Genomic DNA, 57,095 nt, shown 5'->3' on the forward strand with positions numbered 1-57,095 from the left:
CCCGAACAGGACCGTGAAACGACTCTGCGCCGATGATAGTGCTGCAACCAGTGTGAAAGTAGGTTATCGTCAGGCTCTTATTAGAAAAGCCCGCTAGGCATGTGCCAGCGGGCTTTTTGCTTTTCTAGACCCGCCAAACGTAAGAACTTAGACACTTTACTTTCGAAAGTCTCATTTGAGACTGTTGTAATGAAACTGTCTTAATTTGTAGAATTTTTGCATTCTCCACAGAACCCCGCTAGTGTTAAAGCTCGAGCCGAAAAAAATCGGACGATAAACACAAAACCTACACGGGATTAATGGAGCATTCATGAAAATTCGCAAGACCCTGATCGCTACCGCGATCGCTTTGATTGCCGCACAAGCTAGTGCTACCAGCACGATGTCTGGCCCAGTTTCTTTCTCCGCACAGGAAAAAGCACGCCTGATTTCTACCCTTAACGGTGAGCGCGGCAAGTTTGGCCTGGATACCGACCACGGTTACGCCATCGCTTCCCAGCACCCAGGTGCTGCCGGCCAGGCGATCAGCCGCATGAGCCACACCTACAAGGGTGTGCGTATTTTCGAATCCGAATCCGTGATTGTGACCGACAAGGGCGGCAACATCGTTGGTGAGTCCTTCACCGACCGCCGCGCCGGCCTGTCGGCAAAACGTTTCAGCGTCAAGCCAACCCTGACCGGTTCCGATGCAATTGCCAAGGCAAAGAAAACCGTTGCAGCTGGCACCGACATCGATCCACCATCGGCTGAACTGATCATCTTCCCAGTAATGAAGACCGTGCGTGTCGCCGGCGCCGAAAACAAGGCCGAAGCGGACCTGAACGCAATGGACGTAAAAGACGTGGTTGACCACCACGAACTGGCATACCTGGTGAAGACCCGTATGTCCAAGGGCCAGGAAGCCGTATTCCACAACACCATCGTGAGCGCCAAGGACGGCAGCGTGCTGGACCAGTGGAGCATGCTGCAGAGCGTGGTTGGCACCGGCCATAGCCAGTACAACGGCGACGTGCCGATCCAGACCACCCTGGTTGGCACCACCTACAAGATGCTGGATTCGACCCGCGGCGTCGGCGGCCAGTTCGGCGGCATGGCGATCACCGATGCGAACCACGCTTCGACCTCCAACCCAACCCCAGGCGTGATCTACGTCAACAGCACCAACGTATGGGGCGATGGCCAGAACTACAACGGCGGCAGCGACACCAACGCCAACGGCCAGACCGCTGCAGTGAACGCGCTGTGGGGCCTGATGAACACCTACGACACGATGAACAACGTGATCGGGTGGAAGTCGCTGGACGGTAACAACACCGCGACCTACATCGCCGTGCACGTCGGCACCGCTTACGATAACGCCTTCTACACCGATTCCTGCAAGTGCATGTACATCGGCGACGGCTCCAGCTTCTACAGCCTGGGCTCGATCGACGTGATCGGCCACGAAATGGGCCACGGCGTGACCGCTGCGACCTCCAACCTGACCTACCGCGGCGAATCCGGCGGCCTGAATGAATCCTCGTCCGACATCAACGGCGAATCCGTGGAAGCCTACGCACGCAACGGCGGCACCGGTTCCGTCATCAACGCAGGCAACGACTGGGTGATGGGCAAGGAAATCTCGAAGACCGGCACCCCGCTGCGCTGGCTGTACAAGCCAAGCAAGGATGGCAAGAGCCCGGACGCATGGAGCACCAGCCTGAAGCGCCTGGATCCTCACTACTCGAGCGGCCCTAACAACCGCATGTTCTACTTCCTGGCCATGGGCTCCAGCTCCACCACCACCAGCGACTATTACTCCAAGTACCTGGTGCAGGCGCCGAAGAACATGACAGGTATCGGCATCGACAAGGCATACCGCATCTGGTTCAAGGCCAACACCACCAAGCTGACCTCCGGCTCGACCTATGCTGACGCGCGCAACGCAGTTGTGGCAGCAGCGCAGGAACTGTACGGCGTGGGCAGCGTGGAAGCGAAAGCCGCAATGCGCGCTTACGCTGCAATCAACGTGGGCGCCGACGTAGCGGAATAAGCTACGTAGAGCCCAACGTAAAAACCGCCAGGGGGACCTGGCGGTTTTTTTATTGTCAGTAGCGGTAAGCCACCTTCATCATCACGAAATTGACGCCGCTGTTCGGCTCCTTGATGCCGCCGTTGGAGTAATGTTGCGCCTTCAGTGCGACTTCCCAGTTGTTGTCGAAGACATAGCCGACGCCAATATGGTCCCCGAACTGGAAAGCGGTCGACAGGTGTTTGCGGTTGTTGTCGTATAGCCTGGACAGCACGTGCGCGCCGATCCCGCCTTCAACATAGAACCCCTTCTTGTTTGTGTTCTCGAAGCGGAACACGGGGGTGAAGCCAATATCCTCGATGTGCTTTTTGGCGCCAGGCACATTGTCCCATTGACGCGCTTCCCAGAAGCCAACGCTGGCGTCCCAGTAGCCGGTGAGATGGGTGCCGTTCGAGTTGAACCAGCTCCAGTCAGGGCTGAAGTCCTTGGTTGCCCCCAGGCGCACCATCTGGACCTTGGGCCCATGGCCGTATTCCACATACGCTGAATTGAGATCGAAGGCAAAGGCGGATTGTGCTGCCATCCCCACCGTAGCTACGGCGAACAGTTTTTTGATTTGCATGTTTTTCTCTCTAGTCCTTGCCACATTCTTCATATTTGTTGTGGCAATGGTGGGCATTCTACGGTCGTTCCGATTTTTTTTCAGGCGCCGCTACAATAGTTAGAATCACTGCAACGTTGGTATTTCTGGAGATTATCGTGACGCATCCACTGCGAATTGCTTTCCTCGGTATTGGGTTGATGGGTGAACCTATGGTACTCCGTCTGCTCGCCGCTGGATACAAGGTGACGGCCTGGAATCGCACGGCCGGAAAGGCGGGCGTGCTGGCTTCGGCTGGCGCGGATCCGGACGATGTGCTGTCGCATGCGGTTGCCGACGCGCCGGTCGTGGTGTCGATGCTATCGGCGGGCGATGCGGTCGGCGGCGTCATCGAGGCGGCGCTCGATGCGCTGCGTCCGGGTACATTGTGGATCGATATGAGCTCCACGCGCCAGGATGAAGCACAGTCTTTCCATGCATTGCTTGCTGCGCGCGGGCATCGCTTCATCGATGCGCCGGTGTCGGGTGGCGTTGGCGGTGCCCAGGCGGGAACCTTGGCCATCATGGCAGGCGGCAGTGCGGCGGACTTCGCGGCGGCGCGGCCTGTGCTGGAAGCGATGGGCAAGCCCAAGCTGGTTGGGCCGGCCGGCAGCGGACAAGTGGCGAAGCTGTGCAACCAGCTGATCGTAGGCGGCACGATCAATATCGTGGCCGAGGCTTTGCTGCTGGCGCAGGCTGCGGGCGCCGATCCGGTCGCGGTGCGTGAAGCGATCCGCGGCGGGTTTGCCGAGAGCCGGGTACTGGAGGTGCATGGGCAGCGCATGCTGGAGCGTAATTTCCTGCCAGGCGGGCAGGTGCTCACGCAGTTGAAGGACCAGCACAATATCTTGGCCGCGGCGGCAGCGGCGGGGGTGGCGCTGCCGGTCACCAGCCTGGTGACGGAGCGCTATGAATCGATCAAGGATGTGTATCCGCGTGCCGACCATTCAGCCGCGCTGCTTGCGCTGGAGCGGCTGAACGATGGCGTGCGCGTTGGCACCCAGGCCGACCGGCTGCCTTAAGCGTTGGGCAGCGCCGCTTCTGCGAGGTGGACCCAGAAGCTGGCCCCGATCGGCAGCAGGCGGTCGTTGAAGTCGTAACTGGCGTTGTGGAGCACACAGGGGCCGAGGCCATGGCCGCCATCGCGGTGGTCGCCTTCGCCGTTACCGATGAAGATGTAGCAGCCCGGCTTCTCCTGCAGGAAGAAGGCGAAGTCCTCGGCGCCCATGGTCGGTTCGACATGGCCGTCGACCATGGATTCCCCGACGACGTTTTTCATCACGCCCAGTGCGAACCGGGTTTCCTTGGCATGGTTCACCAGCGGCGGATAGTTGCGGCGGAAGCTGAACTCCACCTCCGCGTCGAAGGCGGCGGCGATGCCTTCTGCAAGGGACTGCATGCGCTGTTCGACCATGTCCAGCACTTCGGTGGTGAAAGTGCGCACGGTGCCGACCAGTTTCGCATCGTCGGGGATGACGTTGGTGGCGCTGCCGGCGTGGATCTGGGTGATCGACAGCACGGCCGTATCCAGGGGACTCTTGTTGCGCGTGACGATGGTCTGCCAGGCCTGGGCAATCTGCACCGCAATCATGATCGGGTCGATGCCTTTGTGCGGCTGCGCCGCGTGGGCGCCTTTGCCGCGCACGGTGACGTGGAATTCATTGGAGGAGGCCATCATCGGGCCTTCGCACACGCTCAGGGTGCCGGTCGCGGAACCCGGCCAGTTATGCATGCCGTAGATTGCATCCATCGGGAAGCGCTCGAACAAGCCGTCCCTGATCATTTCGCGCGCGCCGGCGCCGCCTTCCTCGGCCGGCTGGAACACCAGGTAGACGGTGCCGTCGAAGTTGCGGTGCTTGGCCAGGTAGTGGGCAGCGCCGAGCAGCATGGCGGTGTGGCCGTCATGGCCGCAGGCGTGCATCTTGCCCGCATGCTTGGACGCGTGCGGGAAGGTGTTGATTTCCTGCATGGGCAGCGCATCCATGTCCGCGCGCAGGCCAATGGCACGCTTTGAGCTGCCGTTCTTGATAATGCCTACGACGCCGGTCTTGCCCAGGCCGCGCTCGAAAGGAATGCCCCATTCGGCCAGCTTGGCGCACACCACGTCGGCGGTACGCTCTTCTTCATAGCAGAGTTCCGGGTGGGCATGCAGGTCGCGTCGGATCTGCTGCACCTCGGATTGAAACGCAATAATCGGGTCGATCAGTTTCATTGTTCTTCTCCATCGATCTTGCCATTCTAGCCTCCCGATGCGATTTTCAGGAATCGTTTACGATACTGTTTTCCGCCGTCGATAAACTGGTTCAAGATGTCTCAAACACAAGTTCGCGCCGCCTGCCCGCATGATTGCCCCGATACCTGCGCCCTGCTCGTTACTGTCGAGAATGGGGTCGCGACGGAAGTGAAGGGCGATCCCGACCATCCGACCACGGCTGGGGTGCTGTGCACCAAGGTTTCCCGCTACACCGAACGTACCTATTCGCCGGACCGCCTGCTCTACCCGCTGCGCCGTGTCGGCAAGAAGGGCGAAGGCAAGTTCGAGCGCATCAGCTGGGATGAGGCGCTGGATGAGATTGCGGCCCGCCTGAAGCCGCTGGCGGCCACTGAGCCGGAATCCATCCTCCCCTACAGCTACGCAGGCACCATGGGCCTGGTGCAGGGCGATTCCATGTCGTCCCGCTTCTTCCACAAGATCGGGGCCTCCCTGCTGGACCGCACCATTTGCGCGACCGCGGGCGCCACCGGTTACAAATACACGGTGGGCGCCTCGATCGGCACCGATATCGAACAATTCCAGAATGCCAAGCTGATCATTATCTGGGGCGGCAACCCGATCGCGTCCAACCTGCATTTCTGGACCCGCGCCCAGGAAGCCAAGCGCAACGGCGCCAAGCTGATCGCGATTGACCCGTATCGCTCGCTGACGGCCGAGAAATGCCACCAGCACATTGCCTTGCTGCCTGGGACGGACGCGGCGCTGGCCCTGGGCCTGATGCACATCCTGGTGCGTGACGACTTGCTGGACCACGAATACATCGCCGACTACACGGTCGGATTCGAAGAGCTGCGCCAGCGCGTGGCTGAGTGGACGCCGGCGCGGGTGGCCGCCACCTGCGGCATCAGCGTCGACGAAGTGGAAGGCCTGGCGCGCGACTATGGCGAAACTGCCAAGCGCGGCGAACCGGTGGCGATCCGCATGAATTACGGTGTGCAGCGCGTGCATGGCGGCGGCATGGCGGTGCGCAATATCGCCTGCCTGCCGGCGCTGGTCGGGGCATGGCGCCATGCGGCAGGCGGCGTGCAGCTGTCGGCCTCGGGCACCTTCAAGAAAAACCTGGCCGCGCTGCAGCGCCCCGATTTGCTGGCGAAACAGCCACGTACCATCAATATGACGACGATTGGCGACGACTTGCTGCGCCCGGCCTCGCCCGAGTTTGGCCCGCAGGTCAAGGCCGTGATCGTGTACAACTCGAATCCGCTGGCGGTTGCGCCGGATTCGGGCAAAGTGCAGGCCGGCTTTGCGCGCGAAGACTTGTTCACCGTCGTGCTTGAGCATTTCCAGACCGACACTGCCGATTATGCGGACATCGTGCTCCCGGCGACCACGCAGCTGGAACACACTGACGCCCACAGCGCTTATGGCCATTTGTACATGATGGCCAATAACCCAGCCATCGCACCGATGGGCGAAGCCAAGCCGAACACAGAGATTTTCCGCCTGCTGGCAGCCCGCATGGGCCTCGACGATCCCTGCTTCCGCGACAGCGATGATGAGCTCGCTTCGGTGGCATTCGTGCAGTTCGACTGGGAGTCACTCAAGAAGAAGGGCTGGCAGAAACTGGAAGTTCCAGACGCTCCCTTTGCATGCGGCAATTTCCCCACACCATCAGGAAAATGTGAGTTCTATTCAGAAAGCATGAAGTCCGATGGCCTGGATCCCTTGCCGGCCTACATCCCGAACTACGAATCTGCGGCATCTTCCCCTGAACTGGCGGCAAAATACCCGCTGGCGATGATATCTCCGCCGGCACGCAACTTCCTTAACTCGACCTTTGTCAACGTGCAAAGCTTGCGTGCCACGGAGGGTGAGCCCCACCTCGACATCAGTCCTGACGATGCGGCAACACGTGGCATCAACCACGGCGATATGGTGCGCATCTTCAATGATCGCGGTTCCTTCGTGTGCAAGGCCCGCGTCACGCCGAAGGCCCGCAAAGGCCTCGTGGTAGGGCTGTCGATATGGTGGAAGAAGCTGGCGGGAGATGGCAAGAACGCCAACGAGGTCACCAGCCAACGGCTGACTGACATGGGTCGCGCACCGACGTTTTACGATACACTGGTCCAAGTCGAGAAAGCCGCCTGAGAATGATTTATGCGCTCGTTGTCACACCTGAAACTGCGCGCCAGATACCTGGCGACGGCGGGGGTGTGCGCGGCGCTTCTGGCGGGTTGTGCGCAATTCAAGTATTACTTCCAGGCTGCCCAGGGCCAGTACGCGCTCTGGTCCGACGCCCGCCCGGTCGATGACTGGCTGGGCGATCCTGCCACCGATCCCAAGCTCAAGGCCCGGCTCGAAAAAGCCAAACTGATCCGCAAATTCGCGGTGAAAGAGCTCGGCCTGCCCGACAACTCCAGCTACAAGAACTACGCACCACTGAACCGCCCCTACGTGCTGTGGAATGTGGTCGCCACGCCCGAGCTGTCGCTGCGGCCGATACAGTGGTGCTTCCCGATCGCCGGCTGCGTCAGCTACCGCGGCTACTACAGCAAGGCCGACGCCGAAGCGTTTGCCGACGAATTGCGCAAGGAAGGCAACGACGTGCAGGTGGGCGGCGTGCCGGCCTACTCCACGCTGGGCTGGCTGAGCGATCCGCTGCTGTCCACCTTCATCAACCACTCCGATGCCGAGCTGGCGAAGCTGATCTTCCACGAGCTGGCGCACCAGGTTGTGTACGTCCAGGGCGATTCCAAATTCAACGAAGCGTTCGCTACGGCAGTCGAGGAGGCCGGCGTCGAACGCTGGCTCGACCTGTATGGCAACGACGCCATGCGTGAAGCCTACGCCCGCTACAACACGCGCCGGCAGGACTTCATGAACTTGCTGGTCAAGCATAGACAAATGCTTGCCGACAATTACGCCGGCAAGGCCAGCATGAAGAAGAAACGGGAGGAAAAGGCGCGCATCTTTGCCTCCCTTCACGATGGCTACAAGGAACTCAAGGCAAGCTGGGGCGGCTACAACGGCTATGACCGATTCTTTGCGGAATCTTTGAATAATGCCCATCTGGCATCTGTTGCAACCTATAATGATTTGCTGCCAGGCTTCCGCGCCTTGCTACTGAAAGAGAAGGCATTCCCTCAATTTTATGTTGCGGTGCGGAATATGAGCAACCTGCCCTCCGTTGAACGGCATGACAGGCTGCACGAACTGGCACGCACTATGGCGCAAGTCAACGAAACCACAACGGCTGCCGCAGCCAGGGAACCCGGCGCCGTCAATTGATGCTGCGTTGCAGCGCGGAGGCCCGCTAGAGTACGCGTTCCAAATCCTGAAAATAGCTTGCCCTGTGCCATCCCGCACGATAGCATCTAGAGTGCGGGAGAGCACGGTCGTTCTATTTTCGCAAATAAAACATATAACACCGAGACAAAGAGGCACAGGATGGAAAAAATCTGGTTGAAGTCGTATCCCCCAGGCGTCCCAGCAGAAATCGACGCCACGCAATACCGCTCCCTGGTTCACCTGCTTGAAGAATCGTTCCAGAAGTTCGCATCGCGCGATGCCTTCGTGTGCATGGACAAAGCCATCACCTACGCCGAACTGGACCAGTATTCCAAGCGCCTTGGCGCCTGGCTGCAAAGCCGCGGCATGAAGAAGGGCGCCCGTGTCGCCGTGATGATGCCGAACGTGCTGCAATACCCGATCGCCATCGCCGCCATCCTGCGCGCCGGCTACACCGTCGTCAACGTCAACCCGCTGTACACGCCGCGCGAGCTGGAACACCAGCTGAACGACTCCGGCGCGGAAGCCATCATCATCCTCGAGAATTTCGCGACCACCCTGGAACAGGTGCTGCCGCGCACCCAGGTCCGCCACATCATCGTCGCCAATATGGGCGAGATGCTGGGCGGCCTGAAAGGCGTGATCGTCAACTTCGTCGTGCGCAACGTGAAGAAGCTGGTGCCGCCGTTCTCGCTGCCGAATGCGGTGCGCTTCAAGGATGCGCTGGGCCATGCCCGCAGCATGAAGCTGACTCCCGTTGAACTGCGCCATGAAGATGTGGCCTTCCTGCAGTACACGGGCGGTACCACCGGCGTGTCGAAGGGCGCGACCCTGACCCACCGCAATATCATCGCCAACATCCTGCAGATGCAGGCCTGGTCGGCGCCGAAGCTGGCCGACCTGCCGGCCGACGAGCGCACCATCATCTGCGCACTGCCGCTGTACCACATCTTCGCGCTGACCGTGTGCGCCATGTGGGGCATCCGCGAGGGCGGCCTGAATGTGCTGATCCCGAATCCGCGCGACATCGGCGGCTTTATCAAGGAGCTGTCCAAGTACCGCTTCAATATGCTGCCGGCCGTGAACACGCTGTACAACGCGCTGCTGAACCATCCTGATTTCAACAAGCTCGATTTCTCGGGCCTGAAGGTCGCCAATGGCGGCGGCATGGCAGTGCAGAAGGCGGTGGCCGACAAATGGCTGGCCGCAACCGGCGTCACCATCGTGGAAGGCTACGGCCTGTCCGAGACCGCACCGGTGGCGACTGCCAACCGCTTCGACAGCAACGACTTTTCCGGCATGATCGGCCTGCCGATTCCGTCCACCGAAGTGGCGATCCTGGACGACGACGGCAACGAAGTAGCCCTTGGCACTGCTGGCGAAATCGCGATCCGCGGCCCGCAGGTGATGGCTGGCTACTGGAACCGTCCGGAAGAAACGGCCAAGGTGATGACGGCCGACGGTTACTTCAAATCCGGCGACGTAGGCGTGATGGATGAACGCGGCTACGTCAAGATCGTGGACCGCAAAAAGGACATGATCCTGGTCTCCGGTTTCAATGTCTACCCGAATGAAATCGAAGACGTGGTGGCATCGCATCCTGGGGTTCTCGAATGCGCCTGCATCGGCGTGCCGGACGAGCATTCCGGTGAAGCGGTGAAAGTGTTCGTGGTGAAGAAAGACCCGAACCTGACCGCGGAAGTGCTGATGGACTACTGCAAGCAAAACCTGACCGGCTACAAGAAGCCGAAATATATCGAGTTCCGCACCGAGCTCCCGAAAACCAACGTTGGCAAGATCCTGCGCCGCATGCTGCGCGACGAGAAGCCTGCCGACGACAAGAAAGCTGCATAAGGCGGCAAGGCACACGAAAGGCAATACGATGGAAAAAATCTGGCTGAAGTCCTATCCTGAAGGCGTTCCTGCGGAGATCGACGTTTCGCAGTACCGCTCCGTGACCCACCTGATGGAAGAGTCGTTCCAGAAGTTCGCAAGCCGTAACGCGTACGTCTGCATGGACAAGTTCCTGACTTACTCCGAGGTGGACCAGCTGTCGAAGCAATTCGGCGCCTGGCTGCAGTCCAAGGGCCTCAAGCCAGGTGCGCGCGTTGCCATCATGCTGCCTAACGTGCTGCAATATCCGGTCGCGCTGGCGGGCATCATCCGCGCCGGCTATGTGGTGGTCAACGTCAATCCGCTGTACACCCCGCGCGAGCTGCAGCACCAGCTGAACGACTCCGGCGCCGAAGCCGTGGTCGTCCTGGAAAACTTTGCCACCACCGTTGAACAGGTCGTGGCTTCGACCCCGGTCAAGCACGTGATCGTGGCCTCGATGGGCGACCTGCTGGGCGGCCTGAAAGGCATGATCGTCAATTTCGTCGTGCGCAACGTGAAGAAGATGGTGCCGGCCTGGAATATCCCGGGCCACGTCACCTTCAAGCAGGTGCTGGCCGAAGGCTCGCGCCTGCCCCTGAAGTCGGCCGACCAGAAGCCGGAAGACATCGCCTTCCTGCAGTACACCGGCGGCACCACCGGCGTGTCGAAAGGCGCCGTGCTGCTGCACCGTAACGTGGTGGCGAACATGCTGCAGAACGAAGCCTGGCTGCAAATGGCGCCTAGCGACAAGCAGATGGTTTTCGTCGCTGCGCTGCCGCTGTACCACATCTACTCGCTGACCATTTCCTGCTTCATGGGCTGGAAGCTGGGCGGCATGAATATGCTGATCCCGAACCCGCGCGATATCCCGGGTTTCGTCAAGGAGCTGGCCAAATATCCCGTGACCGTGTTCCCGGCCGTGAACACCCTGTACAACGCGCTGCTGAACAACCCTGACTTCTCCAAGCTGGACTTCTCGAGCTACAAGATCTGCAACGGCGGCGGGATGGCTGTGCAGCAGTCGGTGGCGGACCGCTGGCTGAAGGTGACCGGTACGCCGATCATCGAAGGCTACGGCCTGTCCGAAACTTCGCCGGTGGCTACCGCCAACCGCGTGGACATCAAGGAATTCACCGGCACCATCGGCGTACCGATTCCTTCGACCGAAGTGGCGATCCTGGACGACGACGGCAAGGAAGTGCCGCTCGGCTCCGCCGGCGAAATCGCGATCCGCGGCCCGCAAGTCATGGCCGGCTACTGGAACCGTCCGGACGAAACGGCCAAATCCATTACGCCTGACGGTTTCTTCAAGACCGGCGACGTCGGCATCATGGACGAGCGCGGCTTTGTGCGCATCGTCGACCGCAAGAAGGACATGATCCTGGTGTCGGGCTTCAACGTCTACCCGAACGAAGTGGAAGGCGTAGTCGCCGCCCACCCGGGCGTGCTTGAAGTGGCTTGCGTCGGCGTACCGGACGCGAACTCCGGCGAAGCCGTCAAGCTGTTCGTAGTGCGCAAGGATCCGAACCTGACGGCGGAAGCGCTGCTGGAGTTCTGCAAGCACGAACTGACAGCTTACAAGAAACCGAAGTACATCGAGTTCCGCGACGAACTGCCGAAGACCAACGTCGGCAAGATCCTTCGCCGCCAGCTGCGCGACGAAAAGAAAGCAGCATAAGCCCGCACGATTGATCTGGCGCAAGCAATGGCTCCGGACGGGCTGTAAAGTGGAAGAAACCTCTGAGCAGCCTCCGGAACCATCATGGGCCAACTTTACAATCTCGCACTCACCATCAGCACCGAAGGCCGCCGCGCATTAAGACAGCGCGAAGGCCTGCGCGGTTACTACGAAATCTCCCGCCCGGGCATGACGCCCGACCAGGTCGAAGCAGCCTTCGACCTTTCGGTCCGCAGCGCGGAGCGCGCCGTGCAGCGCCAGGTCAGCCGCCATCCACTCACGCAGGCGCAGTTCGATGCGCTGGTCAGCTACACCTTCAACCTTGGCGCCGGCGGCGCAATGCTGGTGCTGCGCCGCATCGACGCCGGCGACCTCGATGGCGCTGCCGACGCCATGTTGCGCAATATCAGCGCGGCGGTTGGCGGCCGCATGATGCCGCATGCCGGCCTGGCTGCCCGCCGCAAGGAAGAAAGCGCCCCGTTCCGCGCTTAGCTGGCGCGCTGCGGGCCGGGTTTGCCGTCGACAACCGTGAAGCTGGCAAGTGTCGCAATGCGGCTTTGGGGATCGTGCACATCGTCCAGCGCCTGGAAGGACATGGCCGCACGCCCGGGCCGAACATCCAGCAACATGAAGCCGCGCTTGTCGCTGCGGCCGAAGTGCAGGTCGGGGTTCATGTCGACAAACTGCTGCGTGCGCGCTTGCGGACGAGAACTGGATGTAATCGACGTGCCGCAGAATTCCGTGGCAATCACCGGGTTGGCGGCGCTGGCCGCACGCGCAGGATCGCGCCGCAAGTCGGCAGCAAAGAACGTGTGCACGTCGCCTGACAACACCAAGGGATTGCGCGCGCTGCGTGCGGCATCCAGCAAGCGGGCGCGCGCCGCGGAATAACCATCCCATCCATCGGTCCAGAAGCGGCCATCTTTCTCGCTCGCCAAAGGCACCTGCGACATCTGCGTCATCAGCGTCTGCTGGGCAATGATGTTCCAGCGCGCCTTCGATTCTTTCAGGCCTTGTGTCAGCCACTCTTCCTGTGCGCTGCCCAGCATGGTTCGACGCGGGTCCGCCAGTTCAGGACAGGAGCGTCGATAGACCGAGCTGGAACCGCCACGCCCTGTCGGCTGGCAGGCATGCACTGAACGATAGCGGCGCGAGTCGAGCACATGGAAACGCGCCAGCAGGCCCCAGTCATGGCGCTGGAACATGCGCTGCGCGCGCAGCGGCTGGTGTTCGAAGAAAGCCTGGTAGGCCGCTTCGCGACGCTGTACGAAGTCCGGCGACAGCAGCTCGTCGCGCGTGGGACTGTAATCGTTGGCGACTTCATGGTCGTCCCAGGTGACCAGCCATGGCGCGGCCTGGTGCGCCGCCTGCAGGTTAGCGTCGCTCTTGTACTGTGCATAGCGGGCACGGTATTCGTCCAGCGTGAAGCTTTCGTTGCGGCGTTGGGGGGACGAGGGATGCAGCAGGCTGTATGGTCCCCACTCGTAAATATAGTCGCCAAGGAAGGCCACCAGGTCCGGCGCGGCCTGGACGATATGACGGTGCGCGGCGTAGTGGCCGAACTCCCAATGCTGGCAGGAGGCGACGGCCAGTTTCAGCGATGCTGGCATGCTGCCGGGTGCGGGCGCTGTGCGCGTGCGGCCGATGGGACTGACAGCATCGCCCAGCATGAACCGGTACCAGTACCAGCGGTCCGGCTGCAAGCCGCGCACGTCGACGTTGACGCTGTGCGCCAGCGCCGGCGAGGCGACTGCCGTGCCCTTGGCTGCAATGCTGCTGAAAGCTTCATCGTGCGCGACTTCCCAGCGCACTTGCTGCGCGACGGGCGGCATGGATGCCGCGTGCAACGGGTCAGGCAGCAGCCGGGTCCACAGGATGACCGAATCGGGAAGCGGGGCACCGGATGCAACGCCCAGCGAAAATGGATAGGCGCCTCTGGTGGCGCTGCGTGCTTGCGCGGGGAGATGGGGCGCCAGCACTGCCAGTGCCGCCACGCGGGCCGCGGTCTGGAGCAGCAGGCGGCGCCCGTCCTGCATGGTGTTACAGCAGCGATTCGAGCGGCGGCACCGGGCGTGGCTTACGGTCAGGGCCGGTGGCGACATAGGTCAGCGTCGCCTCGGTCACTTTGACGATATTGGCCTGCAAGCGGTTGCGCTCTGCGTAGACTTCCACGTTGACGGTGATCGAGGTGTTGCCAACCTTGACGATGTCGGCGTAAAAGGTGAGCAAGTCGCCAACAAAGACCGGGTGCTTGAACAAGAAGGAATTCACGGCGATGGTGGCAACACGGCCGTTGGCGCGGCGGGTGGCGGGCAAGGAGCCCGCAATGTCCACCTGGGCCATGATCCAGCCGCCGAAAACGTCGCCGTACACGTTGGCGTCGGATGGCGCGGGCATGACGCGCAGCTCTGGCATTTTGCCAGGAGGGAGGCCGCGGGAAGTTTGTTCTTGGGTGCTCATCGCAAATTCTCATGAAGGACTACAATTGATGGGATTTTAAACCAGCCAGCCAACGCACGTATGCGACGTTATTCGAACACTCCGCCACCACCGCCGGGCCAGTCCAGCCGCAATGCGCGCGGCGACCTTGCCACTCTGAAAACATTGCTGCCTTATCTCTGGGTCTACAAGTGGCGCGTGCTGGCAGCGTTGCTGGCGCTGGTGGGCGCCAAGGCGGCCAACGTCAGCGTGCCGATTGTGCTCAAGCGCCTGGTCGACGACATGACCATCAAACCCGGCGATCCCCATGCGCTGCTGGTGCTGCCGCTGGCGACGCTGGTGGCGTATGGCTTGCTGCGCCTGTCCACCACCATGTTCACCGAGCTGCGCGAATTCCTGTTCGCGCGCGTCACGCAGCGCGCGGTGCGCACCATTGCGCTGAAAGTGTTCCGCCACCTGCATTCGCTATCGCTGCGCTTCCACCTGAACCGGCAGACGGGCGGCATGACGCGTGATATCGAACGCGGTACGCGCGGCGTCAGCTCGCTGATTTCGTACACGCTGTTTAATATCCTGCCGACGCTGGTCGAGATCACGCTGGTGCTGGGCTACCTCGTCACGCATTACGATATCTGGTTCTCGGTGATCACTTTCTCGGCACTGGTAATCTACATCACGTTCACCATCCTGGTCACGAACTGGCGCACGCACTTCCGCCGCACCATGAACGACCTTGATTCGAAGGCCAGTACCAAGGCCATCGACTCGCTGTTGAACTACGAGACGGTCAAATATTTCGGCAACGAAGACTACGAAGCGAATCGCTACGATGAGGGCCTGCAGCGCTACGAGAAGGCTGCGGTCAAGTCGCAGACTTCGCTGTCCCTGCTGAATACGGGACAGTCGGCCATTATCGCGATTGCGGTGACGCTGATCCTGTGGCGCGCAACGCAGGGTGTCATCGACGGCAAGATGTCGCTGGGCGACCTGGTCCTGGTGAATGCCTTCATGATCCAGCTCTACATCCCGCTGAACTTCCTCGGTGTGATTTACCGCGAGATCAAGCAAAGCCTGGCCGATATGGAGCGCTTGTTCTCGCTGCTGGACGAAAATCGCGAAGTAGACGACGCGGCGCACGCAAAACCGCTGCAGCCGCAAGGTGCGGAAGTGCGCTTCAACCACGTCGACTTCAGCTACGACCCCAAGCGCCAGATCCTGTTCGACGTGGACTTCACGATCCCGGCCGGCACCACGACGGCCGTGGTGGGCCACAGCGGCTCCGGCAAGTCGACGCTATCGCGCCTCCTGTACCGCTTCTACGAGGTGAATAGCGGCAGCATCACGATCGACGGCCAGGACCTGCGCGACATTACCCAGCACTCGCTGCGCCATGCGATCGGTATCGTGCCGCAGGATACGGTGCTGTTCAATGACACCATCGAATACAACATCGCCTACGGCCGCCCGGGCGCCAGCAAGGAAGAGATCATTGCCGCCGCACGCGCCGCATCGATCCACGACTTCATCGCCAGCCTGCCGGATGGGTACGAGACCATGGTCGGGGAGCGCGGTCTCAAGCTGTCCGGCGGTGAAAAGCAGCGCGTGGCGATTGCCCGCACGCTGCTGAAGGATCCCGCCATCCTGATCTTTGACGAAGCCACTTCCGCACTGGACTCGAAGGCCGAGCAGGCGATCCAGGCGCAGCTGAAAGAGATCGCAAAGAACCGCACCACGATGGTGATTGCGCACCGACTGTCCACCATCGCCGACGCGCAGCAGATCCTGGTGCTGGACCACGGTAAGATTGTGGAACGCGGGACGCACGCCGCGCTGCTTGCGCGTGAAGGCCTGTACGCCCAGATGTGGGAGCGCCAGCAAGCACGTGGAGAACAGGAACAGTCCTCGCCGGCCACCGGCGAGCTTGTCAACTAAGGGGAGGACGGGGATGGCGGTAAAGAAGGTTCTGGCAGCAGCCCTTGCGGCAATTGGTGTGGTGGCGGTTGCAGTTGGCATCAACACGGCGCGCAGCGGCAGCCGCCAGCTGGTCGTGGCGAAGATACCTTCGCTGGCCATCGACGAAGCCGCTGCAGCACAGCGCCTGGGTGAGGCGCTGCGCTTCACGACCATCTCCGATTACAAGGACGCCGACGCCAACGCCGCCGAATTCGACAAGCTCCACGCCCACCTGCAAGCCAGCTTCCCGCGCGTCCACGCAACGCTGAAGCGCGAGAACGTCAACGGCAAAGCCCTGCTCTACACCTGGCAGGGCAGCGACCCCAACGCCGCGCCAATCATGTGGATGGCGCACCAGGACGTGGTGCCAATCGCACCCGGCACCGAAAAATCCTGGGAGCAGCAACCGTTTGGCGGCGTTGTGCACGATGGCTTCATCTGGGGCCGCGGCGCCTGGGATGACAAAGGCAACCTGTACGCGCAGATGGAAGCCATCGAGATGCTGCTCGCCGCCGGCTACCAGCCGCGCCGCACCATCTACCTGGCTTACGGCGCCGACGAAGAAGTGGGCGGCAAGCGAGGCGCCGCGAAGATCGCCGAGTTGCTCAAGTCACGCAACGTCAAGCTCGAATACGTGCTGGATGAAGGCCTGATGATCGTGCACGGCATGGTGCCAGGCCTGGAGCCCGGCGCCGCCATGATCGGCATGGCGGAAAAGGGCTACGCAAGCTACAAGCTTGAACTGGACACGGCGCCCGGCCACTCCTCGATGCCGCCGCAGGACACCGCCATCGGCATGATGAGCAAAGCCCTGGTCGCGCTGGAAGCGAACCCGATGCCGGTGCGCATGGCCGGCCTGCCGCAGCAAAGCTTCGAAACGATGGCGCCTGAAATGACCGGCATGAACCGCGTCGCGCTGTCGAACTTCTGGCTGTTCCGGCCGATGCTGGAGCGGATGCTGGCAAAAGGGCCGAGCACGAATGCACTGATGCGCACCACCACAGCGCTGACCATCGTCAACGCCGGTGTCAAGGACAATGTGCTGCCCGGTACCGCCAGCGCCACGGTCAACTTCCGACTGCTGCCCGGCGATACGCTGGCCGACGTGGAACAGCATATGCACAAGGTGATTGGCAACGACAAGATCCGCATCAAGCCCGATGGCGACTTCAACACCGAAGCCTCGCGCGTGGCGCGGCTGGACGGGGCGCCCTATGCAGCCGTGAACCGCACGATCCGCCAGGTATTCCCCGATGTCATCGTGACACCCGGCCTGATGATCGGCGCCACCGACTCGCGCTATTTCGACAAGATGAGCGACAGCGTCCTCAAATTCGGCCCCGTACGCGCCAAGCCCGAAGACCTGCCGCGCTTCCACGGCACCAACGAACGCATGTCGGTGAAGGGCTACGCCGACATGATCCGCTTCTACCACCAGCTCCTGAAGAACAGTGCATGAAAAAAGTCGGGGTCAGTCTGGCTTCTCGAGGAGATTTGCGCTACGCGCAGCGCGAAATGTCCGATTGCCAGAGCTGACCCCGACTTTTAAGTTGGAGGCCTAGTGCTTTAATGCTTTAAGGCAGTGGGCGGTCCGACAGGGCGCGGTCGTCGGTGTTGGTCAGTTCGCCTTCCCACTTCGCCACGACGGCGGTGGCGATGGAGTTGCCAATGACGTTGGTGGCGGAACGGGCCATGTCCAGGAAGTGGTCGATGCCGAGCAGCAGGACCAGGCCCGCTTCCGGAATCTTGAATTGCGACAGCGTGGCGGCAATCACCACCAGCGATGCGCGCGGTACGCCGGCCATGCCTTTCGAGGTCAGCATCAACACGGCCATCATGGTGATCTGGGTGCCCAGGTCCATATTGATGCCGTAAGCCTGCGCGATGAACACGGTCGCGAAGGTGCAGTACATCATCGAGCCATCCAGGTTGAAGGAGTAGCCGATCGGCAGCACGAAGGCGGCGATGCGATTACGCACGCCAAAGCGCTCCAGGCCTTCCAGCGTTTTCGGGAAGGCGGCTTCGGACGAAGCAGTCGAGAAGGCCAGCAGGGTCGGTTCCTTGACTTCCGAGATCAGCTTCAGCACGCGCTTGCCCAGGAACAGGAAGCCGGCGAAGATCAGGATGCCCCACAGTACGCCGATGGACAGGTAGAACTCCGCCATGAACTTGCCGTAAGTTTGCAGCACGCCCACGCCGCTCTTGGCGATGGTGCCAGCAACGGCGGCGAACACGGCGAACGGTGCGACCTGCATCACGTAGCCGGTCACCTTCAGCATGATGTGCGCCACGCCGTCGACCGCTTCGATCAGCGGCTCGGCTTTCTTGCCCACGGCAGCAGCAGCGGTGCCGAAGAAGATCGAGAACACCACGATCTGCAGGATCTCGTTCTTGCTCATGCCGTCGACGATGGAGGAAGGCACCAGGTGGGTGATGAACTCTTTCAGCGACAGGCTGGAAGTCTGCAGCGTCGCGGCTGCGGCGGCGCCGTCAGCTGGAATGTGGCCGAACAGTTCGTCGCCAGGGCGGAACAAGTTCACCATGATCAGGCCCAGCGTCAGCGACAGTACCGACGCCAGGAAGAACCAGCCGAGGGTCTTGATGCCGACGCGGCCAACTTCGCGCGAGTCGCCCATGCGGGCAATGCCGACCATCAGGGTCGAGAACACCAGCGGCGCAATGATCATCTTGATCAAGCGCAGGAACAGGGTGGTAACGAGGGTCATGTACTCCGCAAAACTGGCGGCTTGTGGCGCCGTTTGCGAGACATTGATGGCGTAGCCGGTAAGGATACCCAACGCCAGGCCGACGAGGATGTAGGTGGTCAGGCGGTTTTTGTTAGCCATAAGCAAGATTCCTGAAGAGGGGCGGATTTGCCGTTAGAATGATGAGCTATTAAGCAAGTCCCGAAGTATCCTTGCGGTTCTAGGCCACTGTCAAGCGAGAATAAACCTGCCGAAACCTGAAAAAGATGATCGCAATTAAAGACTTATGTAAGTGGTATGGCAACTTTCAGGTCCTCGCAGACTGCAGTACCGAGGTAGCCAAGGGCGACGTCATGGTGATCTGCGGACCTTCCGGCTCTGGTAAATCGACCCTGATCAAGACGGTCAACGGGCTGGAACCATTCCAGAAGGGCGAAATCATTGTCGATGGGACCTCGGTCGGCGCCAAAGAGACAAATTTGCCTGCCTTGCGCGCAAGGATCGGCATGGTTTTCCAGAATTTCGAGCTGTTTCCCCACCTGTCGGTGCGCGAAAACCTGACCCTGGGCCAGGTCAAGGTGCTGGGCCGTTCGCAGGACGAGGCGAATGGGAAAGGCTTGAAATACCTGGACCGCGTCGGCCTGCTGGCGCACCAGGACAAGTATCCGAACCAGCTGTCCGGCGGCCAGCAGCAGCGCGTGGCGATCGCCCGCGCGCTGGCGATGGATCCGATTGCCATGCTGTTCGACGAGCCGACGTCCGCCCTGGATCCGGAAATGATCAACGAAGTGCTGGACGTGATGGTCGGCCTGGCGCAGGAAGGCATGACCATGATGGTGGTGACCCATGAGATGGGTTTCGCGCGCCAGGTGGCCAATCGGGTTGTGTTCATGGACAAGGGCCGCATCGTCGAGGACTGCAGCAAGGACGAATTCTTCGGCGCTCCGCGTTCCGAGCGCGCGCGCGAGTTTTTGGCTCGCATCATCCACTGACAGCCGTCTTCGAAAGCCGGAGGACTCCTCGCCTTTCGTATGTTTCGGGTTGTATCACCGCCTGGTGTGCGGGCTTCCGCCTGTGTACCATCTGGTGCATGAAGACGATGAAACTTTCGGTTGGCGCCTTGCTGGTGCTGGGGGCGTTCGGCGGTGCGCAGGCTGCGGGACGTGTGATGGTGGACGTGGCACTGACGCAGGCGACGATTGTCGATGTGGCCTCCGGCCAGTTGGTGCAGGGCAAGGCCGTGCTGCTGAAAGGCGGCGACATCGTCGCCGTTGTCGATAACGCAAAGCTGAAAGACTACTCGCCCAAGCGCACCGTCAAGCTGCCGGGCAAATACCTGATGCCGGGCCTGTGGGACACCCACGTTCACTTCGGCGGCGGTCCCGCCCTCATCGAAGAAAACAAGCAGCTGCTGGGCCTCTACCTTGCGCACGGCGTCACCACGGTGCGCGATTGCGCGGGCGACCTGTCCGATACAGTCCTCGATTGGCGCGACCTGATCAACCAGGGCAAGCTGGTCGGCCCGACCATTTTCGCCTCCGGCCCCAAACTGGAAGGCTACAAGCCGCTGTGGAAGGGCACCATCGAAGTCGGCACGCCGGAAGAAGTGAGCAAGGCGCTGGATTACCTGCAATCGCGCAGCGTCGATTTCGTGAAGATCACCGAGAACACCCTGAAGCCGGAGATGTACCTGGAGGCGCTGCGCCAGGCCAAGGCACGCGGCATGCAGAGCTCCGGTCACTTGCCGGTGCAGCTGACGCTGGACCAGATGATGCAGGCAGGCCTGGGCAGCATCGAGCACCAGTCCTATGCGCTGCGCGGCGCTACCCCGCGCGAGGCGGAGTTGACCGCGCAAGTCGCAGCAGGCAAGATCACCGGCCGCGAAGCCATGCGTGCCAGCATAGAGAGCTACGATGAAGCCACCGCGCGCGCCACCTTCCGCCGCATGGCCGCCGCCGGCATGTCGATCACCCCGACCCTGGTCGGCTCGCAAGCCACCGCCTACCTGGACCAGGACGACCACGCCCACGATCCATACCTGCAATACATCGGCAAAGGCCTGCGCAAGACCTACGAATGGCGCGTGCAGCGCGCGGCCAAGGACGATGCCGCCGCCATTGCCTACCGCCACGCCGCCTATGAGAAGGCCGCCTCGCTGCTGCCGCTGATGCAGCAGGAGGGCGTCAACATCATGGCCGGCACCGACGCCGGCTTCCTGAATTCCTTCGACTACCCGGGCAAGGGCCTGCACGATGAACTGGGCATCTTCGTCAAATACGGACTGACGCCGCAACAGGCATTGCAGGCTTCCGTGATCAACGGCCCGCGCTTCCTCGGCAAGCAGGAACGCTATGGCGCCGTCGCCCAAGGCAAGGCGGCCGATTTGCTGGTACTGGACGCCAACCCGCTGCAGGACATCGCCAACACCCGTAAAGTGCGCATGGTGGTCAGCCACGGCAAGGTCTACGAGCGCAGCAAACTGGACGCCATGCTCGAATCGGCGCGCCGCTACGCACAGGAACATCCCGCTCCGACAGAGTAAAATGGCGGGATTCGTTTAACTAAAGCCTTCCGCCATGAGTGACTTCGAGATCCCGCACAGCATCACCATTACCCGCCCAGACGACTGGCACCTTCACCTGCGTGACGGCGCCACCATGGCCAATGTCCTGCCGGATACCGCCCGCCAGTTTGGCCGTGCAATTGTGATGCCAAATTTGAAACCTCCTGTCACCACCGTGGCGCAGGCTGCGGCCTACCGCGAGCGCATCCTGGCCGCCCTGCCGCAAGGCTTGGACTTCGAGCCGCTGATGACGCTCTACCTGACCGACAACACTTCGCCGGACGAAATCATCCGCGCCGCCGACAGCGGCTTCGTGCATGCGGTCAAGCTGTACCCGGCCGGCGCCACCACCAATTCCGACGCCGGCGTGACCGACCTGGCCAAGTGCTACAAGGTGCTGGAAACCATGCAGGAAGTCGGCATGCCTTTCCTGGTGCACGGTGAGGTGACTGACCAGGACATCGACCTGTTCGACCGCGAAGCCGTCTTCATCGAACGCGTCATGCGCCCGCTGCGCAAGGACCTGCCGGCCCTGAACATCGTCTTCGAGCACATCACCACCAAGGATGCGGCGCAATACGTGGCCGAAGCGGAGGGCCCGATCGCGGCCACCATCACCGCCCACCACCTGCTATACAACCGCAACGAGATCTTCAAGGGCGGCATCCGCCCGCACTACTACTGCCTGCCGGTGCTGAAGCGTGAAGAGCACCGCTTGGCGCTGGTGACTGCGGCGACCAGCGGCGACGAGCGCTTCTTCCTCGGCACCGACTCCGCGCCGCATGCGCAGGGCGCCAAGGAAGCGGCTTGCGGCTGCGCCGGCTGCTACACCGCGCTGCATGCGATGGAGCTGTACACCGAAGCCTTCGCCCGCGCCGGCGCGCTGGACAAGCTGGAGGCCTTTGCTTCCCTGAATGGCCCGGCCTTCTACGGCCTGGAGCCGAACAAGGGCACCATCACCCTGAAGCGCGAGCAGTGGACCCTGCCGGCCGACCTGCCGTTCGGCGATTCCAAACTGATCCCGCTGAACGCCGGCGAAACGATCAACTGGAAAATGGTCTAAGGGGCCAAGTGTTTCAAGAGATCGACTGGTCCCGCGCCTGGTACGCTTCGGTGCGGGACGTTGCCTCCCGCATCGACCTCTCCCTGCCCAGCGTCGTCGAACCGTTCTGCCAACAGGCGGCTGCGCTGGCGCTGGTCAATCATGCAGGCCAGCCGCTGCGCTTTGTGCCGCAAGCTGCGCTGCCTGAAGGGTCAGCCTACGAAGAATTCATCGGCGCCACGGGCCAGGTGCCAACGCGCGACAACCTGCATGATTTCTTCAACGGCCTGGTGTGGCTGACGTTCCCTGCCATCAAGCGCCAATTGAATGCCCTGCAGGCCGCACAGATTGCGCAGGACGGCGTGGGCAAGTCGCGCGGCCCCGCGCGCGATGCTGCTACTATCTACGATGAGAATTCCGCGCTGCTGGTGGTGCGCGACGATGCCGATGGCGCAGCCCTGGTGGATGCACTGCGCAACCACCGCTGGCGCGAAGCCTTCGTCGAACGCGCCGCGCAATTCGGCGGCGGCGCGCAAGTCTGGCTGTTCGGCCATGCACTGATGGAAAAACTGGTGGCGCCCTACAAGGCCATCACCGCCCATGCGCGCGTGGTGCTGGCCGGCGGCGATTACTGGTCGCAGGACGACGCGGGCCGCCGCGCATGGCTGGACCGCGTGGAGGCGCAGCGCCTGGCTGAAGAGGGCTTGGCCAAGGGAAGTTTCACGCCGCTGCCCGTGCTGGGCATTCCCGGCTGGTGGCCGCAGCAGGATCACGCTTTTTACGAAGACCAAACGGTGTTCCGCGCCAAGCGGAAGCCGTCCTGAAAGGAGCTTTGAATGGACAAGATTATTCGCTGGGGCATCCTCGGCACCGGCAAGATCGCCAAGGCCTTCGCCGCCGCGTTGCGCGAGGTGCCCGATGCCGAACTGGCGGCCGTCGCGTCGCGCAGTTTAGATAGCGCTACCGAGTTCGCCAAAGAATATGGCGCCAAGCGCGCCCACGGCACTTACCAGGCGCTGGCTGACGACAACGGCGTGGACGTCGTTTATATCGCCACCCCGCACGCCATGCACCACGAGAACGCCATCATGTGCCTGAACGGCGGCAAGGCGCTGCTGGTCGAAAAAGCCTTCACCCTGAACCGCCGCGAGGCGCAGGAAATCGCCGACCTGGCGCGCCAGCGCAAGCTGTTCGTGATGGAGGCGATGTGGACGCGCTTCCAGCCAGCCATCCTGGAGGCGAAGCGCATGATCGACATGGGCGAAATTGGCAATGTACGCAACTTGCAGGCGGACTTGGGCTTCGTGGCCAACGCCGGCCCTGAGCATCGCTTGTTCAATCCTGCACTGGGCGGAGGTGCACTGCTCGACCTGGGCATCTATCCGCTATCGATGGCCGCGTTCTTCCTCGGTCCGGTTAAAGGTGCGAGCGGTTACGGCGAGCTGACCCCGGCGGGCGTCGACATGCAGGCCAATTTCGTCCTGCGCCACGAAGATGGATCGCTGTCCGCTTGCAGCTGCAGCTTGAACGCCCGCACCCCAGCCACGTTGAGCATTGGCGGCGACAAGGGTTTCCTGCGTTTGCACGGACGCTTCCACCATGCGGAGCATTTCACCATCGTCCTGAACGACGGCACTGAACGTGAATTCCATTTCCCACGCATCGGCAACGGCTATGCGCACGAAGCGATGGAGGTGGGGCGCTGCCTGCGTGAAGGTCTGCTGGAAAGCCCGGAAATGCCGCTTGCCGAAACTGTTGAGCTCATGGGCGTGCTGGACCAGTTGCGGGCCCAAATCGGCGTGAAATATTCTGTGGATTAAACGACAGCACATTACAAAATAATCATAGCCGCACAATTGCAAGAAAGTTATTATCGGATCTTTAACTTTCTTGGGGGGCTATATGCATCAAGCATTTCTGAAGCTGGCAGGCGGCGTTGCACTGGCATTGGCATCCGGCGCGGCATCGGCGGCCTGGACAACTACCGACTTGGAAGTGACAGGTGTGATCCAGGAAGTGCCCGGCCCATCGCTGCGCTGTCCCTCCAATTTCGGCGGCTCGATCACCGGCTACGGCAATAGTGCCCTGCTGGGACGCGTGGCCTTTGTCGCCAGCGACTGCATTACGCCGAATGGCGCGATCTACAACTTCGACCGCGGCCGCTTCATCATCATGACTTTGTCCGGCGATCAGGTGTACGCCGATTACAGCGGCCAGTTCGTGCCGACCGGCCAGGGCGCGGACTATGTCTTCAACGGTGCATCGTTCACGATTACTGGCGGCACCGGCCGGTATATTTTTGCCAGTGGCGGCGGCCAGCTGCTGGGCAACGAGAACATGCTGACCGGCGCCGGCACCATCGCGCTGAAAGGCCGTATCAGCTACTGGGCGCGCTAAACGCCGGGCCTGAGTGGCCGCCAGCAGGATTCGGCGGCATCCATTACACTGGCTTTCTTTGCCAGCCGGGATGCCTGCCATGTCCAACGACCGCCAACTCAATCTCAAGACGATCCTGATCGCAAGCGGCGTCGTGCTGACGCTGGCGATGGGCGTGCGCCACGGCTTCGGCTTCTGGATGCAGCCCATTTCGCAAGCCAACGGCTGGACCCGCGAGACCTACTCGCTGGCGCTGGCGCTGCAAAACCTGCTGTGGGGCGCCTTCGGCCCCTTCGCGGGAATGGTGGCCGACCGCTACGGCACCATGCGCGTAGTGATTGCCGGCGCCATCTCCTATATGGTGGGCCTGCTGTGGATGGCCACGGTGACCAATCCGACTTTGTTCGTCGCCGGCTCCGGCATCTTCATCGGCCTGGGCTTGGCTTGTACCGCCTTTGGCGCGGTGAGCGGCATCATCGGCCGCGCGGCGCCGGTGGAAAAGCGCTCCTGGGCATTCGGTGTCTCTGGCGCGGCCAGCTCCTTCGGCCAGTTCCTGATGATGCCGATCGAGCAGCAGCTGATTTCCACGATCGGCTGGCAACAGGCCTTCTATGCATTGGCAGGCGTGGTGTTCCTGCTGATGATTCCCATGTCGACCTTCCTGCGCGAGCCGAAGCATGAGGTGGCGGCAGGCGGCGCGCACCAGAGCATCGGCGCCGCCATGCGCGAAGCGATAGGAAACCGCTCGTTCCTGCTGCTGGTGGCGGGCTATTTCGTGTGCGGCTTCCAGCTGGTGTTCATCGGCGCCCACTTGCCGGCCTATTTGAAGGACAAGGGCATCGTCACGCCGGGCGTGGCGGTGATGGCGCTGGCCCTGATCGGCCTGTTCAACATCTTTGGCTCGTTTACTGCCGGCCAGCTCGGCGGCCGCATGCCCAAGCGCTACCTGCTGTCGTCGATCTACTTTGCGCGCTCGGTGGTGATTGGATTGTTCCTGCTGGCGCCATTGTCGCAATGGTCGGTCTACCTGTTCGCCGCGGCGATCGGCTTCCTGTGGCTGGCCACCGTGCCGCTCACCAACGGCATCATCGCCGGCGTATTCGGCTTGAAGCATATGTCCATGCTGGCCGGCGTGGTCTTCCTGTCGCACCAGGTCGGCAGCTTCCTCGGCGTTTGGCTGGGCGGCTACCTGTTCGACAAGCTTGGCAGCTACGACGTGGTGTGGGGCGTTACCCTTGGCCTCGGCGTGTTTGCCGGCCTGGCTAACCTGCCGATCGACGAGCGCCCTCTGGTGCGCAGTGCGCCCAACCTGCAGGCCGCCTGACGTGAAAAGGCGGCTGATCCGCTTTGCCCTCTGGGCCCTCGGCGCAGCCGTGCTGGCGCTGGCGTTCCTGGCCTACCTGCAGCCAGCCTTCATGCTGGACCTGGCTAACCGGATCTATCTCTGCCTGTAAGTAAAAAACGGAGCATCGGCTCCGTTTTTTCTTGTTGATCGCCAGCTTAGGCCCGCTTATGGGACTTGCTGGATTTTTGTGCGACCTGGGTGCTTTTCTTCTTCGAGGTCTTGGCGCTGGCGAGGCGAGTGCCCTTATCTTTCTTGCCCGCCTTGCCACGGGAGTGCGGTGCTGGCGGGACTTCTTCCACGCCGGTGCGCTTGGCGTGCATCGCTGATGGCAGGGCGTTGTCTTCCAGGTTGGCCAGCATGAAGCGGTTCGGGTCGATACGGGTGCCGTTCTCGTAGGCTTCCAGGTGCAGGTGTGGGCCGGTGGCGTGTCCGGTGGCGCCGGACAGCCCGATCAACTCGCCGGCGGTGACGGTGTCGCCGACGTTCACACTGCGTTTGTTCAGGTGCGCATACAGGGAGCGCAGGCCGCCTTCGTGTTCGATGACCACCACGTTGCCATATTTGCGGTCGCCCAGGTAACCCACACCGGATGCGACGACGGTGCCGTCGTTGGTTGCCATCACCGGCGTGTTGCGCGGTACCGAGAAGTCGATGCCGCCGTGCGCGCGGTGGCCGCGCGAGGCGCCGAAGAAGCTGCTGACGCGGCCTCCTTCCAGCGGCAGGCGCCATTGCTGCGACAGCGCGTCCTTTGGCTGCGACGGCTCTTCCTTTTCCTCCACCTGCAACTGCGGCTGCAGCTGTGGCGCCGGAATATCCGTTGGCTCGGGAATTGGCATCGGCATCGCGGCAGCTGTGCGCGCGATGTTGGCGGCCGCCAGCACGGCCATTAGCAGGAAGTTATTGATCTTTGGCATAGCGGGCGAGTTTCGCACACACAGTGCGTTCTGGCAAATTCGTAAGTAACAGACAAGATTTTCTTTCATCAGTTGAAGGTCTTCTTGAAGTTCAGGCGCAATGCTGTGCCGCCCCGGGTGGCAATGGCGGATTGGCGCCAGCTGCCGGTGGCGTGATCTTCGTAGCGGTAAACGGTGCTGCGCCCGGGGTGCAGCAAGTCGCTCAACGCGAGGCGCCATTCCTGGCTGGGTGATTGCTTCCATGTGGCGCGCAGGTCCAGCTTGCGCTGGCAGGGGGCGATGGTGCCGGTGGTGATGGAGTCGCGGCTCGCGCCACCGGCTTCATAGGAATATTCGGCATCGAGCGTCAGCGCAGCGTGCCTGTGGCTGAGGGCAGCCGTGCCGCTGAACGGCGTTTGCTCGGCGAGGCGGTTGTCGGGGCCGGCGACGCTGCCGAGGCGGGAACGGTTGAAGGTGGCGTTGGTGCGCAGCGAGAGCGATGGCGACAGCGGCATGCGCAGCTCCAGTGTGGCGCCGTAGGCGCGCGCTCCGCCGCGGTTGGCCGGCATGGCGACCCAGCGGCCGTTCTCGTTGTACAGCGAGACCAGGATCACGTTGTCGATGTCGCGCGCGTAGATGCTGGCACTGAACAGGCTGTCCTTGGCGAAGTAGTAGTCGATGCCGGCATCCAGTCCCCAGGCCAGTTCGGGACGTAAGGCCGGATTGCCTTGGGTGTCGGGATTGGTCTGGCTGTTGTTGTTATCGGAGGTGAAGCGGCGCGGGATCAGGTCGAGCATGTTCGGCGCCTTGTAGCTGCGGCTCGCGCCTACACGCAGCTGGCTGTCGCCGGGCAGTTTGCGCATCCATTCCAGGACCGGGCTGAAGACTTTGCTGCGTTGGCGCACCGGGGCAGTGTTGCGGTCCCAGGCTTCGGTCTGCATGGTTTCCCAGCGCAGGCCGGCGGACCAGGAATCGGCGCCTTGCTTCCATTCGTCCTGCGCGAAGGCGGCCAGACGGTCGATGCGGCCGTCGTAACGGTCGTCCTTGCGGAAATTGAGCGCGCCATGGTGGTCGTATTCGTGTTCGATGCGGCTTTGCATGCGCTGCAGGGCGGAGCCGTCCCAGCCGGCAACGAGAGCGTGCCCGTTGCCGAGCGGGTGGGAGAATTTACCGCCGTAGTTAAGGCCATGTTCGCGGATATCGCCGTCGACGTGGCGCAGCGTGGGGCCGGGACCCGCAAGCGGCCATCCGGTGAAATCAAAACCGGTATCGCGCGGCGCCTTGTTGCCGCCCAGCTTGAGCTCCCATTGCGTGCCGTTGCCCAGTGTGCGTTGCCAGGTCAATTCGCTGCGCAGGAAATAGCCGTGCATGCGGAAGCGGCTGCGCACGTCAGCGAAATCGCCTGATTCGCCGAGCTGCACTTCTTCATGCGACCGGTAAGAGATATTGCGGCGGTTGATGGTGACGACGTTTTGCAAGGAGAAGCTGTCGCCATTGCTTGTGCTCCAGTTCAGGCGTGGGCTGATGTTGAGCGATTCGCCGACGTTGTCTTCATGCGAATGCGTCGTGCGCAGCAGGCCGGGGGCGCTTTCGGTGATAGTGCGGTCGGCGGGCGTGCTGGTGCGCGACAGCACGGCGCTGACGTTGTGCGACCAGCCGTCCGACTTGCCGGTCGATTGCGCAGTCAACCGGGGCGACCAGGCGCCGTGCAGGCTGTCCATCCCGAGCTGCATCTCCCGCGTGCTGCGGCTGACGGATTTGCGCAGCACGATATTGATGGTGCCGGCGATGCCTTGCGTTCCCAGCACGGCGGAGGCGGTGCGCAGCACTTCGACGCGTTCGATCAACTCGGGCGGCAGGCTGTCCAGCGAGAAGCCGTTGGGGGCTGGCTGGCCGTTCAGCAGCACCTGCGTGTAGCCCTTGCCCAGGCCGCGCATGCGGATGCCGGCGCTGTCGCTGATCGTGATGCCGGGCAGCCGGCGCAGGGCGTCGGCAAGGGTGCGGTCGCCGTTCGCTGCGAGGTCTTCACGCGTGAGCACGATGGTGCTGGCTGTATCGTCCTTGCGCTGGTCAAGCCTGGCGCTTTTGATTTCAATCACCTGTTGTGCGGATACGGTGTGGCCTGACAGCGCGGCGGCCAGCATGATTGCAGTCTTCTTCATTGCGATTCCTTAGGGCGAGCGCCTCCAATGCCGGGCAGCGCGCGGCATGTGGTCAGTGGCGGCGGGCCGGGTTAGCTGGCGCGGCTGGCTTTAAGGCGTTGCAGCGCGGTTCTTGTGGCGTTGGCTTCGAGGTTGCCCAGCAAGGCTTGCGGATCGATGTTGCCGCCGTTGCGGGTGACTTCCATGTGCAGGTGCGGTCCGGTGGCTTTGCCGGTGGCGCCGCTGGTGCCGATCTGCTGGCCTGCCGCCACGTGGTCGCCTTCCTTCACTTGGCGCCGGTCCATGTGGGCGTACAGGGAACGCAGGCCGTTGGCATGTTCGATGGCGACTACTTCGCCCCATTTGCTTTCGCCGAGGTAGCGGTTGGTGGAGGCGACGACGACGCCGTCCGCTGGCGCGAAGACCGGCGTTCCGGTCGGCGTAGCGAAATCGATGCCGCCGTGCGTGCGGCCGGTTGGCGCGTGCAGGACGCCGAAGAAGGCGCTGACACGCAGGCGCTGCATTGGCGCTTGCCAGTGCGGCAGGGCCGCGGCGGCCAACGCCGGATCCCCGGCCGGGCCGGCGTCGATATGCCATGCCAGCGCCGGTTGCAGCAGGACGCTGGCGGCAATGACTGCGGGCAGTGCGGCCCAGCCGAGGGCGCAGGCGACTGCGCGTGGAATGGCGGGAACGCCGTCGCGGATCATGTTGATGCGGGCGCCCACTGCATCCACCACGCGGCCCCCAAAGGCGAGGGCGGTGCCGTGGCCGGGGACCGTTTGCATGCGCATTTGCGCGACCAGCGCGGCGGCATAGGCGCGGCGTTGTGCGGAGGGGCGGCCCAGCAGGACGGTGCGGTCGCAGCCCAGCTCCTGCGCCCACGCCATCTGCCTGCCCAGGCGGGAGACCATTGGGTTGAACCATTGGGCTGCTTGCAGCAGGAAGCTGGCATGCATCCACATCGGGTCGCGGCGGGCCAGGTGCGTCAGTTCGTGTTCGATCACCAGGCGTTGTTGGGCGGGGTCGAAATCGCGCAGGTGGCGCGGCAGCAGCAGTACCGGGCGAGTCAGGCCGACCAGCATGGGAGCGATGGGGGCGTCGATTTCCCGCACTTCCGGCAGCGCGCGTTGGAGGCTGGCGAAACCGGCGTGGTCGGCCAGTGACAAACGATCCAGCGGCTGCGAGGCCGCCAGCAAGCCGGCCAGGCGGCGCGTGGCCTGTAGCCGGCGCGCCGCGCAAACGGCTAAGCCGGCGCTGTAGAGGGCGAGCCAGGAATATCCCAGCCAAAGCAGCGCCGGCGCCGGCTCGATCGGCATGGCGTCGTGCTCGTCGAAGAGCGCGTCATCGGCGCTTGCGTCGCCGGCGCGAGAGGATGCGTCCGCTGCGGCGTTCGAAAGCACGGCGGGCAATTCGATGGCGGGGACGATGCTGGGGCGCGCCGAGGCGGGCAGCAGCCCCAGGGCAAGCGTGAGGGCGGCGGCGGCGGCGCCCAGCAGCCATGGCGTGCGGCGCGCCTCGAGCCCCGGCCAGGTGCGTGCGGCGCTACGCAGCAGCAGCCACGCGGCGGCGCCGGCCAGCACGCTGGCGATGCTCGCCTGCAGGAAGAGCAGTGCGAACATTGCTTACTCCTTATCTTCCGGCCATTCGCTGAGCAATTGCTCGAGCTCTTTGAGTTCATGCTGGTTGACCAGCTTGGAGCCAGTGAACATATTCACCGGCAGGGGCGCGCTCATTTCCATGACGCGGTGGCTGAAATCGTGGGCAAATTCGGCCAGCGTTTCAACCTTTTCGACCACTGGCGCGTATACATTCATACCGTGGGCGGAATGCTGGCTGATCATGCCTTTCTCCAGCATGCGCTCCAGGGTTTTGCGGGTGGACGAGAAGGACCAGGCCAGTTCTTCTTCCACGCGGTCATGGATTTCACGGGCGCTGAGCGGTTGCTGCTTCCACAGGGCTTTGAGCAGCGTCAATTCGGTAATCGATGGAATGGCCATGGGAGCTCCTTGTGACGTATGACGGGATTGTGCGACAAGTGTCGCGCGAAGGCAAGGAGTTTATGCGACATGTGTCACATAATGTATCATTGGGTATATGAAGAAACTTGCAATCCTTATCACAATACTTTCCGCCGTTCTCGGCTGCAGCAGCAAGCGGCTGACCGAGGCGGAGGTGCGCACCGTGATGGGCGAGATGGAAACTTCGGTCCAGCGCCACGACGCGAACCGCCTGATCGCGAATTTCACGCCCAACGCCATGATCATGGTGTCGATGCCGGGCACTGGCGGCGGCCTCTCGCGCATGAGCGTGGCCGAATACAAGAACATGCTGGAAGGCCTGTGGAAGGTTCAGCTGCAATCGACCTATGAGGTCAGCAAGCGCGAAGTGGCGCTGTCCGCAAACGGCCGCAGCGCCACCGCGCGCGACGTGGCAAAAGAAGTGGTGCTGCTGCCGGGCGAGCGCATGGAATCGCTCAGCAAGCAAAAGGCGGAGATCGCACTGGTGGATGGCGTGCCGCGCATTATTTCACTGACGGCGGAAGTGGAGTCGCTGGTCGCAACGCCAACTTCGCGCAACTAGACTTTCAGGAATTCTTCGCGGCCGCCGAGCCAGCGTTCCAGGTGGGCTTCCACCGTGGCCTTGTTGGCGGGCGTCGCCTCATGCAGCAGGGCGTGTGCGACATCGCGCGCCTGGTCGACCAGCCAGCCGTCCGTTTCCAGGTCGGCAAAGCGCAGCATGGCCTGGCCGGATTGGCGCGAGCCGAGGAATTCGCCGGGGCCTCGGATTTCCAGGTCGCGGCGTGCGATTTCAAAACCATCCGTCGTTTCGCGCATCGTCATCAGGCGCTGCTTGGCGACCGGGCCCAGCGGGCTTTGATACAGCAGCAGGCAGACCGAGGCCGCCGAGCCCCGCCCCACGCGGCCGCGCAGCTGGTGCAGCTGCGACAGGCCGAAACGTTCCGCGTGCTCAATGACCATCAGCGAGGAATTCGGCACGTCGACGCCGACTTCAATCACCGTGGTCGCCACCAGCACGTGGATGTCGCCGGCGGCGAAGGCATCCATCACTTCCGCTTTCTCGGCGGGCTTCAGGCGGCCGTGCACCAGGCCCACGCGCAGGTCGGGCAGGGCGGCTGCCAGCGTCTCGTAGGTTTCGGTCGCGGTCTGCAGCTGCAGCGCTTCCGATTCTTCAATCAGCGGGCAGACCCAATACGCCTGGCGGCCTTCCAGCGCGGCGGCGTGCACCCGGGCGATCACTTCGTCGCGGCGGTTCTGGTCCACCACGGCGGTGACGATCGGCGTGCGGCCGGGCGGCAGCTCGTCGATCACCGACACTTCGAGGTCGGCGTAGTAAGTCATAGCCAGCGTGCGCGGGATCGGGGTGGCCGACATCATCAGCTGGTGCGGCACGTTGTCGCCATTGCCCTTGTTGCGCAGGGTCAGGCGCTGGCCGACGCCGAAGCGGTGCTGTTCGTCGACGATCACCAGGCCCAGTTTCGCGAACTGCACCGTGTCCTGGATGATGGCGTGGGTGCCGATCACCAGCTGTGCTGCGCCCGATTCCACCAGCGCGTAGGCGGCTTCCTTCTCTTTCTTTTTCAGGCTGCCGGTCAGCCACGCGACCTTGACCCCCAGCGGTTCCAGCCACGCCGCGATCTTGCGGAAGTGCTGGTCGGCCAGGATTTCGGTCGGCGCCATCAGCGCGGCCTGGTAGCCGCTGTCGATGGCCTGCGCGGCCGACAGCGCGGCCACGATGGTCTTGCCGCTGCCCACGTCGCCCTGCAGCAGGCGCTGCATCGGGTAGGGCTGCTTGATGTCCTCGCGGATTTCCTTCAGCACGCGCTGCTGGGCCTTGGTCAGCTTGAAGGGCAGCGAGGCTTCGAAGGCGGACGACAGCGTGCCCACCTTGCCCAGCTTTGCAGCGCCTTTGGCGCGGCGTGCGCGCTGCGCCCGTTTCAGCGACAGCTGCTGCGCCAGCAGTTCGTCGAACTTCACGCGCGTCCATGCCGGGTGGGTGCGGTCGATCAGCGCGTTCTCGTCGATTTGCGGCGGCGGGTAGTGCAGGGTGCGCACGGCCGTTTCCAGCGGGTGCAGGCGCATGGTCTTCAGCACTTCCGGCGGCAGGGTGTCGGTCCAGTCCACCCGTTTCATGGCGTCGGCAATCGCGCGGCGCAGCACCAGCTGGGACAGGCCTTCGCCGGATGGGTAGACGGGGGTGAGGGAAGTCGGCAGCGGTGCGCCTTCGTTCACGATCTTGTAGGCCGGGTGCACCATCTCGGCGCCGAAGAAGCCGTGGCGCACCTCGCCGCGCGCGCGCACGCGGGTGCCCTCGGCCAGCTGCTTGACCTGGCTGCCGTAGAAATTCATGAAGCGCAGCTGGATGTCGCCGGTTTCGTCGGCGATGTGCACCAGCAGCTGGCGCCGCGGCTTGTAGGCGATTTCGTTGGACGTGACCACGCCTTCCACCTGCGACACTTCGCCGCCGCGCATGCAGGCTTCACGGATGGTCAGGACCTCCGTCTCATCCTCATAGCGCATGGGAAGGTGCAGCACCAGGTCCATATCCGTGCGCAGGCCAAGCTTGGCGAGCTTGCTCTCGGCGGTGGCGGCGGGCTTTTTGGGTGCGGCGGGCTTTTTTTGCTTCGTTTCCGGCATTTTTGCGTGAATTTTGGGCAGGTGTCGTAAAATAGAGGGTTGCCCAACAGTTTTAGTAGTCCGTCAATGTACTCGCTATCCGATTTCGATTTTAACTTGCCGCCAGAGCGAATTGCGCAATTTCCGCTGCCGGACCGCAGCGCGTCGCGCCTCCTGCATGTAGATGGCAAGACCCTGCACGACCGCCAGTTCACCGACATCGTCGACCAGCTGCAAGCCGGCGACCTGCTGGTGATGAACAATACCCGTGTCCTGAAGGCCCGCTTCTTCGGCGTGAAGGACAGCGGCGGCAAGGTCGAGGCCCTGGTCGAGCGCGTGCTGGATACCCGCACCGTGCTGGCCCAGGTGCGCGCTTCCAAGTCGCCAGGCCCCGGCGTGAAGATCCGCCTGGCCGACGCCTTCGACGTCACGGTGGGCGAGCGCGCGGGCGAATTCTATACCCTGCATTTCGATGCCGACGTGTTCGACCTGATCGAGCAATATGGCCGCCTGCCGCTGCCGCCCTACATCGAGCACGCGCCGGGCGAAGTGGACGAAACCCGCTACCAGACCGTGTTCAACAAAGTGCCGGGCGCCGTGGCCGCGCCCACCGCCGGCCTGCACTTCGACGAAGCGCTGCTGGACAAGCTGCGCGCCAAGGGCGTGAAGTTCGCTTATGTCACCCTGCACGTGGGCGCCGGTACCTTCCAGCCGGTGCGCACCGAGAACCTGGCCGAGCACAAGATGCACACCGAGTGGTACACCATGCCTCAGGAGACCGTGGACGACGTGCGCGCAACCCGCGCCGCCGGCCGCGACGTGGTGGCAGTGGGCACGACCTCGCTGCGTGCGCTGGAATCGGCTTCGCAGAGCGGCCAGCTGGAAGCCGGCAGCGCCGATACCAGCCTGTTCATCACCCCCGGCTACAAATTCAAGACGGTGACGCGCCTGGTCACCAACTTCCACCTGCCGAAATCGACCCTGCTGATGCTGGTGAGCGCTTTCGCAGGCTTTACCGAGATCCGCCATGCTTACCAGCACGCGATCGCGAACGAATACCGCTTCTTCAGCTATGGCGACGCCATGCTGCTGACGACGCACAACAGAGCATAAGGAATACCGATGCTGGAATTTAAACTCATCAAAAAAGACACCACCGGCAAGACCCACGCCCGCCGCGGCACGGTCAAGCTCAATCACGGTGAAGTGCAGACCCCGATCTTCATGCCGGTCGGTACCTACGGCTCCGTCAAGGCGATGTCGCCGCTGGAGCTGAAGGAAATCGGCGCCCAGATCATCCTCGGCAACACCTTCCACCTTTGGCTGCGTCCTGGTAACGACGTGATGTCCAAATTCGGCGGCCTGCACGGCTTCATGGGCTGGGACAAGCCTATCCTGACCGACTCCGGCGGCTTCCAGGTGTTCTCGCTGGGCGAAATGCGCAAGATTACCGAGGAAGGGGTGACCTTCAACTCGCCGATCAACGGCGACAAGCTGTTCCTGTCGCCGGAAATCTCGATGCAGATCCAGCGCGTGCTGAATTCGGACATCGTGATGCAGTTCGACGAATGCACCCCGTACGAAATCGACGGCCGTCCGGCCACGCTGGAAGAAGCGGCCAAGTCGATGCGCATGTCCCTGCGCTGGGCGCAGCGCTCGATGAACGAATTCAAGGCCGGCGAAAACCCGAACGCGCTGTTCGGCATCGTCCAGGGCGGCATGTATGAAAACCTGCGCGACGAATCGCTGGCAGGGCTCCAGGAAATCGATTTCCCTGGCCTGGCCATCGGCGGCCTGTCGGTCGGCGAGCCGAAGGAAGACATGATGCGCATCCTGGCGCATGTCGGTCCGCGCCTGCCGGAAAACAAGCCGCACTACCTGATGGGCGTCGGCACGCCGGAAGACCTGGTGAACGGCGTGGCCAACGGCGTCGACATGTTCGACTGCGTGATGCCGACCCGGAATGCCCGTAACGGCTGGATCTTCACCCGCTTCGGCGACGTCAAGATCAAGAATGCGCGTTATAAGGATGACAAGGAGCCACTGGACCCGACCTGCTCCTGCTACACCTGCCGCAACTTCAGCCGCGCCTACCTGCACCACCTGCATCGTGCGCAGGAGATCCTGGGGGCACGTTTGAATACCATCCACAACCTGCATTACTACCTCGACATCATGCAGCAGATGCGCGATGCCCTGGATGCGGACCGCTTCCCGGACTGGGTGCAGCAATTCCACGCAGATCGTGCGCGTGGTATTTAAAAAACGGCAACTTGCCTATATATAGGTCGGCAGCACGGGCGGTGCTAGAATACACCGCTTGATTTTTACCTAACTAGAACTTGGAGTCACCGTGTTCATTTCCAACGCATACGCTCAATCCGCCGCCACCGACGCCGGCATGATGGGCAACCTGACCACCTTCGCCCCACTGATCCTGATGTTCGTGGTGATGTACTTCCTGATGATTCGTCCGCAGCAAAAGCGCGCGAAAGAGCAGAAAGCCATGATGGAAGCCCTGGCCAAGGGCGACGAAGTAGTCACCATCGGCGGCGTCCTGGGCAAAGTGTCCAAAGTGACCGACCAGCACGTGACCATCGAAGTGGGTAACACCGAGATGATCGTGCAGAAGCACGCCATTTCCTCCCAGCTGCCGAAGGGCACCCTGAAGAGCCTGTGATAACCAGCGCGGGCGGCGAAGCAGGGCCGCCCACGCCTGAACGCTGAAGACTATGAATCGTTATCCAATCTGGAAATACATCCTTATCGCCGTGGTGGTGCTGTTGGGCGCCCTGTACACGGCGCCTAACTACTTCGGCGAATCGCCTGCGCTGCAGGTCACCAGCGGCAAGTCCACCATCAAGGTGACCAGCGCCCTGGCCACCCAAGTGGAAACCCTGCTGAAGCAAGCCAACATCAAGACCGACGGCGTGGCGCTGGACGGCGCCGGCCTGCACGCTTCCGTGCGCGCCCGCTTTGCCGACACCGACAGCCAGTTCAAGGGCCGCGTGGTGCTTGAAAAAGGCCTGAACCCGGATCCGAACGACCCGGCCTATATCGTGACCGTCAACCTGGTGCGCAACACCCCGCACTGGATGCAGGCCGTAGGCGCGCTTCCCATGTACCTGGGCCTGGACTTGCGCGGCGGCGTGCACTTCCTGATGCAGGTGGACACCCAGGCGGCGCTGACCAAGCGCATGCAGGGCACGCAAGCTGCCATCAAGACCCAGCTGCGCGACAAGAACGTGCGTGCCGTGGTTGACCGCGCAGGCAACACTGTGGTCGTCAAGTTCCGCGACGACGCCAGCCGCCAGCAGGGCAAAAACATCATCATCGACCAGCAGCCTGACCTGAACGTGGCGGAAGCGGCCGAAGGCGACGAGCTGCGCCTGGTAGCGACCCTGAAGCCGGCCGCACTGAAGGCTACCCTGGACAACGGCGTGCAGCAGAACATCGCCACCCTGGGCAAGCGCGTGAACGAACTGGGCGTGAGCGAACCGGTGATCCAGCAGCAAGGCCCTGACCGCATCGTGGTGCAGCTGCCCGGCGTGCAGGATGCCGCGCGCGCCAAGGACATCATCGGCCGTACCGCCACCCTGGAAGTGCGCATGGTCGACGAAAGCGTCACCCCGGGCACTGAGCTGACCGCATCGATCCCGTACAACTCCGAACTGTTCACCGTCGGCAAAGGCGTGCCTGTCGTGCTGTCCAAGGACGTGGTGCTGACCGGCGACTACATCTCCGGCGCGTCGTTCACGCAAGACCAGAACGGCCAGCCGGCTGTGAGCATTGACCTGAACGGCGACGGCGGCAGCAAGATGCGCCAGGCAACCCGCGACCGCATCGGCAAGAAGATGGCCATCGTGCTGTTCGAGAAGAAGAAGGCCGAAGTGCTGTCCGTGGCGACCATCCAGAGCGAACTGGGTAGCCGCTTCCAGATCACCGGCATGGGCAATGCGGAAAACGCTACCGAACTGGCGCTGCTGCTGCGCGCCGGCGCGCTGTATGCACCGATGGAAGTGATCGAGCAGCGTACCGTCGGTCCTGCACTGGGCGCTGAAAACATCTCCAAGGGCTTCCACTCCACGATGTACGGCTTTGCCGCCATCGCGGTGTTCATGATCATCTACTACATGATGTTCGGCGCCTTCAGCGTGATGGCCCTGGCCGTCAACCTGCTGCTGCTGATCGCTGTGCTGTCCCGCCTGCAGGCGACCCTGACCCTGCCGGGTATCGCGGCTATCGCGCTGGCGCTGGGTATGGCGATTGACGCCAACGTGCTGATTAACGAACGTATCCGCGAAGAGCTGCGCAACGGCGCCAATCCGCAATCGGCGATTTCCGCCGGTTTCGAGCACGCCTGGCACACCATCCTGGACTCCAACGTGACCACCCTGATCGTCGGTATCGCGCTGCTGGTGTTCGGTTCCGGTCCGGTGCGCGGCTTCGCCGTGGTGCACAGCCTGGGTATCCTGACCTCGATGTTCTCCGCAGTCTTCGTTTCGCGCGGCGTGGTGAACCTGTGGTACGGACGTAAGAAGAAACTGCAGTCGCTGTCGATCGGCACCGTCTGGAAACCTGCGAACTAAGGAATAGAGATGGAATTTTTCCGCATCCGTAAAGACATCCCGTTCATGCGCCACGCGTTGGTGTTCAACGTGATTTCGGCGCTGACCTTCGTGGCGGCAGTGTTCTTCCTGATTCACAACGGCCTGAAGCTGTCGGTGGAGTTCACCGGCGGCACCGTGATGGAAGTGAAGTACGCGCAAGCGGCCAACCTGGAAGGCGTGCGCAATACGCTGACCGCACTGGGCTACCACCCTGAAGTGTCGGCCATCGACACCGCGCGCGACGCCATGATCCGCCTGCCGAACGAAAAGGGCGCATCTGCCGCCAACACCGCAGCCAAGGTGTTCGGTGAGCTGTGCAAGGCCGAGCAGGGTACCGTGACCCAGGTCGACAAGGTGACCGAGAAGGGCGCGCACGAGCAGAAGAGCGCTTGTATGCACGCCGATGGTTCCGAAGGCGTGTCGCTGCAGAAGGTTGAATTCGTCGGCCCGCAGGTGGGCGACGAGCTGACCACCAACGGCGTGAATGCCCTGTTCATGGTGGTGATCGGCGTGATGATCTACTTGGCCATCCGCTTCGAATGGAAATTCGCAGTGGCGGCGATCATCGCGAACTTGCACGACGTCGTGATCATCCTGGGCTTCTTCGCCTTCTTCCAGTGGGAATTCTCGCTGACCGTGCTGGCGGCCGTGCTGGCCGTGCTGGGCTACTCGGTCAACGAATCGGTGGTTATCTTCGACCGGATCCGCGAGAACTTCCGCAAGCAGCGCAAGATGTCCGTGCATGAAGTGATCGACAACGCGATCACCTCCACCATCTCGCGTACCATCATCACCCACGGCTGTACCCAGATGATGGTGCTGTCGATGCTGTTCCTGGGCGGCCCGACCCTGCACTACTTCGCGGTGGCGCTGACCATCGGTATCTGCTTCGGTATTTACTCCTCCGTGTTCGTGGCAGCTGCCGTGGCCATGTGGCTGGGCGTGAAACGCGAAGACCTGATCAAGCCGATCAAGGAAAAAGACGAAACAGACGGCGCAGTCGTCTAAACAGGAAAGCAGCCTCCGGGCTGCTTTTTTTTATTCCCGGGCCAGGATTGCTGCCACCAATTGCGCAGGCGGGAGGCGGATATCGAGCTGCAGGCCGGCTTCATCGTCCTGCAGCGGTTCCAGCGCCGCCAGTTGGCTATCGAGCAGCGACAAGGGCATGTAATGGCCTGCGCGTCCCTGCATTCGCTGCGCCAGCAGTCCGCGCGCGCCGGCCAGGCAGGCGAAGCGCAGCGTGGGATCGGCGGCCCGCAGCCGGTCGCGGTAGCGCCGCTTGAGGGCGGAGCAGGACAGCACCATGCCTTCGCCCGCGTCAGCCGCCTGCCGGATTACCTTAGCCAGCCGTGCCAGCCATTCGGCGCGGTCGGCATCGCCGAGCGGTATGCCCGCCGCCATCCTGGCCACGTTGGCCGCAGGGTGGAAGTCGTCACCCTCGTGGAAAGGCACCCCAAGCTCGCGCGCCAGCAGGCTGCCGACAAGGCTCTTGCCGGCGCCGGACACGCCCATCACGACCCAGCGTACGCTCAAGCGCTTTCCCGTGTCACCAGGGTGAAGCCAAGGTCGATGCGGCGTGCCGGGATCTCGTTGCCGCGGATGCTGGCCAGCAGCAGGTTGGCCGCTTCGAAGCCGGTCTGGTAGCGCGGCGTGCCGATGGTGGTCACCGATGGCTTCATCCAGGCGGAGGCCGGGAGATCGTTGAAGCCGCAGATCGCCAGCTGTTCCGGCACCTTGATGCCGCGCCGCTGGCACTGGAAGATCGCGCCGTGCGCCAAGTCGTCGTTACAGCAGAAGATCGCGTCCAGGCCCGGCATGTTTGACAGCATGCGGCCCAGCAGCTCGGCCCCCAGCGCAATGGTGGAAGGATCGGGGCACATCAGCTCCAGTGCTGGATCGAACAGGCCAGCTTCCTCCATCGCCCGGCGATAACCGTCGCCGCGCTTGAGCGTACGTTCGTCCAGCTGTGCGGCCATATAGCCGATGCGCTTGCGGCCCTTGTCGATCAGGTAGCGCGTCATGGTGTAGCCGGCTTCCTCCTGCGAGAAGCCGACCGACATCGCACCTGGCTCCGAGGACAGGTCCATCATCGAGACTACCGGCACGCGCGAAGTAGCCAGCATCTGCTGCACGCGCGGGCTGTGGGTCAGGCCGCTGAGCAGGATGCCGTCCGGATTCGACTGCATATACGTCGCCAGCAGCTTCTCCTCTTCCGCATCGGAGTAGCGCGTGTTGCCGATCAGGATCTGGTAATTGCAGGGATCCAGCGCATCCTGGATGCCGGCCAGCACCGCCGTGAACACCGCGTTCGACAGCGAAGGCACCAGCACCACGATCACTTTCGATTGCGCCGAAGCCAGGGCGCGCGCCGCGCGGTTCGGCACGTAGCCCAGTTCCTGCACAGCCTTGTCCACGCGTTCGCGCAGCAGGGCGGACACCAGCTCCGGTTGGTTGATGGCGCGCGACGCCGTCATGGGCGCCACGCCGGCGTGGGCCGCAACATCGGACAAGGTGACCTTGCCCAGCGCGCGGCTTTTGGTAGTTGGACTCTTGCTCATCCGTCGATTATATCTATGTTAAGCTGCACGCCTCGCAAAAAGGGGAGCAGCAATGAGCCGTACCGGCCGCCTGTTCCAGCTGATGGACGCCATGCGCGGCAACCGGCGTCCTGTCACGGCGGCCGCGCTGGCCGCGCAGCTGGGTGTATCGGAACGCACGATTTACCGTGACATGCAGACCCTGGCCGAACTCGGCGCGCCGGTCGAAGGCTCGGCCGGCCTGGGCTACCTGTTGCGCAGCGGCTTCTTCCTGCCGCCGCTGATGTTTGACGTCGACGAACTGGAAGCACTGGTGCTGGGCGCACGCTGGGTGCGGCGGCAGGGCGATCCTGCCCTGGCGCAGGCTGCCGCCAACGCGCTGGCCAAGATCGCCACCGCCACGCCCAAAGACCTGCGCGACGACATGGCCGACACCAGCCTGTGGGTGCCGCTGGTGCGCGACACGCCTGAACTCGACGAGTTCGTGCAGCCCGCGCGCGAAGCGATCCGCCGCCAGCACAAGATGCGCATCCAGTACAACGACGAAAGCGGCGCCTCCTCCGAGCGCACGGTGTGGCCCTTCGCGCTGGCGTTTTTCGGCGGCCGCCGCCTGCTCGCCGCCTGGTGCGAGATGCGCGAGGCCAACCGGCACTTCCGCATCGACCGCATCACGCATGCCGAGACGCTTGCAGAACGCTATAAAACACCCCGTCACGCATTGCTGAAAGCCTGGCGCGAAGAAAACGCGATTGTTGAAGACTACTGACAGAAACTGTCAGGGCTCTTGGTTACGATGGACGCATTCGATCAACCCAACAAAGGAGTTTAACGATGCGCCTCTATCACAACCCACTGTCCTCCAACGCCCGCCGTGTATTGCTGGTTGCAAGCCAGCTGGGCATCAAGCTCGATGAACAGATCATCGACTTTGCCAGCGAAGCCGACCGCAAGCGCCTGGAAGAAGTGAACATCTGCGGCAAGGTACCGGTACTGGAAGACGATGGCTTCGAACTGTGGGAATCCTGCGCCATCATGCAATACCTGGCCGACAAGGCCGGCGCGGAAGAGATCTATCCGCGCGCCCTGAAAGAGCGCGCCGACATCAACCGCTGGATGTTCTTCGGCGCCCAGCATTTCGCGCCCGCAATCGGCATCCTGACCTGGGAATACCTGTGGAAGAAGCTGGTCACCGGCGAAGGCCCCGACCCGGTCGAAATCAAGAAAGGCGAGACCTACGTGCATGAGCACGCCGCCGTGCTGAACACACACCTGGCCACGCGCCAATGGCTGAGCGGCGACAAGCTCACCCTGGCGGATTTCGCGGTCGCCGCACCGCTGATGTACCTGGGCCGCGCCAAGGTTCCGGTTGAGCAATATACGCATATGCTGGCCTGGTTCGAGCGCATCCGGCAACTGCCGGCATGGCAGAACACCGAGAGCCCGTGGCCTTTTTAAACCTTGTGTGAAGTGACGCACAGAGTGTGGCCGGTCCAAAACATAAGATGGAACCGTCTCTTTCAGGACATCCCTAGTTTTGGACTTGGCCCACTCTCCGGAGTGGGCGTTTTTTTATCTGAGGGAGACATCATCATGCAATCCATTCCCGTATTGGATTCGCGCATCGCCTACCGCGAGCTCGGCGAGCGCGGCGCGCATGCCGTCATCTTCTTGCACGGCAACCCAACGCATTCCTTTATCTGGCGCGGCATCATGCCGCATGTGGCGGGCAAGGCCTGGTGCCTGGCGCCCGACCTGATCGGCTTCGGCGCCTCCGGCAAGCCCGGCATTGAGTACAGCTTCCTGCAGCACGCCGCATACCTCGAAGCCTTCCTGCAGCAAATGGAAGTCGAGCAGTTCACCCTGGTGGGGCAAGACTGGGGCGGCGCCCTGGCAATCCACCTGGCGGCACGCTACCCCACCAAAGTACGCGGCGTGGCGCTGATGGAATTCGTGCGCCCCAGCCCGACATGGGAAGACTTCCATCCGCTCGAGCAGGCGCGCGAACGTTTCAAGCTGATGCGCGGCCCCGGCACCGGCGAAGACTTCGTACTGCAACAGAACGCCTTCATCGAACAGATGCTGCCGAAAGGTTCGCTGCGCCCGCTGACTGCCGAGGAAATGGACGCTTACCGCGCACCATTCCCTACGCCTGAATCGCGCAAGCCTGTCCTTGCCTTCCCGCGCATGATGCCGATCGCTGGTGAACCCGCCGAGATCTACCAGCTCATCGAACGCAATGAAGCGATCATGGCCACGGCCCAGTATCCCAAGCTGATCCTGTTCAGCCCCAGCGGCGTGCTGACGCCGCGTGCAGTCGCCGAGCGCTACGCCGACAAGTTCGCCAATTGCAAGCTGGTCGAGTTAGGCGAAGGCACGCACAACATCCAGGAAGACCATCCCGAGGCCATAGGCCGCGCCATCGCCGCTTGGCTTCCGTAATTAAAGTCGGGGTCAGCTCTGGCAATCGGACATTCGCGCTGCGAATGTCCGATTGCCAGAGCTGACCCCGACTTTCATGCGGCAACTAAAAAAGCACGCTTGCCCTCGCTTGGCGGACTCGATAGGATGGCATCAAACGGATAAGGGGGACTTACGATGCCATCACCCGCGCTTCCTACGACGCAGCAAGTCGACCGCTGGCAAGCCATGCGCCAGAAGGCTTTCAAGTCAGTACCCGAAAGTGGCCGCACCATCACCTACCTTGGCAAGAAATTTCACGTCTATCCGAATACTTTCTGGCCCTTCCTCGATAGCCAGCCCCTGGTGCGCAATTTCCGCATCAAGCCCGGCGATAGCGTGCTCGATGTCGGCACCGGCTCCGGCGTGATCGCGATCTTCGCCTGCTACCAGCGAGCGTCGCGCGTGCTCGCGCTGGACGTGAACCCGGCCGCCATCCGCAGCGCACGCCGCAATGCGGAGGCGCACGGCTTCGGCGATGTCATGGAGGTGCGCCGCTCCGATTTGTTCGAAAAGGTGGGCGATGAGCGTTTCGACGTCATCACCGCCAACCTGCCTTTCCGCGACAAGCCGGCGCCGGACGTGGTGGCGCGCTCGCAATGGGATACGGACTTCCAGACCAATACGCACTTTTTCGAGCAGGCGGCGCGCTATCTCAAGCCGGGCGGCCGCATCTACTTCGCGCATTCGAATTTCGGCGCGGTGGAAGAAGTGCGGCGGCTGGCGAAGCAGAACGGCTTCAGCATCCGCATGATGGCGCGCAGCGCGGCCGAGCGCGACCAGGAGCGCCAATTCTTCGCTTTCCTGATCAAACCCGCAGGCAAACATGGACGGGCTGCCTGAAACGATCCGCCAGCTGCGCGCCGTGCCGCATGCACCCTGGCGTATGCGGGTAAGGCGCGTCGCGGTCATCCTCACCAGTTCGCGCTCGGGGTCGACGCTGTTCAAGACTGCGCTGGCGCGCCATCCCGGCATTGCCAGCCTGGATGGCGAAGCGGAACCCTTCCTGGCGATGAGCGGCAACGGCTTTGGTTACGATCCCGATTGCAGCAGCGATGCCATCGCCCGCCTGCGCAACGCGGATACGCTGGCCGATGACATCTTCGACGGTCTGGTGGTCCCCGGCGAAAGCGCCGCGCCGCTGCCGGAATTGAAAGAGCGCTGGCGCAAGCGCTTGCTGCTGCAGTTCCCCGCCTTGTTCGCACAGGGCGCCGCGTATGTCCAGCTTGAGCGCGCGCTGGACGAGGCGCTGCTTTTCAGCCGCTCGCCCGAAGCGCCTGGCGAGCGTGAGCTGCAGCATGCGGTGCTGAGCGCCGTCTTCTGGCGTGAGCCGTGGCGCCTGGATTATTACGACGGTGGCCATGGTCCTGGCCAGCGCCGGCCTTTCAGTGAGGCAGCCAAGATTGAGGAGCCGCCCTTCGTATCGCCTGCCATGCACGCCCGGCATTTCACGGAAGACGACGCAGCCGGCAAGATCCTGCTATTCAAGACGCCCTCAGATGCTTATCGCGCCGGCTTGTACGAGCAGCTGTTCCCTCATGCCGAAGTGCGCTACGTGCACCTGGCCCGTAGTGCCGCCGCCAGCGTTAACGGCTTGATGGACGGCTGGCTATCGCCCATCGGCTTCCACGCGCACGATATGCAGCGGCATGGCATCACGCTCGGCATCAGCGGCTATTCGGAGCAATGCGAAGGCGGACATCGCTGGTGGAAATTCGACCTGCCGCCAAACTGGCGCAACTACGTTGCGGCGCCGCTGGAGGAGGTATGCCTGAACCAATGGCTGTCCTGCCACCGCCATATCATCGATAGCGGTGTGGCGGCGCTGCCGGTGCGTTTCGAACACTTCCTGTCCGATCCGGCAGGCGTGCTGGCGCGCAGCTGCGAATGGCTTGGCCTGCCGCCGCTTCCATCCTCGCCGGAGTTGGCGGTCACCATGGCGACCGAAGAACCTGCGCCCGGCCGCTGGCGCAAGCGCAGCGACCAGCTGTTGCCGCTGGTGCAGCGCGAGGAAGTGGCAGACATGATGCACACGCTCGGCTACGGGCGCGCGCCGGAGCAGTGGTCATGATCCGCCGCCTGCTGGTGCCTTACCTGATGGGGAAGCGGCGCGATGGCCTGCAGCGCGTGCAGCTGCTCGATTCGCAGCCGTGGACCGTGCTGCGATCGCCGCAATCGACTGCCACCGAGCTGCTCGAAAAAGATGAACAGATGCGCAGCATGGGGCGCGTCTATGCGGTGCTTGCGCAGCACGTGAAGGCTGCGGCGGAGGCGGGCGACCTGCCGGTCAGCATTTCAGGCGACTGTGTGTCGAGCATGGGCGTGATGGCTGGCCTGCAGCGCGCCGGCCGCGAGCCGCAGCGCATGTTGTGGCTGGACGCGCACGGCGACTTCCATACCTGGGGCACCACCCACACCCAATACCTTGGCGGCATGCCGCTGGCCATGCTGGTTGGAAGGCAGGATCGGCGCCAGCACCAGCGCGATAGCATTAGCGCTTTGCGCCAGGCCCTGGGTGCGCAGCCCTACGCAGAAGCGAAAGTGCTGTTGTCCGATGCCCGCGACCTGGACCCGGGCGAAGACGAGGCGCTGGCGCGCTCGGCGATCGTACGCTGTCCGCTGAACGAAGTGATGGGGCATTTGTCCCCGCACGAAACGCTATACCTGCATTTCGACACCGACGTGCTGGACGAGGCACAGCGCATGCCCGCGCTGAAATACCACGTTCCGGCCGGCCCGAGTGTCGAGGAGCTGGCGGATCTGTTCCGCCGCCTGCGCGATTATCCCTTGCTGGCCGTGTCGGTATCTGCCTGGCATGCGGAGCTGGACGAAGGCGACCAGGCCGCCCGCATTTGCCTCGATCTGCTGAATGAACTGCTGCCCGGTGCGGACAATACGCCGCGCGAGAACAATTCGTCCAGCACCAGTTCCACGCATTCGTCCAGGCTGCAACGTGCCGTATCGAGCGACAGTTCAGGCGCCAACGGCGCTTCGTAAGGTGCCGATATTCCCGTGAACTGCGCCACCTCTCCAGCCCTTGCGCGGCGGTACAGGCCTTTGACGTCGCGCAGCTCGCAGACCTCCAGCGGGCATTGGCACCAAGCTTCGATGAAGTCGCCCTCGGCCTGCATTTCGCGCACGCGGGCGCGGTCGGCTCGCAGCGGGGAAATCAGTGCAGCAAGCACGATGATGCCGGCTTCGGCAAACAGGCGTGCTGCTTCGCCGGCGCGACGAATATTTTCGCTGCGGTCCGCCGGGGAAAAGCCAAGGCCGGCGCATAGGCCCTGGCGCAGGCGGTCGCCATCCAGCACCACGGTCTGGCAGCCGGACTGGAACAAGCGCTGTTCAAGGGCGTGCGCCAGCGTGGTCTTGCCGGCGCCGGACAGGCCGGTGAACCAGACCACGGCACCGCGATGGCCATGCATTTCCTCGCGCTGGCGGCGCGAAACGTGGAAGGAGTCCATGATGCGACTATATACGCGATGCGGGTGGCCGGCATGCGCACGATACTGATCGTCGGCGCCGGATTTTCAGGTGTGGCGTGCGCGATACAGCTGTTGCGCGGCGTAGGACGGCATCCGCTACGCGTTCTGCTCCTGAATCGCGGCGGGAAACTTGCACGCGGCATGGCGTACGGCACGCAGAGCCCGCAACACTTGCTCAATGTCGTGGCGGCGAATATGAGTGTGCTGCCCGACGATCCCGATCACTTCCTGCGCTATGCAGGCGCGCGTAATAGCCGCGTCACGGAAGCGTCGTTCGTCGCCCGCAGCGTGTACGGCGACTATCTTGAATGGGCGCTGGAGCAGGCGCGGATGCAAGCGCCGCGCCATGCCACGCTGGATTGCGTCAGCGGCAGCGTGGAAAACCTGCAAGTCTCGCGCGGCGGCGGGCTTGCCGCCACCCTGGAAGACGGCCGCCGCATCGAAGCGGGGCAGGTGGTGCTGGCTTTCGGCCATTTTCCAGCGCCTCCCCCGGCGCTGATGCACGGTGCGCTGACCGATAGCGTACGTTATGCGTCCGATCCCTGGCATCCCGGACTTCTATCGGCTATCGATGTGTACCAACCGGTTCTTCTGTTGGGGACTGGCCTCACTGCAGTGGACATCGCGCTGCAGCTGGTGCGCCGCCATCCCGCGCAGCGTGTGCATGGCTTATCGCGCCACGGGTTGTTGCCACAACCCCATGCGGCGCCGTCTGCGCAATTCGCTTCCAGCACGCTGCTGCATGAAGAAAGGCCGACAGTGCGTGATGCGATGCGCGCCTTCCTGCAGCAATTGGAGCGGCTGGAAGCAGCCGGCCACGATTGGCGCGACGCATTGGCCGCGTTGCGAGCGCAGACCGCCTGCATCTGGCAAGGCTGGCCCACGCACGAACGCCGCCGCTTCCTGCGCCACCTGAGGCCTTACTGGGAGGTGCATCGCCACCAGCTGCCACCAGCCGTGCATCAGGAACTGGCGTGCGCAATGGCGCGCGGCGCATTGCATGTATCAGCAGGGCGCATCCAAAGTATCCGCGACGAAGCCGAACTGGCGGTGCTGGCAATGCAGCCTCGCGGCAGTACAAACCGCGTCGAGCTGCATGCCGGATGCATCATCAACTGCACGGGCACCTGCGCCAGTCCACGCCGCGCCAGCGCGCCGCTGGTACGCCAGCTGCTTGCGGACGGCATGATGCAAGCCGACGCACTCGGCCTTGGCATCGAAGTTGACGCAAACTGCGCGCTGCTCGCCGCAGGGGGCCAGCCGACGCCAGGCCTCTACTACATCGGACCCTGGCTCAAAGCCGGCTTCTGGGAAGCGACCGCAGTCCCCGAGCTGCGCCAATTTGCCGCCACCATCGCCCGCAGTTGCCTGTCATAATGCGATGAAAACCTGGGGAGGATGAGGATGCGTTCTGCTTTACTGATTGCCAGTTTGTTGTTGTCCAGTGCGGCGTTCGCGCAGGACGCCGCCTCGGGCGATTTGGCCAAGGCCGCCGCCAGCAATTGGCTTGCGTTGACCGATGCCGGAACCTATGGCGCAAGCTGGGATAAGGCGGCGCCCCCCTTCCAGAAAGCGATCGACAAGCAAGGCTGGGAGCAGGCTTTGCGCAATGTGCGCATGCCTTTGGGGACGGTGAAGGCGCGCCGCCTCACCAAGGCGGAGTTCACGCACAGCCTGCCTGGTGCTCCTGACGGCGATTACTTCGTGCTGCAATTTGCTACGCAATTCGAGAACAAGGCTGCGGCGGTGGAGACCGTCACGCCGATGAAGGGGCCGGACGGCACCTGGCGCGTGTCCGGCTACTTCATTAAATAAAATCGGACGAAAAAGGGGTACGTCCCCTTTTTCTTAATTGTGCAGCAGGGCGGCGGTGAGGGATTTCACTTCTTCCGCCGACTCTTCCATGATGGATGCCAGCGTGCCGTCGCCAACTGCGAAGTCGATGGTGCTGGCGGCTGCCACGGAGGTGGCGCCTGGGCGGGCGTGCAGCGGGGAGGCGATTGGCGACAGGTCGTTGGCCAGCAGAAGGGTGTCGCCCAAATTCTCGGGTGGCAGGGCGCGCATGCCTTCCCACATCGCTTCCACGGCCTTGAATACGTTCTCGGGGATCATCAGCTTCTGCAGCACGCCGCGGCCAATCTGCACCTCACCGTGGGCGGTCCATTCTTCAGGATCGCCTTCCATTACCTCGGGATAGGATTCAGCCTGCGACAGCATGTAAAAGCCGCCCACCTCATGCACAATGCCGGCGAACATGGCGGTATCCGGGTCGACATGGGACACGCGCCGTGCGATCACCTGCGCCAGCGCCGCCACGTGGGCGGTGTGCTCCCAGAGCTGGTTGGCCTTGGCCTTTAGCAGGGGATTGCGGATTTTGGTTCCCAGTTGACGTACGATCACCGAAGTTACGAGCGATTGGAGGGTGCGCACGCCAAGCCGCTGTACCGCTGTCTTGACGCTGGAAATCTCCATGCCGGAACGGTTATAGGCCACCGAATTGGCGATCGCCACCGTGCGGGCGGCCAGCAGCGGGTCGGCCTGCACCAGCTTGGCTGCCAGGTCGATATGGCAATTCTCGTCGTTCAGCGCGCGCTGCAGCTTGATCGACGCGTCGATATTGGTGGGAAATGTGAGCTCACCGCGGCCCGCTTGGGCTGCAATTGCTTTGAAGGCTTCCAGTCTGTCCATGCGAAAATTATAAGCAGAAATTGCCCTGTGGAACTAGCACAGGGTGGTTATTTTGATGAATTTTTCCGCAGGCCGGACCAGACGCCATTGAAACCGGCTATGCGCCAGGCTTAGCCTTCGCCGAAGATGGCGTCGCACCCTTCCACGGTGCCTTCAATATCTCCCAGCTCGTCGACCAGTTCCAGGTCTTCGAGTTCTTCTACCGCATTGGTGAAGCTATTGTGCTTGGTGGCGCCGATCAGGCGGTAGATTTCACCGTCCTCATTGCGGATGCCAATCAGCAGCTTTTCCTTACGCACGGCATCTACCGACGTGGTTTCCAGCAGCAGGTTGGCAGCGATTTGCTTGTCGAACTTGGCCGGCTTGACGCCTTCCAGCAGGGTGGTCTTTAACATTCTTCTCGTTCTTTATAGTGGTGAACCGGCACTGATCGTGGCTTTCAGCCCGGCCAGGGTGCGTTCCAGGGCTTCGTAATCGGCGTCGCTGTAATCAGAGAATAACTCTACACCCTTGGCGACGATAATCGGGAATACTTCGGCAAACAGCTGCTCGCCCGCCGGAGTCAGGCGCACGAAGAAGGAACGCTTGTCGTCGGCATTGCGCTCCCGTTCCACCAGGCCCTTCTGTTCCAGCCGTTCGATGACGCCGGTCAGGGTGCCTTTGGTGATCAGGGTGCGTTCGCCCAGTTCCTTGTAGCTCATGCCGGCAGTGTTGCCCAGCGTGGCGATGATATCGAATTGTGCATGGGTGAGGCCGCATTGGCGTACATGATCGCCGGACCACCGCTCAAACCCTTGCATGCATTCAGCCAACAACCGGATGCTTTTCAAATATCGTTCGCCCATGGCTTGGAATTATAGCGCCCGCCAGCCTTGTGCTGCATCGGTTACTATATGCAAACTTATAACAAGATGTGGTTTTCGCCATGCCCCAACACGCTCGCGGTATCCTCGCCCTGCTGGTGGTGACCATCGTCTGGGGCACCACCTTCCCGGCCATGAAGGACATGACCGACAACCTGTCGGCCAACTGGATCGTGGTGTCGCGCTTCGCCATCGCCGGCCTGCTGCTGTCGCCCTTCCTGTGGCGCGCCAAATGGCGCGACCTGCACTACGGCTTCCTGGCCGGCGTGCTCCTGTTTTTCTGTTACCTGACCCAGGTCGAGGGCCTGAGCCTGACATCTTCCAACCGTAATGCCTTCATTTGCGGTCTGAATGTGCTGGTGGTGCCGTTGCTGGGCATCGCCATGGGCAAGTGGCCGGACAAACGTATCGTGCTGGCCTTGCTGCTGGCGGTGGGTGGCTTGGCCGCCCTCTGCTGGGATGGCAGCTTCAGCTGGGGGCGCGGCGATTCACTGGCCTTGGCGGCGGCCTTCCTGTTCGGGCTCTACATCAAGGTGATGGAGCAGTTCTCGCGCAAGGTCGACCGGCTCATGACCCTGACCGTGGCCCAGATCTGGACTGTGGCCGTGTTCGCCGGCCTCTGGATTCTTCTGCGCGAAGTGCCGCGCGGGGTGATCGACGTGCAGCACGATGTTTCCGATTACTACAACTATATCTGGCAAGGCCTGATGACCTATAAGTGGAACCTGGCCTATCTGGGCGTGATCGCGACGGCGGCCATCATTTCCCTGCAAACCTGGGGCCAGAGCCATGCCAGCGCCAATGAGGCGGCCGTGATTTACGCTTTCGAACCCGCCAGCGCGGCCATTTTCGGCTATTTCTGGCTCGGTGAGACCATGGGCGTGATGCAGCTGCTGGGCGCGGCCCTGTTGATCTCCGGTATGATTGTCAGCCAATGGAATACCCCTGAGCGGCCGGCTTCGGCGCTCGTCCCTGAATAGAAGATGTCATTTGCTCAACTTAGTCGCCTGACCCAGGAGCGGCCGCTGCGCATGCTGCTGGTGAATGCGGGCGAGCCGGACAGCCTGGCCTGGTCTGGCCTGGTGCAGCCCTTGCGGCTGGCCCAGCGCATCCTGAATGGCGGTTTCCAGCTTGAGGCGGTGAATCCGTCCCAGGCAGCCAGTGTCGTTGGCGACTGGCAGCTGGCTTTGCTGGTCGCGGATGAGGGGGCGGCGCGCCTGGCGGATGCCGAGCTGCGCGCGGTGATCGAGCGCTGCCGTTCTGCCGAATATTGGGGCGGCGTGGGCGCGGGCGTGCTGTGGCTGGCCCAGACTGGTGCAGCGGGTGGGGCGCGCATTGCTTTGCCTTGGGCGCTCTATGCGGAAACCGAGGATGTCACCGAGCGCGCCATCCTGACACCGAATTTGTTCGAGATCGATGGGCGGCTGATTTCCTGCTGCGGCGGGGCGGCTTCGCTGGACTTTTCCTTGACCTTGATCGAGGCGCTGTTCGGGGCCGCCGTGCAGGCCGAGATCAAGGAGGCCTTGTGCATTGACCGGGTGCGTTCGCCGGAGGAGCGGCAGCGGGTGGCTTTGCAGGCGCGTTTCGGGGCGCTGCAGCCGAAATTGTCGGAGGCGGTGACCTTGATGGAGGCGAATATCGAGGAGCCTTTGTCGACCGATGATATTGCTGGCCTGGTCGGTTTGTCGCGAAGGCAGCTGGAACGGCTGTTCAAGCAGTATCTGGGCTCCTTGCCTTCGCGGTATTACCTCGAGCTGCGCCTGCAACGGGCGCGGCAGTTACTGCTGGAAACTAATCATTCCATAGTGCAGGTGGGGCTGATGTGCGGATTCTCGTCGGGATCGCACTTTTCTACGGCTTTTGGCACCTTGTTCGGCAATACGCCCCGCGAAGAGCGGCAGCGCAAATTGAACCGCTAACCCGGCAAACCTGGGGCAGACCCAAGGGTCTGACCCTGTCTGTTCAACGTCCTCAGCGAGAACGAAGCGAGTAAACGGCGAGCAGGCGGGTTTTAGGCTTTTGGACTTTTTTGAAAATCCTTGTCGCAGATTCAAAAGAGTTTTAGCATCCCCGCTTTTACAATGCAGTACACCTTACCATTGATGGGGATTTGCCATGAACGCCAAGCTTGACTCGACTGTTACCACCCGCCCTGTAACCCGCGCCACTTTCGACGAGGTGATCGTCCCGACTTACGCACCTGCCCAAATGGTGCCAGTGCGAGCAGCGGGCCTGGACCTGTGGGACCAGAACGGCAAGCATTACCTGGACTTCACCTCCGGCATCGCCGTCGCGTCCCTGGGCCACTGCAACCCGATCGTGGTGGAAGCACTGACCAGGCAGGCCAACACCCTGTGGCACCTGGGCAATGGCTACACCAATGAGCCAGTGCTGCGCCTGGCCCTGGCACTGACCGAAGCCACCTTCGCCGACCGCGCCTTCTTCTGCAACTCCGGCGCCGAAGCGAACGAAGCAGCCCTGAAGCTGGCCCGTAAGGTCGCCCACGCAAAATATGGCGACAAGAAGCCGCGCATCGTGTCCTGCCTGAATTCCTTCCACGGCCGTACCCTGTTCACCGTATCCGTCGGCGGCCAGGCCAAGTACACCGAAGGTTTTGAGCCACTGCCACCTTCGATCGACCACATCCCTTACAACGATATCGAAGCGGCCAAGGCTGCCATCGGCGACGACGTTTGCGCCGTGATCGTTGAGCCGGTGCAGGGCGAAGGCGGCGTGATGCCGGGCAATCCTGACTACCTGAAGACCCTGCGCGAGCTGTGCGACAAAGTCGGCGCCGTGCTGATTTTCGACGAAGTGCAGTGCGGCATGGGCCGTACCGGTTCCCTGTTCGCTTACCAGGGCTACGGCGTGACCCCGGACATCCTGACCTCGGCCAAGGCGCTGGGCAACGGCTACCCGATCGGCGCCATGCTGACCACCGACGAGCTGGCCAAGCACCTGGCAGTGGGCACCCACGGCACCACCTACGGCGGCAACCCGCTGGCTGCCACTGTGGCGCTGACCGTGCTGGAAACCATCAACCAGCCGGCTTTCCTGGCGCGCGTGAAAGAGGCTTCCGAGAAGCTGATCGGCAAGCTGGAAGGACTGGTGCGCGACTTCCCGCAGGTGTTCTCCGCCGTGCGCGGTGCGGGTCTGTTGCTGGGTCTGGTTGTGGCTGAGCCGTTCAAGGGCCGTTCCAAGGATATCCAGCGCGCTGCTGAAGCACAGGGCCTGATGATCCTGATCGCCGGCATGGATGTGGTGCGCCTGGCGCCTGCGCTGATCGTATCCGATGCGCAGATCGATGAAGCGGATCGCATCATTCGCCTGGCTGTTGCTGAGCTGACCAAGGCAGCCTAAACCCGGTAAACCTGGGTCGGACCCAAGGGTCAGACCCTGACCCGCGACGGCCGCATAACTTGGGTCAGACCCTTGGGTCTGACCCGGCCGTACCGGGTTCAGAAGAACAAAGAGGAGCACCCCCATGTACGTAGTCCGTCCGGTTGAAACCGCCGACATAGCCGCCCTCGAATCACTGGCTGCGGTCAGCATGCCGGGTGTTCATACCCTGCCGAAGACGCGCGAAAAGATCGAGCAGGCAGTCGAGCGTTCCATCGCTTCCTTCTCCGCCCACGTCGACATTCCAAGCGAAGAGTCGTACATGTTCGTGATGGAATCGCTGGCCGATAAGAAGATCGCCGGCACCGCCGCCATCCACGCCTCCGCAGGCTCGAACGGCACCTACTTCTCCTTCCGTAACGACGTTATCCAGCAAGTCTCGCGTGACCTGAACATCAGCCACAGCGTGCACGCGCTGACGCTGTGCTCCGAGCTGACCGCCTACTCGCAGCTGTCCGGCTTCTACGTCGACGCCAGCGTGGCGCAGCGCCCGGAAGCGGCCTTGCTGTCGCGCTCCCGCCTGCTGTACGCCGTGCAGGCGCCGCACCGTTTCGGCGACCGCTTCTTCGTGCCGCTGGCCGGCCTGACCGACGACAACGGCGGCTCGCCGTTCTGGGACGCGCTGGGCCGCAAGTTCTTCAAGATGGACTTCCTGGACGCCGAGCGCGTGATCGGCGGCGCGCGTAACCGCACCCTGATCGTGGAACTGATGCCGCACTATCCGGTGTATGTGCCGCTGCTGCCGGGCGATGCGCAAGCGGTGATGGGCCAGATCCACCCAAGCGGCGAGCTGGCCTTCAACCTGCTGACTTCCGAAGGTTTCGAGGCCGACGAGTACATCGACATTTTCGACGGCGGCCCGATCCTGCAAGCGCACAAGCATGCACTGCGTACCTTCACCACTTCGCTGCCGCGCCGCGTGGCCAGCGCCAATGGCACGCAAGCCAGCGACGCCGTGGCCACCTATGCCGTGTCCACCGGCGCAGACCAGCGCTTCCGTGCGGTGACGATCAGCTGCGCGCCGCTGGAAAATACCGATACCGTTTGCCTGTCCAGGGAAGCCCAGGAAATCCTGCGCGTGGAAGAAGGCGACACCGTGACCTGCGTCCGCATTTAAGAACGAGAAAACCTATGCTAGTTGTACGCGCCATTAAAGCGAATGACCTGGACGGACTGTTCAACCTGGCCAGCCAGGTCGGCACCGGCATGACCACGCTCAAGCCGGACATGAAGATGATGGGCGACCGCGTCGCAGTGGCGGTGGCTTCCTTCGCCGAAACCATCCCGCCGGAAGAACGCGACTACATGTTCGTGATGGAAGACACCGATACCGGCCGCCTGGCCGGCGTGTGCGCCATCAAGGGCGCGGTCGGCCTGACCGAGCCTTTCTACAACTACCGAATCGGCACCCTGGTGCACTCCAGCCGCGAGCTGAATGTGTTCACCCGCATGGACACGCTGTACCTGTCGAACGACCTGACCGGCTGCTCCGAATTGTGCTCGCTGTTCCTGCACCCGGACTACCGCCAGGGCAATAACGGCAAGCTGCTGTCGAAGAGCCGCTTCCTGTTCATCGCCCAGTTCCCGCACCTGTTCGAGCAGAAGATCATCGCCGAAATGCGCGGCTACCAGGCGGAGGACGGCAGCTCTCCGTTCTACGAAGGCCTGGGCCGCTACTTCTTCAAGATGGATTTCCACCACGTCGACGACCTGACCGCGCTGGGCAAGAAGTCCTTCATCGCCGAACTGATGCCGCGCCAGCCGCTGTACGTCGACTACCTGCCGAAAGACGCGCAGGAAGCGATCGGCAAGGTGCACCAGGCCACCGCGCCAGCGCGCCGCCTGCTGGAGCAGGAAGGCCTGCACTACGAGGGCTACGTCGACATCTTCGACGCCGGCCCCGTGCTGCAGGCGCGCGTGAGCGAGCTGCGCGCCATGCGCGACAGCGAACTGGCCACCGTGGAGCGCGATACCGATACGGCGCACGCCTGCGCGCTGCACACCACCGAACCATACCTGGTGTCGAACACGGTCATGCAGGACTTCCGCATGATCCTGACCGACGCCAATCCATCCGACGGCAGCATTGACCTGTCGAAGGAAGAACAAGCGCTGCTGCACTGCCACCCGGGCGAAACCGTGCGCACCCTGTCTCTCAACGTGAGGAAGAACCAGAATGTCTGAACTGAGCAATTTCATCAACGGCCAATGGAAATCCGGCCACGGCGAGACCATCAAGACCACCAACCCGGCCACCGGCAAGCATCTCTACGCGTCGCAGGAATCGACCGCTGACGACGTAGCCGAAGCTGCGCAGGCCGCGCGCGCTGCTTTCGAAGCCTGGGCCTACCGCCCGCTGGAAGAGCGCATCGCCATCGTCACCAGGTTCCGCGACCTACTGAAGGAAAACGCGGAAGACCTGGCGCAAACCATTTCCGAGGAAGTCGGCAAGCCGCTGTGGGAAGCGCGCACCGAAGTGACCACCATGGCGAACAAGGTGGACATCTCGATCACCTCCTACGGCAACCGTACCGGTGAAAGCCGCAACAAGGTTGCCGACGGCGAAGCGGTATTGCGCCATCGCCCGCACGGCGTGTTCGGCGTGTTCGGTCCTTACAACTTCCCTGGCCACCTGCCGAACGGCCATATCGTGCCGGCGCTGATCGCCGGTAACACCGTGGTGTTCAAGCCGAGCGAATACGCGCCACGCACCGCCATCAAGACCGTGGCCCTGTGGGAAAAGGCAGGCGTGCCGGCAGGCGTGATCAACCTGGTCAACGGCGGCCGCGAAACCGGCATTGCGCTGGGCCAGAATCAGGAAATCGACGGCGTGCTGTTCACCGGCTCCAGCCAGACCGGCGCAGCGCTGCACAAGCAGTTCGGCGGCCAGCCAGGCAAGCTGCTGGCGCTGGAAATGGGCGGCAATAACCCGCTGATCGTGTGGAATCCGACCGATATCGATGCTGCCGTGTTCATGGCGATTTCGTCTTCCTTCATCTCTGCCGGCCAGCGCTGCACCTGCGCGCGCCGAGTGATCGTGCAGAAGGGCGAGCAGGGCGACGCCTTCGTCAAGCGTTTCGTGGAAGTGGCCTCGAAGCTTGGCGTAGGCGCACCGGCTGCCGAACCGGCTCCGTTCATGGGCCCCGTGGTTTCCGCTGCCGTGGCGGAAAAGCTGGTGCAGGCGCAGGCCGATATGGTTGCGAAAGGCGGCAAGATGCTGCTGGAAATGCGCCAGCTGGAACCGGGTACCGGCTTCGT

General features: G+C 62.7%; 52 protein-coding genes and 1 pseudogene (1 of these 53 running past the window's edge). 37 read left to right on the forward strand and 16 right to left on the reverse strand.

The features are described 5' to 3' along the window. Positions 1-310 precede the first annotated feature (310 nt). Positions 311-2,032: a M4 family metallopeptidase gene (locus tag GM658_RS16950; protein WP_155455239.1), complete on the forward strand. Its 1,722-nt coding sequence runs from the start codon at positions 311-313 to the stop codon at positions 2,030-2,032. 55 nt (positions 2,033-2,087) lie between these two features. Here GM658_RS16950 and GM658_RS16955 read toward each other — a convergent pair whose 3' ends face one another. Continuing rightward, entirely contained in the window at positions 2,088-2,633 is a 546-nt protein-coding gene (locus GM658_RS16955) for an acyloxyacyl hydrolase (RefSeq protein ID WP_155455240.1), read from the reverse strand. Positions 2,634-2,824: 191 nt separating this feature from the next. Here GM658_RS16955 and GM658_RS16960 point away from each other — a divergent pair, with 191 nt between their 5' ends. After that, complete coding sequence (locus GM658_RS16960) at positions 2,825-3,673, forward strand: NAD(P)-dependent oxidoreductase (RefSeq protein ID WP_229416952.1); 849 nt, start codon at positions 2,825-2,827, stop codon at positions 3,671-3,673. Here GM658_RS16960 and GM658_RS16965 read toward each other — a convergent pair. Further along, a complete protein-coding gene (locus GM658_RS16965) occupies positions 3,670-4,863 on the reverse strand; it encodes a M20 aminoacylase family protein (protein ID WP_155455241.1) in 1,194 nt (397 codons plus the stop codon). The two genes, GM658_RS16960 and GM658_RS16965, sit on opposite strands and share 4 nt — an antisense overlap. A 96-nt stretch (positions 4,864-4,959) precedes the next feature. On the opposite strand from GM658_RS16965, the gene GM658_RS16970 reads away from it, so the two are divergent. The 5 genes from GM658_RS16970 to GM658_RS16990 all read left to right on the forward strand — a co-directional run bounded on the left by GM658_RS16970 (position 4,960) and on the right by GM658_RS16990 (position 12,199). After that, positions 4,960-7,014, forward strand: a complete 2,055-nt coding sequence (locus GM658_RS16970) for a molybdopterin-containing oxidoreductase family protein (RefSeq protein WP_155455242.1) — start codon at positions 4,960-4,962, stop codon at positions 7,012-7,014. Between the two features lie 9 nt (positions 7,015-7,023). Next, positions 7,024-8,154, forward strand: coding sequence for an aminopeptidase (locus GM658_RS16975; protein WP_155455243.1), 1,131 nt, complete (start codon positions 7,024-7,026; stop codon positions 8,152-8,154). 159 nt (positions 8,155-8,313) lie between these two features. After that, on the forward strand, positions 8,314-10,008 hold the full coding sequence (locus GM658_RS16980) for a long-chain fatty acid--CoA ligase (RefSeq protein ID WP_155455244.1): 1,695 nt from the start codon (positions 8,314-8,316) through the stop codon (positions 10,006-10,008). 28 nt (positions 10,009-10,036) lie between these two features. Continuing rightward, positions 10,037-11,707: a long-chain-fatty-acid--CoA ligase gene (locus GM658_RS16985; RefSeq protein ID WP_155455245.1), complete on the forward strand. Its 1,671-nt coding sequence runs from the start codon at positions 10,037-10,039 to the stop codon at positions 11,705-11,707. Between the two features lie 84 nt (positions 11,708-11,791). Continuing rightward, entirely contained in the window at positions 11,792-12,199 is a 408-nt protein-coding gene (locus GM658_RS16990; protein WP_155455246.1) for a glycoside hydrolase family protein, read from the forward strand. Here the strand turns inward: GM658_RS16990 and GM658_RS16995 are convergent. Together GM658_RS16995 and GM658_RS17000 are read right to left on the reverse strand one after the other, a co-directional pair. Further along, positions 12,196-13,743: an alkaline phosphatase D family protein gene (locus tag GM658_RS16995; RefSeq protein ID WP_155455247.1), complete on the reverse strand. Its 1,548-nt coding sequence runs from the start codon at positions 13,741-13,743 to the stop codon at positions 12,196-12,198. The genes GM658_RS16990 and GM658_RS16995 overlap by 4 nt on opposite strands. Before the next feature lie 4 nt (positions 13,744-13,747). Further along, positions 13,748-14,167: an acyl-CoA thioesterase gene (locus GM658_RS17000; RefSeq protein WP_155455248.1), complete on the reverse strand. Its 420-nt coding sequence runs from the start codon at positions 14,165-14,167 to the stop codon at positions 13,748-13,750. Positions 14,168-14,227: 60 nt separating this feature from the next. Between GM658_RS17000 and GM658_RS17005 the strand changes: the two genes are divergently transcribed. Together GM658_RS17005 and GM658_RS17010 are read left to right on the forward strand one after the other, a co-directional pair. Further along, positions 14,228-16,078 carry an ABCB family ABC transporter ATP-binding protein/permease gene (locus GM658_RS17005; RefSeq protein ID WP_155455249.1) on the forward strand — a complete coding sequence of 617 codons (1,851 nt, stop codon included), beginning with the start codon at positions 14,228-14,230 and terminating at the stop codon, positions 16,076-16,078. Between the two features lie 13 nt (positions 16,079-16,091). Then, complete coding sequence (locus tag GM658_RS17010) at positions 16,092-17,558, forward strand: M20 family peptidase (RefSeq protein WP_155455250.1); 1,467 nt, start codon at positions 16,092-16,094, stop codon at positions 17,556-17,558. Between the two features lie 115 nt (positions 17,559-17,673). Here GM658_RS17010 and GM658_RS17015 read toward each other — a convergent pair whose 3' ends face one another. Beyond that, positions 17,674-18,945, reverse strand: a complete 1,272-nt coding sequence (locus tag GM658_RS17015) for a dicarboxylate/amino acid:cation symporter (RefSeq protein ID WP_155455251.1) — start codon at positions 18,943-18,945, stop codon at positions 17,674-17,676. A gap of 125 nt (positions 18,946-19,070) precedes the next feature. Between GM658_RS17015 and GM658_RS17020 the strand changes: the two genes are divergently transcribed. From GM658_RS17020 to GM658_RS29545, 8 genes are all read left to right on the forward strand, one after another. Continuing rightward, on the forward strand, positions 19,071-19,796 hold the full coding sequence (locus tag GM658_RS17020; RefSeq protein WP_155455252.1) for an amino acid ABC transporter ATP-binding protein: 726 nt from the start codon (positions 19,071-19,073) through the stop codon (positions 19,794-19,796). A gap of 98 nt (positions 19,797-19,894) precedes the next feature. Next, entirely contained in the window at positions 19,895-21,346 is a 1,452-nt protein-coding gene (locus tag GM658_RS17025; RefSeq protein WP_155455253.1) for an amidohydrolase family protein, read from the forward strand. 34 nt (positions 21,347-21,380) lie between these two features. Further along, complete coding sequence (gene pyrC / locus GM658_RS17030) at positions 21,381-22,430, forward strand: dihydroorotase (RefSeq protein WP_155455254.1); 1,050 nt, start codon at positions 21,381-21,383, stop codon at positions 22,428-22,430. 8 nt (positions 22,431-22,438) lie between these two features. After that, a complete protein-coding gene (locus GM658_RS17035; protein WP_170298853.1) occupies positions 22,439-23,233 on the forward strand; it encodes a DUF3025 domain-containing protein in 795 nt (264 codons plus the stop codon). 12 nt (positions 23,234-23,245) lie between these two features. Further along, positions 23,246-24,229 carry a Gfo/Idh/MocA family protein gene (locus tag GM658_RS17040; protein WP_155455255.1) on the forward strand — a complete coding sequence of 328 codons (984 nt, stop codon included), beginning with the start codon at positions 23,246-23,248 and terminating at the stop codon, positions 24,227-24,229. An 82-nt stretch (positions 24,230-24,311) separates the two neighbouring features. Further along, positions 24,312-24,806: a hypothetical protein gene (locus tag GM658_RS17045; RefSeq protein ID WP_155455256.1), complete on the forward strand. Its 495-nt coding sequence runs from the start codon at positions 24,312-24,314 to the stop codon at positions 24,804-24,806. Between the two features lie 79 nt (positions 24,807-24,885). Further along, the gene (locus tag GM658_RS17050; protein WP_155455257.1) at positions 24,886-26,109 is read left to right on the forward strand and encodes an MFS transporter; all 1,224 of its coding nucleotides are present in this window, start codon (positions 24,886-24,888) and stop codon (positions 26,107-26,109) included. A gap of 1 nt (position 26,110) precedes the next feature. Beyond that, entirely contained in the window at positions 26,111-26,239 is a 129-nt protein-coding gene (locus GM658_RS29545; protein ID WP_267874986.1) for a hypothetical protein, read from the forward strand. Positions 26,240-26,285: 46 nt separating this feature from the next. Here the strand turns inward: GM658_RS29545 and GM658_RS17055 are convergent, their stop codons facing one another. The 4 genes from GM658_RS17055 to GM658_RS17070 all read right to left on the reverse strand — a co-directional run bounded on the left by GM658_RS17055 (position 26,286) and on the right by GM658_RS17070 (position 31,161). Then, a complete protein-coding gene (locus GM658_RS17055; protein WP_170298854.1) occupies positions 26,286-27,044 on the reverse strand; it encodes a M23 family metallopeptidase in 759 nt (252 codons plus the stop codon). Between the two features lie 68 nt (positions 27,045-27,112). Further along, positions 27,113-29,185, reverse strand: coding sequence for a TonB-dependent receptor plug domain-containing protein (locus tag GM658_RS17060; protein ID WP_155455259.1), 2,073 nt, complete (start codon positions 29,183-29,185; stop codon positions 27,113-27,115). A gap of 71 nt (positions 29,186-29,256) precedes the next feature. Next, the gene (locus GM658_RS17065; protein ID WP_155455260.1) at positions 29,257-30,783 is read right to left on the reverse strand and encodes a M23/M56 family metallopeptidase; all 1,527 of its coding nucleotides are present in this window, start codon (positions 30,781-30,783) and stop codon (positions 29,257-29,259) included. A gap of 3 nt (positions 30,784-30,786) precedes the next feature. After that, the gene (locus GM658_RS17070; RefSeq protein WP_155455261.1) at positions 30,787-31,161 is read right to left on the reverse strand and encodes a BlaI/MecI/CopY family transcriptional regulator; all 375 of its coding nucleotides are present in this window, start codon (positions 31,159-31,161) and stop codon (positions 30,787-30,789) included. Between the two features lie 97 nt (positions 31,162-31,258). Between GM658_RS17070 and GM658_RS17075 the strand changes: the two genes are divergently transcribed. Continuing rightward, positions 31,259-31,744 (forward strand): Cif family virulence factor, encoded by a 486-nt coding sequence (locus GM658_RS17075; RefSeq protein ID WP_155455262.1) that lies wholly within the window; start codon positions 31,259-31,261, stop codon positions 31,742-31,744. On the opposite strand, the gene recG is transcribed toward GM658_RS17075, so the two are convergent. Beyond that, entirely contained in the window at positions 31,741-33,819 is a 2,079-nt protein-coding gene (gene recG / locus GM658_RS17080) for an ATP-dependent DNA helicase RecG (protein ID WP_155455263.1), read from the reverse strand. The genes GM658_RS17075 and recG overlap by 4 nt on opposite strands. A gap of 66 nt (positions 33,820-33,885) precedes the next feature. Here recG and queA point away from each other — a divergent pair, with 66 nt between their 5' ends. The 5 genes from queA (at position 33,886) to secF (ending at position 39,416) form a co-directional block, all read left to right on the forward strand. After that, a complete protein-coding gene (gene queA, locus GM658_RS17085; RefSeq protein ID WP_155455264.1) occupies positions 33,886-34,911 on the forward strand; it encodes a tRNA preQ1(34) S-adenosylmethionine ribosyltransferase-isomerase QueA in 1,026 nt (341 codons plus the stop codon). Positions 34,912-34,920: 9 nt separating this feature from the next. Beyond that, the gene (gene tgt, locus GM658_RS17090) at positions 34,921-36,060 is read left to right on the forward strand and encodes a tRNA guanosine(34) transglycosylase Tgt (protein ID WP_155455265.1); all 1,140 of its coding nucleotides are present in this window, start codon (positions 34,921-34,923) and stop codon (positions 36,058-36,060) included. 91 nt (positions 36,061-36,151) lie between these two features. Further along, positions 36,152-36,478 (forward strand): preprotein translocase subunit YajC, encoded by a 327-nt coding sequence (gene yajC / locus GM658_RS17095; protein ID WP_170298855.1) that lies wholly within the window; start codon positions 36,152-36,154, stop codon positions 36,476-36,478. Positions 36,479-36,530: 52 nt separating this feature from the next. Continuing rightward, positions 36,531-38,387 (forward strand): protein translocase subunit SecD, encoded by a 1,857-nt coding sequence (secD, locus tag GM658_RS17100; protein ID WP_155455266.1) that lies wholly within the window; start codon positions 36,531-36,533, stop codon positions 38,385-38,387. Between the two features lie 9 nt (positions 38,388-38,396). After that, positions 38,397-39,416 carry a protein translocase subunit SecF gene (gene secF, locus GM658_RS17105; RefSeq protein ID WP_155455267.1) on the forward strand — a complete coding sequence of 340 codons (1,020 nt, stop codon included), beginning with the start codon at positions 38,397-38,399 and terminating at the stop codon, positions 39,414-39,416. Positions 39,417-39,446: 30 nt separating this feature from the next. Here secF and GM658_RS17110 read toward each other — a convergent pair whose 3' ends face one another. Together GM658_RS17110 and gntR are read right to left on the reverse strand one after the other, a co-directional pair. Further along, positions 39,447-39,920 carry a gluconokinase gene (locus GM658_RS17110; RefSeq protein ID WP_155455372.1) on the reverse strand — a complete coding sequence of 158 codons (474 nt, stop codon included), beginning with the start codon at positions 39,918-39,920 and terminating at the stop codon, positions 39,447-39,449. A gap of 17 nt (positions 39,921-39,937) precedes the next feature. Further along, entirely contained in the window at positions 39,938-40,966 is a 1,029-nt protein-coding gene (gene gntR, locus GM658_RS17115) for an HTH-type transcriptional regulator GntR (RefSeq protein WP_155455268.1), read from the reverse strand. 52 nt (positions 40,967-41,018) lie between these two features. On the opposite strand from gntR, the gene GM658_RS17120 reads away from it, so the two are divergent. From GM658_RS17120 to GM658_RS29790, 6 genes are all read left to right on the forward strand, one after another. After that, the gene (locus GM658_RS17120) at positions 41,019-41,711 is read left to right on the forward strand and encodes a helix-turn-helix transcriptional regulator (RefSeq protein ID WP_211841886.1); all 693 of its coding nucleotides are present in this window, start codon (positions 41,019-41,021) and stop codon (positions 41,709-41,711) included. Positions 41,712-41,776: 65 nt separating this feature from the next. Further along, positions 41,777-42,400, forward strand: coding sequence for a glutathione S-transferase family protein (locus tag GM658_RS17125; RefSeq protein ID WP_155455269.1), 624 nt, complete (start codon positions 41,777-41,779; stop codon positions 42,398-42,400). 135 nt (positions 42,401-42,535) lie between these two features. Continuing rightward, positions 42,536-43,384, forward strand: coding sequence for a haloalkane dehalogenase (locus GM658_RS17130; protein ID WP_155455270.1), 849 nt, complete (start codon positions 42,536-42,538; stop codon positions 43,382-43,384). 156 nt (positions 43,385-43,540) lie between these two features. Then, positions 43,541-44,245, forward strand: coding sequence for a methyltransferase (locus GM658_RS17135; protein ID WP_155455271.1), 705 nt, complete (start codon positions 43,541-43,543; stop codon positions 44,243-44,245). Beyond that, positions 44,229-45,473: a sulfotransferase family protein gene (locus GM658_RS17140; RefSeq protein WP_155455272.1), complete on the forward strand. Its 1,245-nt coding sequence runs from the start codon at positions 44,229-44,231 to the stop codon at positions 45,471-45,473. The genes GM658_RS17135 and GM658_RS17140 overlap by 17 nt, the downstream gene beginning before the upstream one ends. Beyond that, on the forward strand, positions 45,470-46,399 hold the full coding sequence (locus GM658_RS29790) for an arginase family protein (RefSeq protein ID WP_371865141.1): 930 nt from the start codon (positions 45,470-45,472) through the stop codon (positions 46,397-46,399). Before GM658_RS17140 ends, GM658_RS29790 begins: the two co-directional genes overlap by 4 nt. Here the strand turns inward: GM658_RS29790 and cysC are convergent. After that, positions 46,354-46,866: pseudogene (cysC, locus tag GM658_RS17150) on the reverse strand (adenylyl-sulfate kinase); the annotation flags it as partial. The gene GM658_RS29790 and the pseudogene cysC sit on opposite strands and share 46 nt — an antisense overlap. 33 nt (positions 46,867-46,899) lie before the next feature. Here cysC and GM658_RS17155 point away from each other — a divergent pair. Then, entirely contained in the window at positions 46,900-48,264 is a 1,365-nt protein-coding gene (locus tag GM658_RS17155) for an FAD/NAD(P)-binding protein (RefSeq protein WP_170298856.1), read from the forward strand. A 27-nt stretch (positions 48,265-48,291) separates the two neighbouring features. After that, positions 48,292-48,702, forward strand: a complete 411-nt coding sequence (locus tag GM658_RS17160) for a DUF4019 domain-containing protein (RefSeq protein ID WP_211841887.1) — start codon at positions 48,292-48,294, stop codon at positions 48,700-48,702. 33 nt (positions 48,703-48,735) lie between these two features. Here GM658_RS17160 and GM658_RS17165 read toward each other — a convergent pair whose 3' ends face one another. From GM658_RS17165 to GM658_RS17175, 3 genes are all read right to left on the reverse strand, one after another. Continuing rightward, entirely contained in the window at positions 48,736-49,575 is an 840-nt protein-coding gene (locus GM658_RS17165; RefSeq protein WP_155455276.1) for an HDOD domain-containing protein, read from the reverse strand. Between the two features lie 110 nt (positions 49,576-49,685). Beyond that, on the reverse strand, positions 49,686-49,970 hold the full coding sequence (locus GM658_RS17170) for a hypothetical protein (protein ID WP_155455277.1): 285 nt from the start codon (positions 49,968-49,970) through the stop codon (positions 49,686-49,688). A 12-nt stretch (positions 49,971-49,982) separates the two neighbouring features. Next, positions 49,983-50,375, reverse strand: coding sequence for a MarR family winged helix-turn-helix transcriptional regulator (locus tag GM658_RS17175; protein ID WP_229416953.1), 393 nt, complete (start codon positions 50,373-50,375; stop codon positions 49,983-49,985). Positions 50,376-50,500: 125 nt separating this feature from the next. Here GM658_RS17175 and GM658_RS17180 point away from each other — a divergent pair, with 125 nt between their 5' ends. The 6 genes from GM658_RS17180 to astD all read left to right on the forward strand — a co-directional run. Then, complete coding sequence (locus tag GM658_RS17180; protein ID WP_155455279.1) at positions 50,501-51,418, forward strand: DMT family transporter; 918 nt, start codon at positions 50,501-50,503, stop codon at positions 51,416-51,418. 3 nt (positions 51,419-51,421) lie between these two features. Next, positions 51,422-52,357, forward strand: coding sequence for a GlxA family transcriptional regulator (locus tag GM658_RS17185; protein ID WP_155455280.1), 936 nt, complete (start codon positions 51,422-51,424; stop codon positions 52,355-52,357). Positions 52,358-52,553: 196 nt separating this feature from the next. Further along, positions 52,554-53,798, forward strand: coding sequence for an acetylornithine/succinylornithine family transaminase (astC, locus tag GM658_RS17190; RefSeq protein WP_155455281.1), 1,245 nt, complete (start codon positions 52,554-52,556; stop codon positions 53,796-53,798). Positions 53,799-53,922: 124 nt separating this feature from the next. Then, positions 53,923-54,954 carry an arginine N-succinyltransferase gene (locus GM658_RS17195; protein ID WP_155455282.1) on the forward strand — a complete coding sequence of 344 codons (1,032 nt, stop codon included), beginning with the start codon at positions 53,923-53,925 and terminating at the stop codon, positions 54,952-54,954. Between the two features lie 14 nt (positions 54,955-54,968). Continuing rightward, positions 54,969-56,021 carry an arginine N-succinyltransferase gene (gene astA, locus GM658_RS17200; protein ID WP_155455283.1) on the forward strand — a complete coding sequence of 351 codons (1,053 nt, stop codon included), beginning with the start codon at positions 54,969-54,971 and terminating at the stop codon, positions 56,019-56,021. Continuing rightward, positions 56,014-57,095, forward strand: partial view of a succinylglutamate-semialdehyde dehydrogenase gene (gene astD / locus GM658_RS17205; RefSeq protein WP_155455284.1) — the 5' portion only. 388 nt of this gene lie beyond the right edge of the window; only the first 1,082 of its 1,470 coding nucleotides appear in the window; its start codon is at positions 56,014-56,016; the stop codon falls past the right edge of the window. The genes astA and astD overlap by 8 nt, the downstream gene beginning before the upstream one ends.

Origin of the sequence: Massilia eburnea, assembly GCF_009720745.1 — a bacterium.
GTDB lineage: Bacteria > Pseudomonadota > Gammaproteobacteria > Burkholderiales > Burkholderiaceae_D > Rugamonas > Rugamonas eburnea.

Coding starts and splice junctions, on each gene's coding strand:
- GM658_RS17140 (WP_155455272.1), top strand. CDS start 44,229: ATGGACGGGCTGCCTGAAACGATCCGCCAGCTGCGCGCCGTGCCGCAT.
- GM658_RS17195 (WP_155455282.1), top strand. CDS start 53,923: ATGTACGTAGTCCGTCCGGTTGAAACCGCCGACATAGCCGCCCTCGAA.
- GM658_RS17110 (WP_155455372.1), bottom strand. CDS start 39,920: ATGGGCGTGTCCGGCGCCGGCAAGAGCCTTGTCGGCAGCCTGCTGGCG.
- GM658_RS17180 (WP_155455279.1), top strand. CDS start 50,501: ATGCCCCAACACGCTCGCGGTATCCTCGCCCTGCTGGTGGTGACCATC.
- pyrC (WP_155455254.1), top strand. CDS start 21,381: ATGAGTGACTTCGAGATCCCGCACAGCATCACCATTACCCGCCCAGAC.
- GM658_RS17015 (WP_155455251.1), bottom strand. CDS start 18,945: ATGGCTAACAAAAACCGCCTGACCACCTACATCCTCGTCGGCCTGGCG.
- GM658_RS16950 (WP_155455239.1), top strand. CDS start 311: ATGAAAATTCGCAAGACCCTGATCGCTACCGCGATCGCTTTGATTGCC.
- GM658_RS17075 (WP_155455262.1), top strand. CDS start 31,259: ATGAAGAAACTTGCAATCCTTATCACAATACTTTCCGCCGTTCTCGGC.
- GM658_RS17070 (WP_155455261.1), bottom strand. CDS start 31,161: ATGGCCATTCCATCGATTACCGAATTGACGCTGCTCAAAGCCCTGTGG.
- GM658_RS17010 (WP_155455250.1), top strand. CDS start 16,092: ATGGCGGTAAAGAAGGTTCTGGCAGCAGCCCTTGCGGCAATTGGTGTG.
- GM658_RS17000 (WP_155455248.1), bottom strand. CDS start 14,167: ATGAGCACCCAAGAACAAACTTCCCGCGGCCTCCCTCCTGGCAAAATG.
- GM658_RS17135 (WP_155455271.1), top strand. CDS start 43,541: ATGCCATCACCCGCGCTTCCTACGACGCAGCAAGTCGACCGCTGGCAA.
- GM658_RS16995 (WP_155455247.1), bottom strand. CDS start 13,743: ATGCAGGACGGGCGCCGCCTGCTGCTCCAGACCGCGGCCCGCGTGGCG.
- GM658_RS17055 (WP_170298854.1), bottom strand. CDS start 27,044: ATGCCAAAGATCAATAACTTCCTGCTAATGGCCGTGCTGGCGGCCGCC.
- GM658_RS17155 (WP_170298856.1), top strand. CDS start 46,900: ATGCGCACGATACTGATCGTCGGCGCCGGATTTTCAGGTGTGGCGTGC.
- GM658_RS16980 (WP_155455244.1), top strand. CDS start 8,314: ATGGAAAAAATCTGGTTGAAGTCGTATCCCCCAGGCGTCCCAGCAGAA.
- GM658_RS17005 (WP_155455249.1), top strand. CDS start 14,228: ATGCGACGTTATTCGAACACTCCGCCACCACCGCCGGGCCAGTCCAGC.
- GM658_RS17020 (WP_155455252.1), top strand. CDS start 19,071: ATGATCGCAATTAAAGACTTATGTAAGTGGTATGGCAACTTTCAGGTC.
- GM658_RS17050 (WP_155455257.1), top strand. CDS start 24,886: ATGTCCAACGACCGCCAACTCAATCTCAAGACGATCCTGATCGCAAGC.
- GM658_RS16990 (WP_155455246.1), top strand. CDS start 11,792: ATGGGCCAACTTTACAATCTCGCACTCACCATCAGCACCGAAGGCCGC.
- GM658_RS17160 (WP_211841887.1), top strand. CDS start 48,292: ATGCGTTCTGCTTTACTGATTGCCAGTTTGTTGTTGTCCAGTGCGGCG.
- GM658_RS16960 (WP_229416952.1), top strand. CDS start 2,825: ATGGTACTCCGTCTGCTCGCCGCTGGATACAAGGTGACGGCCTGGAAT.
- tgt (WP_155455265.1), top strand. CDS start 34,921: ATGCTGGAATTTAAACTCATCAAAAAAGACACCACCGGCAAGACCCAC.
- astC (WP_155455281.1), top strand. CDS start 52,554: ATGAACGCCAAGCTTGACTCGACTGTTACCACCCGCCCTGTAACCCGC.
- recG (WP_155455263.1), bottom strand. CDS start 33,819: ATGCCGGAAACGAAGCAAAAAAAGCCCGCCGCACCCAAAAAGCCCGCC.
- GM658_RS17040 (WP_155455255.1), top strand. CDS start 23,246: ATGGACAAGATTATTCGCTGGGGCATCCTCGGCACCGGCAAGATCGCC.
- GM658_RS17165 (WP_155455276.1), bottom strand. CDS start 49,575: ATGGACAGACTGGAAGCCTTCAAAGCAATTGCAGCCCAAGCGGGCCGC.
- GM658_RS17120 (WP_211841886.1), top strand. CDS start 41,019: ATGAGCCGTACCGGCCGCCTGTTCCAGCTGATGGACGCCATGCGCGGC.
- GM658_RS17025 (WP_155455253.1), top strand. CDS start 19,895: ATGAAGACGATGAAACTTTCGGTTGGCGCCTTGCTGGTGCTGGGGGCG.
- GM658_RS29790 (WP_371865141.1), top strand. CDS start 45,470: ATGATCCGCCGCCTGCTGGTGCCTTACCTGATGGGGAAGCGGCGCGAT.
- secD (WP_155455266.1), top strand. CDS start 36,531: ATGAATCGTTATCCAATCTGGAAATACATCCTTATCGCCGTGGTGGTG.
- GM658_RS17060 (WP_155455259.1), bottom strand. CDS start 29,185: ATGAAGAAGACTGCAATCATGCTGGCCGCCGCGCTGTCAGGCCACACC.
- secF (WP_155455267.1), top strand. CDS start 38,397: ATGGAATTTTTCCGCATCCGTAAAGACATCCCGTTCATGCGCCACGCG.
- GM658_RS16975 (WP_155455243.1), top strand. CDS start 7,024: ATGCGCTCGTTGTCACACCTGAAACTGCGCGCCAGATACCTGGCGACG.
- GM658_RS17045 (WP_155455256.1), top strand. CDS start 24,312: ATGCATCAAGCATTTCTGAAGCTGGCAGGCGGCGTTGCACTGGCATTG.
- queA (WP_155455264.1), top strand. CDS start 33,886: ATGTACTCGCTATCCGATTTCGATTTTAACTTGCCGCCAGAGCGAATT.
- GM658_RS16985 (WP_155455245.1), top strand. CDS start 10,037: ATGGAAAAAATCTGGCTGAAGTCCTATCCTGAAGGCGTTCCTGCGGAG.
- GM658_RS17065 (WP_155455260.1), bottom strand. CDS start 30,783: ATGTTCGCACTGCTCTTCCTGCAGGCGAGCATCGCCAGCGTGCTGGCC.
- astA (WP_155455283.1), top strand. CDS start 54,969: ATGCTAGTTGTACGCGCCATTAAAGCGAATGACCTGGACGGACTGTTC.
- GM658_RS16955 (WP_155455240.1), bottom strand. CDS start 2,633: ATGCAAATCAAAAAACTGTTCGCCGTAGCTACGGTGGGGATGGCAGCA.
- GM658_RS17125 (WP_155455269.1), top strand. CDS start 41,777: ATGCGCCTCTATCACAACCCACTGTCCTCCAACGCCCGCCGTGTATTG.
- gntR (WP_155455268.1), bottom strand. CDS start 40,966: ATGAGCAAGAGTCCAACTACCAAAAGCCGCGCGCTGGGCAAGGTCACC.
- GM658_RS17185 (WP_155455280.1), top strand. CDS start 51,422: ATGTCATTTGCTCAACTTAGTCGCCTGACCCAGGAGCGGCCGCTGCGC.
- GM658_RS16970 (WP_155455242.1), top strand. CDS start 4,960: ATGTCTCAAACACAAGTTCGCGCCGCCTGCCCGCATGATTGCCCCGAT.
- GM658_RS17175 (WP_229416953.1), bottom strand. CDS start 50,375: ATGCAAGGGTTTGAGCGGTGGTCCGGCGATCATGTACGCCAATGCGGC.
- GM658_RS17170 (WP_155455277.1), bottom strand. CDS start 49,970: ATGTTAAAGACCACCCTGCTGGAAGGCGTCAAGCCGGCCAAGTTCGAC.
- GM658_RS17130 (WP_155455270.1), top strand. CDS start 42,536: ATGCAATCCATTCCCGTATTGGATTCGCGCATCGCCTACCGCGAGCTC.
- GM658_RS16965 (WP_155455241.1), bottom strand. CDS start 4,863: ATGAAACTGATCGACCCGATTATTGCGTTTCAATCCGAGGTGCAGCAG.